The organism is Roseovarius spongiae (assembly GCF_003651245.1).
Taxonomy (GTDB): domain Bacteria; phylum Pseudomonadota; class Alphaproteobacteria; order Rhodobacterales; family Rhodobacteraceae; genus Roseovarius; species Roseovarius spongiae.
Genome location: NZ_RAPE01000006.1, coordinates 1 through 56,730, shown reverse-complemented (window position 1 = coordinate 56,730; position 56,730 = coordinate 1). Strand labels below are relative to the sequence as shown.

Sequence of the window (56,730 nt, the reverse complement as noted above, 5' to 3'; positions counted from 1 at the left end):
GGACATGCTGATCGACTACGCTTCGACCAAGGGGGCGATCCTGTCCTTCCTGCGCGCGATGTCGAGCAAGCTCGCCCCCGAGGGCATACTGGTGAACGGCGTGGCGCCGGGGCCGATCTGGACGCCGTTGATCCCCGCCTCGTTCCCGGAGGAGGCGGTCGAGGATTTCGGTAAATCAGCGCCTTTGGGCCGCCCCGGTCAACCGAACGAGGTCGCGCCGGCGCTGCTGTTTCTCGCCTGCGCCGATTCCTCCTACATGACCGGTCAGGTGCTTCACCCCAACGGCGGAGAATTGATCGGGGGGTGACCTGCCCCGATGCCGGCGCGCGGGCGCTTGATCCTGGACCAATGGGACAGTTCCGAGAGTTCGGGCGCCGCGCATCTGCTGTCGCGACTGCCTGTCAGGACTTCCCCTCTGCCGCGCCCAGCTTGTCCGCCTTCTCGGCGCCCCTGCTGCCCATCGGTTCATCGGGGCCGACGGTCGTGTCGGTGGCGGTCTGCGCCTCCATTTCGGCGTTGAGTTCGGCCCCCATCAGAACGATGAACGCAGATAGCCAGAGCCACATCAACAGGATGATGATCCCCGCCATGCTGCCGAATGTTTCATTGTAGCTGCCGAAATTGCTGACATAGACAGAAAAGCCGACGGACGCGACCAGCCATACTATGCAGGCTACGGCGGCCCCGGGCGAAAGCCACTTCAGCTCCGCGTTGTCGCGCGAGGGGCCGTAGCGATAGAGAACCGCGAGACCGCCGATCGTCATCAGCGCCAGGATCACCCATCGTCCCAGCCCCAACAGGGTTTCCAGCCAGCCGGGCAGCGCGATGAGGTTCAGCGCGGCCGGCACCGCCAGCGCCGCGACGAGCCCGACAATCAGCCCCACGATCAGGAACACGGTCAGCCCAAGCCGCCAGAGCATCTGGGCCACGAATCCGCGGCTTTCCTCCTCGTCATAGGCCACGTTCAGACCCTCCATGAGGCCGCTCACGCCCTTGGAGGCCGAATAGATCGCCAGCAGCAGGCCGAAAGCAAACGCAAGGCCAAGGCCGCCCTCCCGCGAGCCGGCGACGGCCGTGGCCTGATCCAGAACGATCTGCGCGGCTTCCTGCGGCATCATCTGGGCCAGCGTTTCCAGTTGCGCCTTCACCTCGGGGGGTTCCATCACCAGGCCCCCGAGAGCCATCAGCGCGGTGATGGCCGGAAAGATCGCCAGCAGCGCGTAGAAGGCCACGCCGGCCGCAACCAGCCCCACGTGGTCCGCCGCCATTTCCGATTTCACCCGTAACGCGATGTCCTTCCACCCCTTCGGCGGAATATCGGTCGGTGTTTCTGCGTCTCTGCCGCGAGCCATCGGGCCTCTCTTTCAAAGTGTCCGGCCCGCAGACGCGCTGCGGGCCGGGTCTGGTTCAGGTTGAGGATTTCGGCGGCTTGCGAACGTCGCCCAAATCCTGTTTCTCGGCTTCGGATTGCGCGGCGTCGGCGATGCGCTTGCCCGCGGATGTCACCTTGTCCGCAGCGGCCTGCTCCACGCTCGATCCGGGCGCGGCCTCGTCCGCTTGGCTCTTGACGTCGCGCGCGGCCTGCTTCGCCTCTTCCGTGACGGTTTCGGCGACCTTGCCGATCTTCTCCTTTTCCTCGGCAAGGATGCGCTCGGCCTCGTCGATCAGCTGGTCGCTCTGCTCGCCAAAGTATTCGTCCTCGACCCGGGTGCGGGGCAGCACGGCGCCCACCGCAGCGCCGAACGCGACGGCCAAGGCGCCTGCGATCAGCGGCTGCTCCTCGAAGATGTCAACGGCGCGGTCGCTTCCCCGGCGCGCATAATCCGCTGCCGCCTCCCGCGCCTCGAGGGCCCGCTCGCGGGCGCGGACGACACGCTGACGCGCCTCTTCCGTCAGATCCTCGGTGCCTCGGGCAAGCCGGTCGCGAAGCGCGGCGGCGCGGTCGGATGCCGAGGAGGCCATATCCTGCGCGCTGTGCAGCGCCGAAGACCCGGCATCGCGCGCCGACGCCGTCGCGCTCTTCGCTTTATCGGCCACGCTCGCGCCTGCATCGCGGGCGCCCTCGCCAAGACCCGAAGCGGCATCCGCGACCCTGTTGCCGGCGTTAGCGGCAGCGTCTCGCGCGCCCTGCGCGATCCCGGCGTCGTCGTCTTCGTCACGCGTCCGGGCCCAGTCCGGCGCCGTATGACTGCTCCCGTAGCGGCCGGAATAGAGCGGCCTCGGCCGAACTGGCCGGGCGCGCGGCCCCGACGCCGGTTCCCGCGTATCAAGCGTCGCATGATCGCGCGAGCGGTCACGATCCAGATCGTCATGCGAATGGCGGTAGGGGACGCGGCCCGGATCGTCGCCCGAGCGGTTGCCCATCATCAGCCACGCGATGCCGACTCCGGTCAGAGCAAGCGCCACCGGGTTGCTCTTGACCGCGGTTGATACGGATCGTCCGATATCGCCGCCATGTTCGCGGAACTGGTCGGTGACCTGCCTTGCGATGGTCTCAACGGAAAACTTGTCCTGCAAGTCATCCAGAGTTTCGCTGAGTCCGGCGCGCTCGCGCTTGATGTCGCGTTCGATTTCCTCGGGAGAACGGTTATCATTTGTCATCGTATACCTCCTTTACGGTCTGCGCGTCGCGCTTCACGTTCTTTGCAGTCCGCGACGGGGCGAGACTGCTGAGTTTCAGATCGCTGGAGCCCTTGTGCAGCATCGCGTAGGCGATGATCGCAAAGACCACGCCGACGATCAGCGCCGCCCAGCCGCCGGGAATCCCGGCTTCGGTCAATGCGGCGACAAGTGCTGCGGACAGGACATTGAGGGCCGTCAGCGCAACCACGACCGCGCCGACGATCATGCCGATGGCGACCCCCGCGCTTTTTAGGTTCTCGTCGATCTCCGCACGCGCCAGGTCGACCTCGTTGCGGACGAGGGAACTGACATGCGTGAGCGCATCGCCCAGCAGGCTGCCGGTGGATTTATTCGGATCGTCGGTCATGCTGTGCCTCCTTGCTGTGTCGTCGTGCGTGTCGGGGCGGGCGTGCCGCCGGTCGACAATCCCGATGACGTTGTCGCGGGCGGGGTTGTCGGCTGCGGGCGCCGGTTGTCCGGGTCGCTGCCACCGCCATGCCGCGCGCGCCCGCTCGCACTGGCAAAGCGCGTGGCGGCGAAACCGATCAGCGCGGCGCTTCCCAGAAAGACCATCGGGTTACGCCTTGCAAAGTCGTTTGCCGCGCCGGCCATCTCGCCCAGGTCCTTGTCGCGCAGCGCGTCCGAGGCGTCTGCCAGCGTGTCGGCAATCTGGCTGAACGTGCGTTCCTGGGGCGATCCGCTGCGCATTTCATCTGCCGCCGTCCTGAGAGCTGACGCGACATCCTTGACCTCGCCGGCCGCGGCATCCTTGGCCTGGCCTGCGTAGCTTTCCGCTTCGGCGGCGGCCGTCTGGGCGAGCTTTTGCGCGTGCCCCTTGGCTTCACCCGCCATGCCGGCCGCGGTTTCCCTGGCGTCTTCGGCAAGGGTTCTGTCTTTGTCTGTTTTTCCTTTATCCGTGTTTGTCATTATGACCTCCTTGTTCAGGCGATGAGATTTAGAACTGCGAGAACGACCACGATGAGACCGATCAGGTAGATTACGAAGTGCATTGAACCTCTCCGGGATTTCCAAAATGATGCTCCGACTCGACAACGTCACTGGCTGTCAACCGGTTCCCGGCGGGGGAGGACCGACACCACCGGGGCGGAGTCGCGAGGGCCAAAGGGTTGACTTCGTTCGATGAATTGTCCGGCGACGCCCCGGGATACGAGTGTTTCGGAGCTGCGCGGTTCGTCCGGTGGCGGCGCTGATGCTCACATCTCCTGGCTCACCTGCGCGTAGGCGAGCATCGCGAAGAGCCCGCTGCCGCCGATCACGTTGCCGACGAGGACCGGCAGGATATTGTGCAGCAACGCCGTCAGAAGCGACAGTTCGCCGCTGAGCACGACCATGAACACCTTGGAGGACCCCACGATGACGTGGGTGAACCCGCCCGCCGCGATCAGCCACGAGATGAAGATGATCGTGAAGATCTCGAAGCTTTTCGAGGACGGAAGCAACCACACCAAGGCCGCGATGTAGAACCCCGCCGGCACGCCCAGCAGCAACGCGCGCCAATCCTGTATCTCGACAGCCTTTCGGGACAGTTCGAGCATGGCCTCGATGTTCGCGGCCCCGGTCGTCATCAGTTCCAGGGTGATGAAGGCGGTCGCGAAGGTGCCCAGCAGGTTGGCGACGAACACGATGGCCCACAGCCGCATCATGCGCCACAGTCTCCCCGTGCTCCATTCGGCAAGCAGCGGCAGAAGCGCCGAGATCGTGTTCTCGGTGAACAACTGCAGGCGCGACAGGATGACGATGATGAATCCGGCGGAATAGCCGAACCAGGCGATGAATTCGCGTCGGGGATGCCCTTCGAACACATTGTAGAGCAGTCCCTCGGCCAGCAGCGATGTCGAGATGGCGATGCCCGCCGCCACGCCGGACCACCAAAGCGAACGCACCGGGCGGCGCAGCTCCTCTTCGCCTTCCGCGTGCAGTATGGCGTAGACCGTCATGGCCGACAGCCTGCGGCGCTCTTTGACCTGGTCCTGTTCGCGGGCGGTCAGCGCGCGCCCGGCCGGGCCTTCGCTCTCTGCCTCCTGCGCGGCGTCGCGCGGCGTATCCCCGGCGTCCGCCTCTTGACGGTTTTCGTCGCTCATTTCCGACCCTCGCACTGGTCCTCTCCGAGACCGGTCGGTCCGCGCGACCGGGTCAACCTTCACGCCCCGCGCGCTCGGGCAGCCCCGGCAGGATCTTGTCGAGTGTCGCTGGCAGGTCGCGGACGCGCACGCCGCAGGCGTCGTGGATGGCGTTCACGATGCTCGCCCCGGCGCCGCAGATCGCCAGTTCTCCGATTCCCTTGGCCTGAACCGGGTTGGTCCAGGGGTCGCGCTCTTCCAGAAGGTTTACCGTCAGTTGCGGCACGTCCGCATTCACCGGCACATGGTATTCGGCAAGGTCGCGGTTCACGATGTGGCCGTCACGCGGATCGTGCATCAGCTCTTCGGTCAACGCCATGCCGATGCCGAAGGTCATCCCGCCCAGGCACTGTGAACGCGCCGTCTTGGCGTTGAGGATGCGACCGGCGGCAAAGCTGCCGTGCATCCGCCGCACGCGCGCCTCGCCGGTCACCGCGCTCACGCCCACTTCGACGAAGAAGGCGCCGAAGCTCGCCTGGCGGACACGGCTCTCGGCGTCGCCCGGGTGGATCACCCCTTCGGCGCTCAACGGCTCTTGCAGCAACTCGGCCAGCGGCTGCTGCCGGTTGTCGCTGATCGCGTGCCCGTCCTTCAGCGTAAGCGCCTCCTCGGCGCAACCGGCCCGCTCGGCGATCTCGCAACGCAGCCGCTCGCAAGCCAGGAACACCGAACTGGCGGACGATGACGCCCCCTGCGAGCCGCCCGAGCCGGCGCCTTTCGGCAGGTCGCTATCGCCCAGCCGCGTCTCGACCCGGTCGGGGGGAAGGCCCAGCATCTCGGCCGCGACCTGGGTGAGGATGGCGTAGGTGCCGGTGCCGATATCGGTCATGTCCGTCTCGACCAGCGCGGTGCCGTCGCGGTTCATCGTCACCCGCGCCGCCGAGTCGTTCAGCAGGTTCACCCGCGACGACGACGCCATGCCGCAGCCGATCAGCCATTCGCCATTGCGTGTGCCGCCCTTCGGCCGGTCCGACCAGCCGAAGCGCTCCGCGCCGTCATCTAGTGCGGCCTCCAGCATGTGCGACGAAAACGGGACGCCCCGGCTGGGGTCTTCCTCGGGGATGTTGCGGCGGCGCAGCTCCACGGGATCGACGCCAGCGGCCTGCGCGAGTTCGTCCATCGCGATCTCCAGCGCCGTGACGCCCACCGCCTCGCCCGGCGCGCGCACCGAGCCGGCGCAGGTGCGGTTCACCCGCGCGATGCGATGGCCGATGACGCGGTTCTCGCCGCGATAAAGAAATGGCGTGGCCTGCGTCGCCGGCTCGGAAAAGGTCTCGCCGGGCAGGTTCGAGACGAGAACCTCGTGCCCGACGCCCGTGAGCCGCCCGTCGGCATCGGCGGCGAGGCGGAAGCGCTGGCGCGTCTCCGAGCGGCGCATCGTGGCCTCGAACACCTGCGGGCGGCTGAGCGCCACCGCGACCGGGCGATCGAGTTCTCGCGCGGCAAGCGCGGCGGCCACCGCCTCGGCGGAAATTCCCAGCTTCGAGCCAAAACCGCCCCCCACGAAGGGCGACAGCAGGTGCACGTCCGCCGCGTCGACCCCGAGGGAATCCGCCAGCTCGTCGAGATTGTATTTCACCATCTGGCACGATGCCCGCACGGTGAACTTGCCGTCGCGGTATTCGGCGATGGCGGCATGCGGCTCCATCGGGGCGCTGTTGTGAGGCGGGGTGGTGTAGGTACGATCCACCGAAAAGGCGGCGTCCCTCATGGCCGCGTCCAGATCTCCGGTCGCTGATTGCTTGTCCTCGGGCGTCTCCGCCTCCGCCTCTCCCGGCGCGACTGTCGCCTCGGCCTCGTCGTAGCGCAACGCCAGCGACTGCGCGCCATGGCGCGCCTGCTCGAAAGTGTCTGCGACGACCAGCGCGACGGGCTGGCCGAAATAGGCGATCTCCGCGCTGCCCTGCACCGGCGCTTCGCCCGCGGCCCCCTGCGCGGGGTTGCGCAGGAACCGCGGCCCGTGCAGGACCGCGCGCACCCCCGGCAGCGCCTTCACTGGCTCTTCATCGATGCCAAGAAGCGTCCCCTTGGCAATAGTGGCGCGCACCATCACGCCGTGCAGCATGTCCTTCACCTGCCCGTCATGGGCGTAGACCGCCCTGCCAGACACCTTCTCCGGCCCGTCCGGGCGGTCCATGCCCACGCCGACGATGCCCTGCGCCATCGCGTCCAGCCGGTTGCGCCGGTCCGGTTCGTCCATCTTGTGATGCGCGGTCATTGCGACGACTCCTTCCAAAGCTGGCTCAGCGTGGCTGTTAGCGTGCGGCGCAGGAGCGGGATCTTGAAGGCATTGCCCTCTTGGGCCTCGGCCCCTTGCAGCAGCGTGTCGGCGGCGCGGACGAAGAGAGCCTCGGACGGCTGCTCTCCGCATAGAAGTTCTTCCGCCGCTGCGTCGCGCCAAGGCCGGGGGGCGATGCCGCCGAAGGCCAGCGCCGCCTCTGCGATGCGCCCCTCCTCCAGCCGCAGTCGCGCCGCGACGGAGACGAGAGCGAAGGCATAGGAGGCGCGATCCCGCACCTTGCGATAGGTCTGCGCGCCGGCTGCGGGCGGCGGCAGGATCACGGCGGTGATCAGCTCGCCCGGTTCCAGCACAGTCTCGATATGCGGCGTGTCGCCGGGAAGGCGGTAGAACTCGGTCAGCGGCACGCGGCGCGTGGCGCCGCCCTGCCCCATGATCTCGACCTCCGCGCCCAGCATCGTCAGCCCCACGGCCATGTCGCTGGGATGGGTGGCGATGCAGGCGTCGCTGCCGCCCAGGATCGCGTGCAGGCGCGTCGCGCCGCCTATGGCCCCGCAGCCCGAGCCCGGCGCGCGCTTGTTGCAGGGCATGGCGGTGTCGTAGAAGTAATAGCACCGCGTCCGCTGAAGCAGATTGCCGCCGGTAGAGGCCTTGTTGCGCAACTGCCCGCTGGCCCCGGCCAGCAGCGCCTGCGCCAGAGCGGGCCACGAGCGGCGCACCCGCATGTCGGCGGCCAGGTCCGAATTGGTGACGAGCGCCCCGATCCGCAGCCCGCCGTCCATGTCCTCGATCCGCTTGAGGTCGAGCCGGGTGATGTCCACCAATCGGCCCGGCGCCATGACCTCGTGCTTCATCAGGTCGAGCAGGTTCGTCCCCCCGGCGATGATCGTCGCGCCATCGGCGGCGGCATCGACGGCCTCGGACGCATCGCCCGCGCGGATGTAATCGAACGGTTTCATCCTTCGCCCTCCGCGACTTCGCGGATGGCCGCGACGATGTTGGGATAGGCCGAACACCGGCAGAGGTTGCCGCTCATCCGTTCGGCGATCTCGGCGTCGCTGAGCGCCGCCTCGCCCGTCAGATCCTTTGTCACATGGCTGGGCCAGCCCTCGCGCAGCTCATCCAGCATCGCCGTGGCCGAGCAGATCTGGCCGGAAGTGCAGTAACCGCATTGGAAGCCGTCGTACCGGACGAACGCGCCCTGCAGCGCTGACAGCGCGCCCGGCGCGCCCAGCCCCTCGATCGTCGTGATCTCGTCACCCTCGTGCATGCAGGCGAGCGTCAGGCAGGAATTGATGCGCCGCCCGTTCACGATCACCGTGCAGGCCCCGCATTGCCCGTGATCGCACCCCTTCTTGGTGCCGCACTGGCCCAGGTGGTTGCGCAGCGCGTCGAGCAGGGTCGTGCGCGGGTCAAGGTCGAGCGGACACTCTTCCCGGTTGATGTTCAGCGTGATCTGCATGGGGCGCCCTTTCGGTTGGTCGGTGATTGCTGAACGCATCGTCGGGCGGTTGCGTTCCGCGACCTTGGCTCATCCTGTCCCGAGGCGGGCGAGCGGCGCGCTCAATCCACGGCCTGCAATGCGCTGATGATCGGGCCGCTCCGACCGTCCCGCGCTCTTGGCCAGAAGGTCCATGCGCGGGGTGGCGAAGGGGCCGCCGAGCGACGCCGCGTCGGCGCCGCCGGTGCGCTCGAAGGTAACGCGCCACCCGACAGTTCGCAGAGTCGAAGCAGGGAAATTTAGACGTTTTGGCCCTGTGCGCAGAGCCGGTCATCCGACCAAGGAGACCGGACCGGACACGCGGAACTGAAAAACTCCGTTGCCACGCAAAGGGCGAAACCGGACCTCGCTGGAAAAGATCAGTCAGACTTCGCCAGATGTGAAAGGCGAACATTTATTCTGGACGACATGTGCATCAAGAGGTGATTTCCCATCCCTCCGACGCACCACGTCGAGCCAGTTCACTTGGCTTTGCGCCATTCTTCGAATTTTTTCTGGTTCTCGTCTTTCGTGCAGGGATACAGCCCAATAATTGGCGCCCCGGCAAGAACTTCTTCCAGAACGAAAGATTCGAAATCTTCCATGCCGGAACAGACCTCGGCAATTTCATCCGCCAAATGAGCCGGGACAACCATCACACCGTCACTATCCCCGACCAGGACATCGCCGGGAAATACCGCAACATCACCACAGGCGATCGGAACGTTGATGTCCAGGGCTTCGTGTTTCGTCAGGTTCGTCGGAGCGGACGAACCCGCATAGAACGCCGGCATGTCCAGCTCTCCAATGCCTTGCGCATCGCGCAATCCCCCATCCGTCACGATACCAGCGCAGCCGCGCACCGCCATACGAGTCACCAGGATCGAACCCGCGGTAGCGGCGCTGGCGTCCTTGCGCGCATCCATCACCAGCACGTGCCCCGGCGGGCAAGTCTCGACGGCCACCCGTTGCGGGTGATCAGCATTTCGAAAAACCTCCAGCCCGTTGCGGTCCTCGCGCGCGGGTATATAACGCAGTGTAAAGGCCTGCCCGACCATCGTTTCCGGCTTTGGGGATACCGGCACGACACCTTGAATAAACTGGTTACGCAGCCCGCGTTTGTATAATTGCGTTGCAATCGATGCAGTAGAAATGCGCTTGTATTTCGCGCGGGTTTCATCGGAAAGAATGTAATCTGCCACGGGACATCCCATCAATTTGTTTGGTCACTGCGGAATTGACACCGGAAGTGGTTGCAAAATAGACGCGATCCGCCTGCCGCTTGCCCATGCCGTCTACGTCCGAACAGGGCGACGGTCAAGGTAAGGCGCGTTTTATTCCGCGTTAACAACGTGTTTTCGCGCACCGGCGTTCGTCACGTTCCGACGGGGCAAGCCGACGAAGCCCGCCGGGCTTCTTCCCGCTCAAGCGTTTACTCAGCAGGCGTTCACGGCCGGAGCATCACGTCAACCGCATCGCCAAGGAACGGCCCACTGAAAATCCCCAGCCCGATCAACGCCGCGGCGCAAAACATCGCCGCCACACCGCTCGACAGCGTCAGAGTTTCTGGCCGGGCCTCCTGCGGCGCCGCGAAATACATCGGTCCAATGACCCGCGCATAGTAGAAGAGCGAGGCGACCGTGTTCAGCACGGCCGCCAGCGCCAGCCACGCATAGCCGCCGTCGATCGTAGCGATGAACAACCCCAGCTTGCCGGTGAAGCCGATCAGCGGCGGGATGCCTACAAGCGACAGGAAGGCCACGATCAGCGCCGCCGCCATGCCCGGCCGCGTTCGCGCGAGGCCCCGGTAGTCGTGGAGAGCCGTGCGGCCGCGCAGATGCGCGATGACGGCAAAGGCGGTGATGTTGGCCAGTGCGTAGGCGGCGAGAAACCACAGCAGCGATGGCAGCGCGCGGGGCGCGAGATCCGCCACCGCGACGGCCATCAGCGCGTAGCCCGATTGCGACACTGACGACCACCCGACCAGGCGGCGCACGTCCTCCTGCCACAGCGCGGCGAGGTTGCCGAGCGTCATCGTCATCACCGACAGCGCCGCGATCAGCGGGCGCAGCATCTCCACCTCGGGGAAAAGATGCGCCAGACGGTAAAGCGCCAGCGCCGCGCCGATCTTGGGCGCCACGGTCAGAAAGGCCGCCGCCGGCACCGGCGCGCCTTCGGCGACATCGGGCATCCAGGCGTGCCCCGGCAGCGCGCCCAGCTTGAAGGCGAGGCCGCAGACGATCAGCGCAAGGCCGATCAGCGCCAGCGGCGACGAGACGTCCGCGCCTTTGAGCGTTGCATAGTCGCTGCTTCCGGCCATGCCCATCACCAGGATCACGCCGATGACCAGAAGCGCATTGGCCAGCGCGCCGATCAGGAAATACTTCATCCCCGCCTCGACCGACAGCGCCCAGTCGCGATGCCAGGCCGCCAGCACATAGCCCGTGACCGATGACAAGAGCACCGCCATGACCAGCTGCATCAGATCCGCCGCCCCCGCCATGCCGACGGCGCCGAGCGCGGAGAACAGCGTGATGGTGTAGAATTCGCCATGCCGACGATCTCGCGCGAACCAGCCCGGCGAAAGGATCAGGCAGAGCGCGGTCGCCGCCACGATCATCCCCCGCGCCCAGAGGGTCACGCCGTCGAGCGCCCAAGCGCCGGAGAAGGTCAGCCGCGCCTCGGACGCCTGCGCCAGCGCCCAAAGCAATGCCGCCGCCAGCGCGGCGAGCGCCGGGACCAGACACCAGCCCAGAAGCCGCTGCGGCAGCGCCATCGCCAGCAAGAGCGCCGCGATGGCGCCCGCGATCAGGGCGATCTCGGGGCCGACATCGGCGACCGGCATCTCAGCCGCCCCCGAAGGTCAGCGCGGCGCTTGCCGCGATCATCTCCAGCAGCCAGGCCGGCCAGACGCCGATCAGCACGACCAGCGCCAGCAGGACGGCAAGAATACCGGATTCGGTCCGGGTCAGGTCGGCTAACCCCTCCAGCGCGGGCAGCCTGTCGCCGAAGAACAGCCGCTGCAACATGCCAAGGAACAGCGCCGCCGTGACGATCAGGCCCAGCAGGCCAATGGCGGCGATCCACGGCCAGACCGCGAAGGCGCCGATGAAGATCTGCACCTCGGCGACGAACCCCGCCAGCCCCGGCAGGCCGAGCGAGGCAAAGCTCGCCAGCCCCATCGCGCCCATCATGCGCGGCGCAGGTGCGGCCAGCCCGCCGTAATGGCCGAGGTCATATTCCTGCGTCCGCGCCCAGAACGCCCCGGCGATCAGAAAAAGCGCGCCGGTGATCAGCCCATGCGCCACCATCTCGACCACCGCGCCGGTCAGCGCCAGATCGCGCGCCGCCTCCTGCCCGGCCACGGCGGAACCGGCCACCGCGACGCCCAGCACCGCGTAACCCATGTGGTTGACGGACGTATAGGCGATGCGCCGCTTGAGGTTCTCCTGCGCGAAGGCGACGATCGACCCCCAGAGGATCGAGATGAGCGCGACGACGCCAAGCGCCAGCGCGTAGGTGGCGAACGTCTCGCGCAGCATCTGCATCGGGATACGCACAAGGCCGTAGACGCCCATCTTGAGCAGCACGCCGGCGAGGATGGCCGAGGCCGGGCCCGGCGCATCGACATGCGCGGGCGGCAGCCAGGTGTGGACCGGAAAGAGCGGCGTCTTGATGGCAAAGCCGATCACGAAGCCCAAAAGGATCAGCCCCGCGCGCAGGTCCATCCCCGCCATCGGCTGCATCCCGATCAGTTTGCGCATGTCGAACGTCAGCGGGTCGGTCGCCAGCACCAGCGCGATGATCGCCAGGAGGATCAGCAGCGAACCCGCCAGCGTGTAGAGAAAGAACTTGAGCGCCGCGCGCTGCGCCCCCTCGTGTCCCCAACGGCCGATCAGAAAATACATCCCGACCAGGCTGAGGTCGAAGAAGACATAGAAGATCAGAAGGTCGAGCGTCAGGAACAGGCCGAGCGACGCCCCTTCGAGGAACAGGAACCAGGCGTAGTACTGGCGCGCGTTGACCGCGCGCTCCATCGGCCAGGCAATGGCGGCGACGAAGAGAAGCCCGCTCATCAGCGCCAGCGGCAGCGAAACGCCATCTACCCCGACCCGCCACGCGACGCCAAGCGCGGGGATCCACGGCGCCTCCTGCACCGCCTGGAACCCGGCGCCGGGCGTGAAACCCGTCCAGACCACCACGAGCGCGAGCAGGGCCAGCGCCGCCGTCGCGATGGCGGTGGCGCGCGCGGCGGACGCGGACAGCGGCGCAAGCGCAAGAGCCGCGGCGGCGGCAAAGGGGAGCAGGATGGCGAATGTCAGCATGTCAGAACGCTTCCGTAATCAGGAACAGGATGGCGAGCCCCGCGCCGATGGCGAAAATGGCGTAATATTGATGCGAGAGCCCCGTTTGCAGCCGCCGCGCATCCGCGCCGCCGCGCCCGGTGAGACCGGCGGCGCCTTCGGGCAGCCCGTCCGCCAACAGCTCGCCGCGGCGATCCCCCAGCCGGGCCAGCGCGCGCGTGGCGGCGGCGATTTGCCAGACCGCGGCGTCCAGCACCACCCGATCCGCCTGCATCGCGCCCCCGGCATTGTTCCGGCCCCGCGCGACACGGTGCGCGGCTGCCGCCGCACTGCGGGGAATCGCATCGAGCAGCGCATCGTCGGTCTGCATGGCGCCCCAGACCCACCGCCCGCCGCGCGCGACCCGACGGGCCCCCGTGGCCGCGCCGCGCGGGATCGCGTCGAGCAGATCGTCATCGGTTCGCGCGGCGAGGCGCGCGAAGCGCTCGAAAGGGCGCACAACGCCGCGCTCGATCAGCGCGGGCAGGCCCAGCCAATCAGCGGCTGTCGGCGGGGGCGCGGTCTCGCGCCGCGCGAGCGTCAGCCCGGCCACCAGACCGAGGGCGACAAACGCCAGCGAGCCGGCGATTTCCAGCGGCTTGCCCTCCGGTAGCCGCAGCGGCAGCGCGTCCTGCAGGGGCGGCGCCCACAGCACGCCGAGCGCCACGCAGGTCAGCGCCAGCGCGCCAGTCGCGGCGATCTCGGGCCGGCGCGGTTCGGCCTGCGGCTTCGCATCGCGCGGCCCGTAGGCCAGGAACCAGAACCGCATGGCGTAGGCGGCGGAAAGCGCCCCCGCGAGCATGACGAAAAGGCCCAGCCAAACGCTCTCATGCGTGGCGGCAGCGACAATCTGCTCCTTGCTCCATGCGGCTCCCATGAACGGCACAGCGGCCAGCGCCAAGGCGGCCAGCGCGGTCAGCCCGGCTGTCCAGGGCAGAGCGCGCATATATCCCATCTCGCGCAGCCGGTAGGTTCCGCCCGCCTCTCCGGCGACGCCAGCCGACAGGAACAGCGGCGCCTTGAACGCGGCATGCGTGACCAGGTGCGCCACCGCGACGCCCGGATAACCCGCGCCCACCGCGATGAACATCAGCCCCAACTGCGCCGAGGTCGAGCCGGCCAGCAGTTTCTTCGCGTGGCCCTGCATCACCGCGACGGCTCCGCCTGCCAGCGCGGTGAACAGGCCAAGCGCGATCACGGCGAGGCTCCAGCCAGGCACGGAGGCCAGCCACGGATGCAGCCGCGCCAGAAGGTAGGCGCCCGCCGCCACCATGGTCGCTGCATGCAGCAGCGCCGACACGGCAGAGGGTCCATCCATCGCGCGGAAGAGCCACAGCGCGAACGGCCCCTGCCCCGCCTTGGCCGCTGCGGCAGCCAACACGCCGAAAGCGGCCAGCGCCAACGTTATGCCCTCCAGCCGCCCGAGCGCGGCGTATTCGAGCGACCCCGCCCTGTTCCATGTCGCCATCAACGCGAGGAACAAGCCCAGATCGCCGAGCCGTGTCATCACGAAGGCATAGCGCCCCGACGCCATGTTCGCGCGATCGCGCCAGTGGTGTCCGATCAGCGCCCAGGAGCAGAAGCCCATCACCTCCCACCCGATCAGAAGGGTCAGCAGGTCGGCGGCGGCGACGGTGAGCAGCATCGCGCCGGTGAAAATCAACATCAGGCCCAGCAGGCGCGCCAGTCCGCGCCTGTCTTCATGCGCGGCGGCGAAGACCAGAACCGGCAGCGCCACCGCCGGAACGGTGATGGCCACGGCGGCGGAAAGCGGCGTCAGCGCAAGGTGCAGATCCAGCCCGGCGCCCCAGGCGAAACCGCCGCTCCAGCCCCGGGCGGCGGCCAGCGCCGCCAGCAGCAGCGTACCCGCCGCCGCGGCGCCCGCCATCACCCCCAGACGCAGGCGCGGCCCGTCGCCCGCGGTCCAGAGCGCCAGCCCGGCCAGCGCCGGAAAGAGGGGGAGAGCAAACAGCATCAATGCCTCATCGTCGTCAGGCTTTCGGTCATGTCGGCCTGCCGCTTGCGATAGACCGCGACCACGAGCGCGAAACCCACGGCCATCTCGACCGCCATCACCGCCATGACGATGATCGCCAGAAGCTGTCCCTCGGGCGCGCCGCCAAGCGCAAAGGCCCAGAAACCCATGACGCCCAGGATCGCGCCGTTCAGCATCAGCTCCAGCCCCATCATCAGCATGACGAAGCTTTGCTGCGACAGCGCGCCGTAAAGCCCGATGCCGATCAGCGCGGCGGCGACGATCAGGACAGTTGCAAGCGTCATCTCATTGCCCCCCGTGATGGTGGGGACGCCCCCTGCCGTCGTCGGGCTTGCGCCCCGCGGGTTCCCCCCCGGGGGTCAGTCCGGGCGGGACCGATCCGGCATCGGAGTCACCATACCGCCCCGACCGCGCCGAGAGCACGACCGCGCCGATCATGGTGGCCAGCAGCGTGACGCCCGCCGTCTCGAAGATCAGCATCGACGGCCCCAGCAGTTCATGGCCCAGGGCGCGCACCACCTCGGCGCTCTCGGGCACGGGCCGCGAAGGCAGGTCCGACAGCAGCGCCGCCGCCGTGAGCCCGGCAAACGCCACGATCCCCGCGACGACGGCGAAGCGATGCTGATGCACCATCACCATAGGATTCAGCCCGGCGGGGTTCATCATGAACATCACCATGAAGAGGGCCATGACCATCATTTCGACCGCCATCATGAAGATGGTGGCGATCCCGATATAGGGCGCGGCCAGAAGCACCGCGATCAGCCCCACGGCGATGAAGGAAACCATGAGCAGGAACGACGCGCGCACCATTGAATCCACCCGGAACACGCGCCAGCCCGACCAGATCGCCAGCGCCGACAGGGTAAGGAACAGCGCATCAATCATGGCAGCGCCTCAACGCCGACCAGCGCCAGGTTGGCGAAGGAGAGCGGCAGCAGCACCACCCAGAGGAAGGTCAGCATCCGCGCCGGCGGCATCCGCGCGAAGAACCGCCCGGCGGCCACCGCGGCGGCCATCACTGCCAGCGTCTTCAGCAGCAGCCAGGCCGGACCCGGCAGCACCGGCCCAAGGTAGCCGCCCAGGAACGCCGTCGCCGCCATGGCCGAGAACGCGACCAGCATCGCCGCGCGCGCGAACCGCCAGGCCGCCAGCGCCGGCCCGCTTTCCTCGGCCGAGGCGCCGCCCGCCAGTTCCGCGCCCTCCGCGAAGTCGAACGGCCCGCGCAAGGTGATCGCCAGCCCGAGAGCCATGAAAAGCGGCAGGCCGAGCGGCTGGCGCACGACGTTCCAGAGGTCGCGCTGCGCCTCGACCACCTCCGCCACCGACAGCGATTGCGCGGGCAGCGCCGCGCCGATCAGCACGAACATCGACAGAAGCATCGCGGGCAGGCCGATCGCGACATAGCGATAGGCGCCGATCAGCGGCAGCGGTGAATTGGGCGACCAGCCATGCAGGAAGACGACCACTACCGTCAGCGCCTCGCAGGCGCCCCAGAGAACGAGGCCGGTCGCGATGTCGCTAGCGACGACGCCGGGCGCGAAGGGCACCACCGACAGGCCGACCAGCGCCAGCGCCAGATACCAGCCTGGCGCCAGCAGACGGTTGAGCTGATCGGGCGCCTCGGTTTCGGTGTTCGGGCGCAGCAGCAGCGCCGCGCCGTTTTGCAGCGGCGCCATGACGACCCTGCCGCGCCCGGCGCCGATGCGGTCGAACATCGCGGCGACCCAGACGAGCAGCGGCAATGACAACAGCAGGGCGAAGGTGGCGGCAATCATGCGGCTTCCTCCGGGCAGACAGCGCGCAGGCGCGAGGGCGGGAAACTGGCCAGCCACAGCACCGCCTCGGCCCATTCGCGGCCGGGCAGCGCGTTCGGCGGCGGCGCCGGACTCTCGGTCACCGTCTCGCCGCGCAGCCATGCTGCGAGCCGCCGCCGCATGCCCGACCCCTTGGGCAGCGCCATCAACGCGCCGCGCGCGTGGGCCGCACGCGGCCCGATCCCCATCAGCCGCAACATCCGCGCGGCGCAGAGGGTGGGCGCGTCGCCCTCCGGCCCCTGCGGATAAGGCGGCGAGGCCGCGGCGGCCGAAACGATCACATCGCCCTGCATGGTCAGGTCCAGCACGAGCCCCGGCGGCAGCGCCGGCAGGAACGGGCCGAACCGCGCCGAATAGGCATCGAGCGTCAGCCCGTCGCGGATATCATCCGCCGTCATCGCCATGGGGCGCCCATAAGGATTGCCGCCCATCATGCCGTGCCCGCCCTGCCCGTGCGGACCCATGCCCCGCCACGGATGCGGCGGCACGTCGGGGCGCTGTTCGGGATCATCCGCGCCAGCCGCCCGCCGGATCGCCTCGCCCGGGTCATCGCCGATCACCGTCTCGCCCCGTTCGAAAAGACGCGGGGCCTGCCACCAGACCGTGCCACGCGGCGGGGGGATCTGGGCATGCAGCCGCTCGAGCGCGCGGGCCTGCGCAGACTCCACCTCGCCGGCGACCAACAGCACGCGGGCATGGCGCGGCGACGATACCAGCCGAACGCCGCGCTGGCGCCCAAGCGTTTCGGTCAGACCCAGCCCATGCTGGCCGACGGCGGCGAACACCGCGATCTCGGCGTCATGCGCCAGCGTGGAAAGCCAGCTCATTGCCACCGGAACACCCCCTCGCGCCAGCCGTAGAGGATGCCGATGGACAGGATGCCGAGAAACATGCCCATCTCGGCCAGCGCCTTCACGCCGGTCTCCACGTACACGACCGCCCACGGATACATGAACATCATCTCCATCTCGAACGCGATGAAGAGCAGCGCCATCGGGTAATAGCGCACATGAAACCGCTGCCAGGCGTGGGTTTCGGGCAGGCCACCCCCCAGAAACGGCGCGCGCCGGGGCCATGTCGCATCCGTTCGGGCGATGCGCTGAATGGCTGTCGTGAAGGCAATGGCGAGCATCGCGAGAACGACGGGCATGGCAATCTGGATCATCGTCTTGTCTCCCGATCGTGCCGAGCATGGCGCAACAGCGAAAACATCCGGCTGCTTGCAGCATTAACAACCTTCCAATGATGGATGGTTCCAAGGTGCCGGGATTTTGTCGGGATGGCTCATGCGACCTTCGACCAAGACCCCGCGGCCGGCGAGACGGAGAGCGGCCGCATTCGCCAGGCCAGTTTCGGACCGCCGCGGATTCCGGCGGGAAGGATCCGCAAAGGAACGTTTTACCCGCCATTCCGTTGTGCATGGAAGCATTTGCGGCGAGGCAGCAAAGTGCACACGGCTTTGCCGGCACTCCGAGCCTTCCGCAAGAAGACGAGGTTGCACAAGGCATTGGCGAGAAGACATGCTGCAAGCGAATGAAGCTGGGCGCGCGCCATGTTACGGCGGCGCCGAGGCGCGGCCGGCGGCGGTTCTCGTCCCCGGCCGCAACTGCTGCGCGCTCTCAGAGGCCGAGCGCGCGGCGCTGCTGATAGACGGCGAGGCCTATTTCGCCGCGCTTGACGCCAGCCTCAGGCGCGCGGAGAGATCCATCCTCATCATCGGCTGGGATTTCGACGCCCGCATCCGTCTGCGACCACAGGATGGCGCGGATGCCCCCACGCTCGGCGATCTGCTGCGCTCCCTGGTTGAAGAGCGGCCCGATCTGCACGTCCGGGTTTTGGTGTGGAGCCTTGCCACGGCGCATGGTCCGGGAGAGTCTCTGCCACTGTTCGTCGGCGCGGATTGGTCCGCGCACGAGCGCATCAGCGTGCGTCTCGACACGCACCACCCCTTCTATGCCTCGCATCATCAGAAGATGGTCATCATCGACGATTCCGTCGCCTTCGTCGGCGGCATGGACCTGACCGTCGCCCGCTGGGACAGGCCCGGCCATGCCCCGGAGGAGAAGCTGCGCGAGGATCCGGACGGCAAGCCGTATGAACCCGTCCACGACGTCCAGGCGGTTCTGGACGGGCCGGTCGTGCGCGCCGTTGGCGACATCGCCCGCGAGCGATGGCGTGACGCGACGAACGAGGCGCTGCCGGCCGCCGCCCCGGTCGACCGTTGGCCCGACAGCGTGGAACCCGATCTCAGCAACGTCAGCGTCGCGGTTTCGCGCACGCGGCCGCGCTACAACGGTCGCGCCGGCGTCGAGGAGGTTGCGCAACTTACCGACGATCTGCTGCGCGCGGCGCGAAGGACAGTCTATATCGAGACGCAATATTTCACCAGTCACCGGGTGGGGCGGTTGCTGGAGACCATGCTCGCGCAGCCCGATGGGCCAGAGATCGTGGTCGTGTGCACGCGCACCGCCAACGGCGTCGCGGAGCGCTTCATCATGGGCGCGAACCGCGAGCGGCTGCTGCGCCGTCTGAAGGCGGCCGACCGGCACGACAGGCTGCGGGTCTACTACCCGGTCGCGGACAGCGCCGAGGCGCATCGCCTGCTGATCCATGCCAAGGTGGCGTTCATCGACGACAGGTTCCTGCGCGTCGGGTCCGCGAACCTCAACAACCGGTCCGTCGGGCTGGACACCGAATGCGACGTGACGCTCGTCGCCCAGACCCAGCCGGAGCGCGAGGCGATCCGTCGCCTGCGCGATACCCTGCTGGCCGAACACCTGGGGGTCGACCGTGGCGACCTGAATGGCCCCTCATCAGAGGGGAAGCGGCTCCTCGACGTGATCGACGGTCTTCGCCATGACGGCCACAGCCTACGCCTCATGCCCACATCCCGCGGTGCCCGCCGGCCCTTTCCCGGCACCGTCCTGCTCGATCCCGAGCGCCCGCTGCCCCTTGCGGGCGGTCTTTACCGGCTTTGGTCGCGCCTGGCGCGTTTCGGGCGCGCGCGCGACAGGAGAAGCTCGGAGAGCCCAAGCGTCGCCAGCCCGAAACAGAGGGGGACGAGGAAATAGACGAAACGAAAGATAAGGATCGGACCGATCAGTTCGCGGCCCGGAAGGAGATAGACGAGGACCGCCTCGACCACGCCGAGCCCGCCGGGAACATGGGTGATGATCGTCGCGACATTGGCGCTGACGGCGGCGGCGGCGACCGGGAGATACCCGATGTCCGCGATGGAAAGCACAGCCTGATGAAGCGCGGCGGCAAGAAAGACATAGTTCAGCGACCCCAGCGCGACCTGCGCCAGCGCGAATTTCAGCGCCGGCATCCTGATCTCGCGCCCCCGGATGCTGAAGGGGCGCCGGATGAGCGCGGCCATGACGAGATAGACGACCGGACCGGCGAGCGCGACCGCCGCCGCCACCCTGACCACGCCGCGGCCCAATCCGAAGGCGTTGACCGCTATGTCGGGCGCAAACAGCAGGGCCGCGCCGCCCAGCAGCGCAAGCCCCAGCCCCACCGTGACGCCGCAAAAGACGATCACCTCCGCCACCTCGCCGCCACGCAGCCCCCAGCGGGAATAGAACCGGTAACGGATGGCGCCGCTGGACAGCGCGGCGAGGCCCAAGGTATGCCCGATGGAGAGGCTGGTGAACGACGCGGTCGCGACCTTGCCATAGGACAGCCGATGCCCGACATGGCGCAGCGCCAGCCAGTCGAACCCGGTCAGGGTGAGATAGCTGAGGGCGGAAAACCCCAGCGCCGCAAACAACCGCTGCGCGGAGATCGCCGTGACCGCGTCGACCAACTCCGACCATTCATATTGCGACAGCGTCCGGTAGAGCAGATAGGCCGCCAAAGCCGTGACGGCCACGGCGACGAGGTAACCAAACCAGCGGCGGCGCGAATGGGCGGCGCGATGCGCCTGACGTCGGGGCGGGCTGTCGGCTGGCAAGTGCTGGTTTCCTTCCGGTGCTACGCCGGGGCAACGCGCGCCACGGGGTTTTCGATCCGCGAAAGCGCGTTTTTTACGGCCAGGGCGGCGCGGCCGCATCGGCGGGGAGCGCCGGCTTGACCGAGAGCGTGGAGCGACCCGCCCCCGGCGTCGTGCGCGTCATGACGTGGAACATTCACGGCGGCGCGGGACGGGACCGGCGGCGCGATTTGCAGCGCGTGGTCGAGCTTGTCCGCCGTCATCACCCGCAGATCGTCGCGCTGCAGGAGATCGACTCGCGCAAGCGTCCGCCCTCCGCGCCCGACGCGTTCACCTTCCTGGGCGACGAACTGGGCGGCAATGCCCGGGCCAGCCGCCTGATCCGCGCGCCCGACGGCGATTACGGACACGCATTGATAAGCAGCTGGCCGCTGGCGCCGGCGCGCTATCACGACATTTCCTACCGGCGGCGCGAACCCCGCGCGGCGATCGAGACGACCGTCGAGACGCCGCATGGCCAGCTGCATGTCGTGGCCGCGCATCTCGGGTTGAGCTTCCGGGAGCGCCACCACCAGGCCCTGAAGCTCGCGCGCATCGTCCGGCGCGGCAAGGACCGCGGGATCCTCATGGGCGATCTGAACGACTGGACCGCGCGGGGTTCGGCGCGGCGGATCCTCGACCGGCTGTTCCCCGGACACAGCTACATCCGCACCTTTCCCGCCTTCTGGCCGCTCCTCCCGCTCGACCGCATCTATTGCCAGCCAAGGACGATGCTCAGCCGCTGCTGGACCGACCGCAATGCCAGGGCCGTTTCCGACCATCTGCCGTTGATCGCCGATCTGGTTCTGGAGGATGGACCGTAAGGCCACGGCTGCCGATGGCCGGCTTGAACGGGGATCTACGCGTTGTTCTGAACCTAAACGATGCAAACCTTCTCATGAACAGAGATTAACTCGGTGTCCGAAGGCACTTAGACGGCCATGCCCGGCGCGGGGTTGCTTGTGACCATCCCCGCATCCTCCAGCTTGTGCGACCAATGATCCAGCCTGGGCACGAGCTCGCGCTTGGCTGCGCGATATGAGCGGAGCTTGTCCGTGATGATCCGCTTGGGAACAGATCCCGCGCGTTTCATCGACTTGCGCAGAAGCCGTTTGGCGGCCCGTTTGTCCCGCCGCGGCTGGAGGATCTCGTCCAGAACGGTGCCATGTTGATCGACAGCGCGCCAAAGCCAGAACGCCTTGCCGGAAATCTTCACCACGACTTCGTCATGATGCCAGATGTCGCCAACGCGGCTCTGGCGCCGCCGCAAGTTCCTCGCGATCTGCGGCCCGAATTTGGCCGTCCAGCGCCGAACGGTTTCATAGGACACGCCGATGCCACGTTCGAGCAGCATCTCCTCGACCTCACGCAGGCTCAGATTGAAACTGACATACAGCCAGACCGCGTGGGCGATGATCGATGGCGGGAACCGGTGCCGCTTGTAGATGATGGAAGGTGTCTGCATCGCTGTGATCTACGTGGCAATCAAACAGCAGGCAATCGCAGCCCGCTTAACGTGACAATTCCTCTTTGGGTGCTCACCCTCCTCATGCCCGTGCGACAGGCGGGCGCAACACCGCGCGTTCATCCGGATCCAGTTGCGCCAGAAGGCCCGTCTCCCATTCCAGATAGCGCCGGGCGGCGTCCAGATTGCCGTCATGCCGGTCGTGGACGAAAAAAAGATGATCGATGCACTCGGCCTCGTCAGGAGTGTCGGGCGAGGCAACAATCTCCAGCCCCTCCTTGCGCCACTCTTCCGGACCCGAGGGGATGCTGCGCAGATTGCTATGACCCTGTTGCGTCAGTTCGGCGTGAACACCGTTCACCAGCGCCACGTCGCGTCCCACGATCGTGATCGGCCCGGACCAGACGGGGCGGCGGAGGTGCAGATGCGCCCGGTTCACCCAAGCGGCCCCTTTGATATGCGCCGCGCGATAGTCCATCCCGCGCGAGGCGTCCAGCAGTGTGCCCGGCGCGTGAAGGCCGCTCAGATCCGCAGGCGTCGGGCATGGCGCCGGCGTGGTCTGACCTATCGGCGCATCCCGCAGAACACGGGCGTCATGCCCCATTCCGCGCAACCAGATCGCCGTTGTCGCGGCGCGCAACCCGGTATCACAGCTCAACACGATACGCGCACCACGCACGGCCAGTTTTTCGTCCGTGGCCTGCACCAACTGCCCGCCGGGGGCGGACGTGAATCCGGGTGCGTGGCCTGCGTGATGCTCGGCCGCGGTCCGCACATCAAAGCGGAAAATGCTATGCGCGTCCGCGTTCCATTGGTCCAACTCGGCAAGCGTGACCATCGGGACGCCGTAGGTCGCGATGAGCCTGTCGGCCTGCGCGCGAGCCTCCTTCAATGCCGCTGCCGGTACTTCTGGAAGGCGAGCGGCAACCTGTCCATGCTCCAGATCATAGCCAGCCAGCCGCCAGCCTTGCGTGCCGTTGCGCAGGGCATGCACCGGCCCATCCCAACCCGCCAACCGCAGCGTTTCGGCCCCGATGATCGAGCGGGTGCGCCCCGCACAATTCACCACGATCGGCGTGCCGCGCGCCACCATCTGACCCACGCGATAGGTCAGCTCGGCATTGGGACAGGACAGCGCGCCGGGTATCGACATCTTGGTGAACTCTGCCGCGCTGCGCCCATCGAGAACCAGCATCTCGCGGCCCGCCTCTTGCATTGCGTGCAGCTCATCCGCGGAAACCGACGGTGTGCCAAGCTGATGCTCGACCATCTCGCCGAAGGTCTTGGAGGGGAGGTTCACCCCTTTGAAGAGCGTGTGCCCCGCAGCAGCCCAGGCAGGTGCGCCGCCCTCCATGATGTAAAGATCACCATAACCCATTCCGGACAGTATTTCGGCCCCCCGAAGGGCGATCCCGTCGTCGTCATCGAACAGGATGCACCGCACCGACCGGCGCGGCATAAGACGGGGTGCGTCGGCTTCCAGCCTGCTGAACGGGATATTGACCGAGAAAAATGGGTGCCCTTCGCCATATTGCCCGAATTCACGCAGGTCGATCAGCGCCACTTCGCGGCCATCCTTCAGCGCCGCGCGCACATCGTTGACTGCAATCCGTGCGATGCTCATTTCCTGGTCTTCGCGCCGATGTCCATCACCTTGCATGTTCCGGCCTCGATGTCATAGCTGATCCGTCGGTCCAGCGATTCCAGTGGCTGGCCGTAAAAATGCAGATGGCGGATGACATCGGCTCCGTCAATGACGACGCTGTGAATGTCATCGGCCAGCATCGCCAACGCGTTCCCCGGTCGCAGGTCGACTTCTTCGCGCAGCTTCAGCTCGGCGCGGCCGGGAACCGATCCATCGTCGACGCGCTCGTAGATCTTGTTCTTCTCGGCGCCCTCGACGGCCGCGATACAGGCGAAAACAGTGTGGTTATGCGGCGGGATCACCTTGCCCGGCTGCATGACGTTCAGATAAAGCGTCAGCCCGCTGGGATGATCCGCAATAAAGAAACGGTTCTGCTTTTCCTCAACGCTGGGGGCGGGAAAATCATCCTCGCCCCACAACTCCGCCCGCGCGGCGATATCCATCAGGCGCGACTTGATCCGATCCAGACGCGCGCGATCCATCGGCCCTTCGGCCGTGATTTCCGCAGCGTCGGCGATAAAAGCATTTGTAATTTCCTGGCGTTCAGATTCATATGTCATTCTCGTCAACCTCTTTGTTTCATTCCGAAAAATCAGCCCGCACCGCATCCGTATGCGCGCCCAGTGCAGGCACGTCACCGAAATCGGGTATCTCACCGTCAGCCAGCGCGCCGGGGGCGAGCATCCGAACCGGTCCCGTCGGGCTCCCCACCTCGACAAAACGGTTCTGGGGGTGCGCGGTCAGATCGTCCATCGTGCTGACGCGACCATAGGCAATGCGCGCGGCCTCCAACCTGCTCACCATCTCGTCGCGCGGCACGTTAGCGAAAACCGGACGAATGATCGCATCCAGCGCGACGCGGTTCGCGACCCGGTGGGAATTGGTGTCAAAGCGCGGGTCCTGCGGCAGGTCCGGCTGGCCCAGAATATCGGCGCAGAACACGCGCCACTCCCGTTCGTTCTGGATCGAGAACAGCACGTCCTTGCCGTCAGACCCGGTATAGGCTCCGTAGGGGGCGATGGTTGGATGGTTCAGGCCGATGCGTACCGGCTCCTTGCCGCCATAGACATATTGCAGGTAGGGTACGTTCATCCAATCGGTCAGCGCATGAAACAGCGAGATCGACAGATGGCGCCCCTGCCCCGTGACGCCGCGCCCGATCAGCGCCTGAAGCACCGCCTGATACGCCGTCATACCCGCTGCAATATCGCAGACCGACACACCCACGCGCGTCAATTCATCCTTGGTGCCGGTAATCTGTGACAGGCCGCTTTCGGCCTGCACCAGAAGGTCGTAGGCCTTCAGATCCTTTTGGGGCCCCTCCTCGCCATAGCCCGAAATCGCCACCGTGATCAGGCGTGGATACCGCTTGCGCAGCTCGGCCTGATCAAAGCCAAGACGCGCAATGGCGCCGGGTGCGAGGTTCTGGATAAACACGTCGGCACGGGCCAGCATACGGTCCATAAGCGCCTTGTCACCGGCGTCGCGCAAATCGAGGCAGATTGATTCCTTGCCACGGTTGAGCCAGACAAAATAGGCGCTTTCCCCATGCACCAGATGATCGTAGCCGCGCGCGAAGTCGCCCTCCGGACGCTCGACCTTGATGACGCGCGCCCCCGCCTCGGCAAGGCGGCCGGAAACATAGGGCGCGGCCACGGCCTGTTCGACCGAAACCACCAGAAGCCCATCCAGATCGCCTGCCATTTACTCGTCCTTTTTTACTGAGTCAGTCTTATGATGCCTGATTGTGCCTGCGCCCGGAAATAGCCGGAACGCGCGGGGGCCATAGGCGCCGACTATAGCTTGCAGGTCTGGCGGCAGAAGCGCCGGCACGCTAGCATCTCGGGGTCAATCCTGATACCAGATCGCCACCGATGCCAACGCTGATCGATCACATCAACCTGCCCCTGTTTGTCCCCGCCGATCGCCCGGATCGCTTTGCCAAGGCTGCCGCTGCGGGCGCGGATGCGGTGATTGTCGATCTGGAGGACGCTGTCGCCCCTGATGCACGCGCGACAGGGCGTGCAGGACTTGTCGAGGCGCTGAAGGGTATCGAAGCCCCTATCGTTCTGCGCAGCAACGCCGCCGGGACCGCGTGGTTCGATGGGGATCTAATCCTTGCGCGCAGCGAGGAGATTACATGAGCGCGCGCATTCTGGAGGCGGATCTGATCACGAGCATCACCGATGCTCTGCAATACATCTCTTATTACCACCCGCCCGATTTCATCGCCGCGATGGCGGACGCCTACACGCGCGAGCAAAGCCCGTCGGCCAGAGCGGCAATCGGGCAGATCCTGGTCAACTCGCGCATGTGTGCGACAGGGCGGCGTCCGATATGTCAGGATACCGGTATCGCCAATGTCTTTGTCGAAGTCGGTGTCGAGGCGCGCACCGACTGGACACGTCCGTTGCAGGATATGATCGACGACGCCGTGCGCGCCGCGTGGCGTGTGGAGGACAACCCGTTGCGCGCCTCCGTCATCCTTGATCCGCTGGATACCCGGCGCAACAGCGGCGACAACACGCCCGGCATGGTGCAGGTCCGGATGGTTGCAGGCGATACGGTGCATGTCACCGTCTCGGCGAAGGGCGGCGGGTCCGAGAACAAGACACAGTTTGCCGTGCTGAACCCGTCGGCCAGTGTGGCCGATTGGATCGTGGATCGCGTCGCACAGATGGGCGCGGGGTGGTGTCCGCCGGGGATTCTGGGCATCGGCGTGGGCGGCAGCGTGGACAAGGCGATGGCACTGGCCAAGGCCGCGCTGAACGAGCCGATCGACATCACCGATCTGCGCGAACGCGGGCCTGAAACCCGTGTCGAGGAAATGCGGCTGGAGATACTGGAGCGCGTCAACGCGCTGGGGATCGGCGCGCAGGGGCTGGGCGGGCTGACAACCGCGCTCGATGTCAAGATCGCGACCTATCCGACGCATGCCGCCTCGATGCCGGTCGCGCTGATCCCCAATTGCGCCGCCACCCGGCATGTCGATTTCACGCTGACCGGCGACGGGCCGGCCACGTTTACACCGCCGGACCTGTCGCTGTGGCCTGAGATTGACGGACAAGGGCCGATCGGGCGACGCCTGTCGCTGGATGATCTGAATGATGAGGTGCTGGGCGGTCTGAGATCGGGCGAGACGCTCTTGTTGTCGGGTACGCTCTATACGGGTCGCGACGCGGCGCACAAACGCATGGTCGAAACCCTGCGCGCAGGGGGCGCCCTGCCCGTCGATCTTAAGGGTCGCGCGCTCTATTACGTCGGCCCCGTCGATGCCATCCCCGGCGAAGTGATCGGTCCCGCCGGTCCCACCACATCGACCCGTATGGACAAGTTCACCGACGAGGTGCTGGCCGCGACCGGCCTCAAGATCATGATCGGCAAGGCCGAGCGCGGGGCCGAGGCAATCGAGGCGATCCGCCGCCACGGCGCGGTCTACATGATCGCGGTGGGTGGCGCCGCCTACCTGGTATCCCAGTCGATCAAGGCGGCGCGCGTCGTGGCCTATGACAACCTGGGCATGGAGGCGATCCGCGAATTCACGGTTCAGGACATGCCAGTGACCGTCGCGGTCGACACAACCGGCACGTCCATCCACGACACAGGCCCGCGCCAATGGGCACGGACCTGAGCTCAGGCTCGATCAGCGCACCTTAGACGGTCCGCCCCCCATCGACCTCCAGAACGACACCCGTGATGAAATCAGCATCATTCGACGCGAGGTAGAGCGTCGCATTGGCGATATCGCGCGCTTCACTCAACCGGCCCATCGGCACGGTTGCGATGAACTTCTTGCGGTTTTCAGGCGTGTCTTCCATGCCCATGAACTGCTCCAGAAGGCCGGTCGCGCCCATCACGGGGGCCACGCAATTGACGCGGATCTTGTCGGGCGCCAATTCCACCGCCAGCGATTTGGTCATCAGATTGACCGCGCCCTTGGACGAGTTGTACCACGTCAGGCCAGGGCGCGGACGGATGCCCGCGACCGAACCGATATTGATCATCACGCCGCCGCCTTGATCGCGCCACAGCGGCACGCAAGCCTTGGTCATGTGGAAAATCGACAACACGTTGATGTCGTAAATCTTGCGGAATGTCGCCTCGTCCGTCTCCATCAAAGGGCTGTTCTTGTTGGTCCAGCCTGCGTTGTTGATCACGATATCAAGCGCGCCGAATGCCTCAACTGTCTGCTTGACCGCCGCGGCCACCTGCGCGCCGTCAGCCACGTCACAGCCGATCGCGATGGCCGCATCACCAAGGCTGGCGGCAACATCCTGCGCGCCCTGTTCGTTCAGGTCCACAATCGCCACCTTCGCGCCTTCGGCCACGAAAAGCTCGGCGATCCCCTTGCCAAAGCCCGAGGCCGCGCCGGTCACGAGCGCCACTTTTCCTTCTAATCTCATTGTCTTACTCTCAGTCATGCTTGTTGATGATGGTTTTTATCTGCGACAGTTCCAGCAGTGCAGCGAACCCTTTTTCACGGCCATGTCCGGATTTGCGCACGCCCCCGAACGGCAGTTCGATTCCGCCGCCCGCGCCGAAGCCGTTGATATACACCTGTCCACCACGCAGCTTCTTGGCTACGCGTTGTTGACGCGCGCCGTCGCGGCTCCAGACTGACGCCATAAGGCCATATTCGGTATCGTTGGCGATGCGGATCGCGTCCGCCTCGTCCTTGAAGGTCATCGCACACAGCACCGGGCCGAACACCTCTTCCTGCCCGATCTTGGAGTGCGGATCGACAGGCCCGAACAAGGCGGGCGCGACGTAATAACCGCCCTCGGGCGCGCCATCGCGCACCGTGCCGCGCGCGATCAGCGGCGCATCGGCGCCGTCGATATAGGCCTCGACCCGCTTTTTCTGCTTGGCCGAGATGACAGGGCCAAGGGCTGCCTCCTGCGAGAGGTGGGATGCTTCCAGTCCCTCGAACCGCTCTTTCAGCCCTGCGACAACCTTGTCGTAGACCCCTTCCTGGATCAGAACGCGCGACCCGGCCGAGCAGGTCTGCCCCGCATTGGCGATGATGCCGCCCACGAGAAACGGCAGCGCCGCATCGATATCGGCGTCGTCGAACACGATCTGCGGGGATTTGCCGCCCAACTCCAGGGTGCAGGGGATATAGTTTTTCGCCGCAGCGATCTGGATCATCTGGCCCACTTCGGGCGACCCGGTAAAGGCGATGAAATCCACGCCGGGATGCTCGGACAGCGCCCGGCCCGCCACGTCACCGCGCCCGGTCACCACGTTGATCGCGCCATCCGGAAAGCCGACCTCGCCCGCCAGTTCGGCCAGACGCAGGCAGGTCAGGCACGCATCCTCGGCCGGTTTCAGGACGGTCGAATTCCCTACGGCCAGCGCCGGCGCGAGCGCCCGGGCGAACATCTGCGACGGATAGTTCCACGGGATGATGCAGGCGACCACGCCGTAAGGCTCGCGCACGACCTGCACGTTGTATCCCGCCATGAACGGGATCACCTCACCGTGGACCTTGTCGGCGGCGCCGCCGTAGAATTCGAAATAGCGCGCACAGGCGGCGATGTCGGCGTGTGCCTGCTTCATCGGCTTGCCAGTGTCGCGGGATTCAAGCTGCGCCAGGGGCTCGGCCTCTTCGAGGATACGCAGGCTCAGCTTCAGCATCAGGCGTCCGCGTTCGGCGGCGGTGAGCGCTCCCCAGCCGCCGGTGTCGAACGCCTCGCGAGCGGCCTTTACAGCCGCGTCCACATCCCCCGGCTGAGCTGCCGCGATCGTGGCAAACACCTCGCCATCCAAGGGCGAGCGCACATCCAATTCGTCGCCCGATGCGGCCGGCAGCCACTGGCCGGCGATCAGGTTCAGCGGTTTTGGCAGGGTCATATCATCGGGCATCATGCCGTCTCCTTCTTGTCGTCAAGCGACCCTTCCGCCACCGCACCTCGTTCGATCACGAAGGTCAGGCTTGCAAAGCCGCGCAACAGGGACGGGTTCGATTCAGTAATGATCAGCGTCACGTTCGCATCCGTATCGCGCAAATCGCGCAGCGCGTCGGCATAGCGTTTCGCCAACGCCGGGGCGAGTCCCTGAAAGGGTTCATCCAGCATGATCAGCTTGGCGCCCAACATCAACGCACGCCCCAACGCCACCATCTTGCCCTGCCCACCCGAAACATTCCCTGCGGGACGGTCTGCCATTTCCTTGAGTTCCGGCAGGATGTGATGCACGCGTTCAAGACGCGTTTGCGTCGTTTTCGCATCCAGCTTGGCCACTTGCGCCGGCAGCAGGATGTTTTCCTCGACCGTGAAGGCCGAGAACAGGCGCCGATCCTCGGGCGCATAGCCGATGCCAAGCGCGGGACGCTTGGCCGGGGTCATGTCGGTGATGTCCTGCCCGTCAAACCGGATTTCGCCGGTGACATTGGTGAAGCCCATGACCGAACGCAGCAACGTCGTCTTGCCCGCTCCGTTGCGCCCGATCAGCGCCACCGTTCCCGAGGCCGGTACGGTGAAGTCCAGACCGCGCAGGATGGGAATGTTTCCGATTGAGGCATTTGCGTTGTGAAAACTCAGCATCAGACAACCTCCCCTATGACATCGCGGATTACATCGGGATGCTCCAACACTTCGGCGGGCGACCCGCGCATTTCGATCTTGCCCATGTTCCACACGGCGACTTCGTCGGCGTATTTCTCGACGATCCCCATGTCGTGTTCGACGAAAACAGCGGTGACTTCGGCTTCGGCCAGCGCGCGGACCAGAATTTCCATCACTCCGAACTTCTCCGAGCTGGCAACCCCGGATGTCGGCTCATCCATCAGCAGCAACTTGGGCTTCAGCGCCAGGGCAACGGCGATGTCGATCAGCTTGCGCTGACCTTCGGACAATTCATCCACCTGGCGATGGGCCACATCGGTACAGTTGATCATGTCCAGAAGGTTCATCATCTCGGCCCGTTGACGCGTATCCTTCAGCGCACGGATCGGATTACGCAACTGGTCACGCGCCGCGGCGGCGATCAGCAGGTTTTCCAGCGCCGTATGCTCGGTGAAAAGCTGTGGGATCTGGAACGCACGTGCTACGCCGCGCCGCGTGATCTGGCGCGGCGACAGGGGCGTCACGTCCCGCCCCTCGAAATAGACCTTGCCCTTGGAGGGCTTCAGCCACCCCGTGCAAATGTTCAGGAAGGTCGTCTTGCCCGCCCCGTTGGGACCGATGATGGCAAGGTTCTTGCCCGCATCGATCTGCAACGAGATGTTGTCGGCCGCCACGACCCCGCCAAAGCGGATCTCCAAGCCCTTGGTTTCAAGCAGATGGGTCATTCGCCACGCTCCTTCGTTCCGGCAATGCGGTCCATCAGGGTGTTATAGATACCGGCGATGCCGCCCGGCGCGAAAAGGATGATGATCAGCAGGAAGATGCCCAACACCATCTGCCAGACGTCCCCCGCGAAGGCCGAGGCATAGGTTCGCACGATTTCATAAATCGCGGCCCCCACCAGCGCGCCCGGAACCGATCCGGCGCCGCCGAGGACGGCGATAAAGACCATCTCGCCCGAGCGGATCCAATAGGCATATTCCGGCGTCACCACACCCTGAACAAGGCCCATCAGGATACCGCCCGTGCCACACAGCATCGCCGAAAGGACATACCCGTTCATCATCACGCGTTGCGGCGACATACCCAGGTATTGCAGGCGTGTCTCGTTGGTCTTGATCGTGCGGAAAAGCTGACCTGTCGGCGACTCCAGCCAGCGCATCGAGAACCAGCCAAGTCCAACGGCCATCGCGAGAGACAGGTAGAACATGAACAGTTCGTAGGTGCCGCGCTCCATCTCGATCCAGAGCACAGTGGGACGCGGCAGGCGCATCCCGTCCGCACCGCCGGTATAGTGATAGAATTTCTCCAGGATCGACCAGAAGATCATGGAAAAGGCGAGGTTGAGCATCGCGAAGAAGATAAAGCGGTAGCGCGCCACGAAGAGGCCCACCAGAACCCCCGAAAGAGTGGCCGCGATCAGGCCCAGCAGGAAGACGACGATCAGATCGGCGCCCGGCATCAGCATCAGGGTGAATGCCCCGCCATATGCCGCGATCGCGAAGAAGAGGGCATGTCCGAACGATACCTGACCGCTACGCAAGAGGACGGTTATTCCCATGACGGCAATACCCTTGGCCAGCGCCAGCGTCAGCAGCACCTGCAAGGTTGGCGCTCCGAATGGCACCAGAACCAGCAGAGCCAGGAGAAGGACGGGGATGATGATACGAATTGACATTGCCCGCCCCCGTCAGATCTTGCGCGCCGCCGGGCTGCCGAACAGCCCTTCGGGGCGTACCAGCAACACGGCAACCATGATCAGGTACGGCACCAGAACCTGCGTCTCGGGCCAGACATAGACCGCGAAGGATCGCCCGAGGCCGATCAGCAATGCGGTCAGCGCCGCACCCTCGATCTGGCCCAGACCCGCAGTTGCGACAACGGCAAAGCTGAGGACGATCATATCCGCACCGATCCCGGGCAGAATGGATGTGGTCGGCGAGGCCAGCGCGCCACCAAGCCCGGCGAGGCCCGCGCCCACGATGAAAGTCAGAAGAAACACCTTGTCGGCGTCAATGCCGATCGCCTGCGCGGCTTCACGGTCTTCGGTCGTCGCCAGGATCAGCTTGCCCGCCACCGTACGACGCAGGAAAAAGCGAAGCCCGATCAGCAGGGTAATCGCAACGATGGGCAGCAAGATCAGCTGGTAAACCGTATAATTGACCGAAAACGCCCGCACATTCCCCATCAGTTGCAGCGCCGTCGATTGGAATATCGGCTGCGTGCCCCAGATCAGGCGCTGAACATCTTCGAGGATCATGAAGATCGCGAAGGTCACCAGCAACTGTAGCACTTCGGGTTTGTGATAGATCCGGCGCAGCAGCAACCACTCCAAAGGGCCGCCCAGCACGACACCGATCAGGATGGCCGAGACCAGCATGCAGGGAAATGCAAAGATCGGCGGCAATCCGGCGGCAAGGACAAAAGTGGTCAGCGAGGCGGTCAGATATGCGCCCATCGCATAGAGCGAGCCATGCGCGACATTGAGAATGCGCATGACGCCGAAGATCAGCGTCAGGCCGACGGCAACGATAAAGACGAGCGCCGCATAGGCGATACCGTCGAACAAGGCGAGCAGGAACAAGGTGAGGTTCATGGGGGTCCACACTGTTTGAAGCGGGGTTTGAAAGGCAGTAATCAGGCAGACACGGCCAGAAGATCACTTGGGGAGCTGGGGCGCGAACGGGGCCTTCGACTGGCGAAGGCCCCGACGCTGCATTTATCCGAGATCACTTCGCGTAGGTCTCGACGGTCAGGCTATCGACCCAGCCGGGTTCAAGCGTGCCGACCCAGGCAACTGATTCCTCCCCGACGGGCGTGGTCAACTCGGCCCCGTCGAAGATCATGATGTTCTCAAGCGTGGCGAAGGGGTGCTCGCCGCCCTGAACGGACATGCCCAAGAGCTGTGCCTCGATGCCCTGATGATCCTCGCGCAACGACACGGGACGTCCAAGACCCTGGAACTCCAGCCCCTCAAAGGCCTCGATCACCTGATCCTCGGACGGCCAGTTGCCGCCATTGGCCTCGGCCGCCTTGTCATAGGCCGCCTCAAGCGCGGCAAGGCCCTGGCTCATGTGAAAGACGGGGTAGATCGCCTTGGCGCCGGTCTTTTCCTCGAACTTGGCCATGAACGACTTGAAGTCCTCGTCATCGCGCCGCTCGGGGTGGTTCCAGTAGTGGTCGCCGCGCGCACCCACGATATGGCCCGAGGGCAAGGCAGAGCCCAGACGCTCGAGAGAGCTTTCGGCCAGTGGCAGGACGAACATCGAGGTGTTCGTCAGGCCGCGCTGCGATGCCTGCTGAACGAAGGTGTCCAGATCGCCGCCCCAGCTCGTCGAAAGGATCACGTCCGGCTGCAGGGCTTGCAGGCGCGAAATCTCGGTAGAGAAGTCAGGCGAGCCGAATTTCGGGAAGAATTCGCCCACGACTTCGACCTCGGGCTTGAGCGCCTTGAGCGCGGCACTGAAGATGTCCCAGCTGTCACGGCCCCAGGCGTAGTCCTGGTTCACGACGGCAATGGTTTCAAAATCGGGATTGGTTTTCAGCAGATATGCAACCGTCGCCAGCATCTCGGTGCCGGCATGAGCCTGGCTGCGGAAGACGTAGTTGTAATCGCCCTCTTCAAAGATCTTCTGCGTGCCGCAATCCCACATGATGTTGATGACCTCGAGATCCTCGGCCAGCGGTGCGATCGTCTTGCAGTTGCCGGACGAGATCGCGGCCAGCATCGCATGGGCGCCATTCTCGACCAGGCGGCGATACTCGGTGGTCAGCGTCTCGGTGCCCGCACCCTCATCGACGAAGGTCAGCTCCAGCGGCACGCCCTGGATACCACCATTGGCGTTGATATCCTCGGCCATGATCTCGGCCGCATCCTTGGCGGGCACGCCAAAGACCGACGCAGGGCCGGTCAGGAAGGTGGTGACGCCGACTTGCAGCTTCTCGGGCTTGTCCTGCGCGAAGGCCGCAAGCGGCAGCAAAGCGCAGGCGGCAGTGGCCATAAGCAGTTTCTTCATTGGTTTTCTCTCCTCCTTTTATTTTCTGGACCGTGCCGGCGAAACCGGCAGGGCCCGATAAACGATCAGCGAATAGCAATCGGATTGATGATCATCTGGACGGTTCCCTTGACGCGGGCATGGCCCAGCACGAACAGGAATTCGTGAACGTCATCGGCCGCCAGCTCGCGCGTGTCCATATTCTCGAGAATGTAGATGCCATTCTCGGGTTGCAGGATCTGGTGCGCGCGGAACGCCTCGCCCTCCGTTTCGGCCGGCACGACCTCCATCCCCCAAGTATCTGCACCCACGGCCATCACCCCCAGCGACGCAAGGTATTCGGCGCCGCTCACACCAAGACCCGGTTCACTGCTGCCAAACCGTACAGGATCGGCATCATCGCCGTCCAGCAAGTTCATCCAGTTGGAATTGAAGAGCACGACATCGCCTTCGCCGATACTGACGCCCTGCGCCTCTGCGGCGGCCTTGATGTCGTCCTCGGTATAAGGCGTGCCGGACTCGACCATGTCGACTCCGAAATGTTTGGCCATGTCCAGCATGACGCCACGCCCGACGAGGCCCGGCAGATTGTGCAATCCCAGCTTGGTCAGGCCAGCGGCATTGGCGAACTCATCGTCGGTGTGGCCGTTGTAATATACATGGTCGACGCCCGCATGGCCCAGGCCGTCGATCTGCGGGCCAATGCCCAGCCACCCCATGAAAATGTCATCATTGTAGGTGAACGCATTTTCGCCCAGCCCGCTGGTCGATACCTGATTGGGCTGAAGCACGGTGACGGACAGCGTTCTGGGCGCAAACGCAGGCGTATCGGGGCCCACGACCATGCCAAGGCTGTAAACCTTGCCCGTTGTCACAAGCTCTGCTGCGGATTTGACCCGTTCGGGCGTCATCGTGTTGGCGGCGCCCAATTCGTCCTCTGCCCCCCAGGGCGAGTTGGTCCAGTCCGGCTTGGCGGCCTCTTGCGCCATGGCAGCGGCGCCGAGGCAGCCGACGAACGCAGCAAGGGCAAAATGACGTGTAAAAGACATGGTCTATCCTCCTCCCAAAGGTTTGACTGGAGGTAACAGTGGCATGATCTCTTGATGACGACTAATAGTTTGTGCCTTGATTAGCTAGATCATCCGCCTATTGCTTATGGCCTGAACGGCGCTTTTTCATTGCGTCGTGGAAGTGCGAATTTAACCTTGGGGCCAACAACAATGCGCCAAGCGCGACATTCGGGAGAGGACACCATGAAAATCACAGCAGCCGTGTTGATGCGCGACGGAATTAGCGAGAACTTTGCTGCCGAGGCCCCGCTGGACGTGCGCGAAGTCGATCTTGCGCCGCCCGGCCGGGGCGAGGTCCTGATCCGTATGGGCGCCGCTGGCGTCTGTCACTCCGATCTGTCGGTCATCAACGGCACCCGTCCGCGCCCCTTGCCGATGGTCTTGGGACACGAGGCGTCGGGCCATGTCGAGCAGGTCGGCGAAGGCGTCGATGATCTGAAGGCCGGCGATCATGTGGCTTGCATCTTTGCCCCCGGCTGCCGTCAGTGCACCCCCTGTGCCGAAGGTCGCCCGGCCCTATGCGAACGCGCGGCCAAACATCATGGCGTTGGCGAACTGATGACCGGCGCACGGCGCCTGTCGATGGATGGTCAGCCTATCAATCACCATGTGGGCGTATCGGCCTTCGCCACCCATGCGGTCATGGACCGCCGCTCGCTCGTCAAGGTCGAAAATGATCTCCCCCCCCACATCTCGGCGCTGTTTTCCTGCGCAATGCTGACTGGCGCAGGGGCTGTATTCAACACCGCCCGCATCTTGCCGGGCCAGACCGTGGCCGTGATCGGGCTGGGTGGCGTCGGGCTGTCGGCGGTCCTTGGCGCGACCGCGGCAGGCGCGGGGCGCGTTATCGCGATCGACCCTTTCGAGTCCAAGATGGACGCGGCGCGCAGCATGGGTGCGACCGATTGCATCAAGGCGGACGGCGACACGATCCAGGCCGTCCGCGACCTCACCGATGGCGGCGTCGATTGCGCCATCGAACTTGCGGGATCGGTCAAGGCACTGGAGACCGCGTATGAAATCACCCGGCGCGGCGGCCAGACCGTCACGGCCGGTCTGCCCCACCCAGATCAGCGCATGGCCCTGCCCGCACTGAAACTGGTCGCCGAGGAACGCACCCTCAAGGGCAGCTATATCGGCTCCTGCGTGCCCCAGCGCGACCTGCCCCGCATGTTCGCATTATACGAGCAAGGCAAACTGCCGGTCGAAAAAATGCTCAGCCACAGGGTGCGTCTGGATGAAATCAACCTGGCGATGGATCGGCTGAACGACGGCACGGCGATCCGCCAGATTGTGGATTTTGACTGAAACCCGGACGGTCGCAAACTTGACAATCTCATAGGCGGCGCCTTTAGCTGTTCCCCTTGGAGTGAAGGGACAGCTATGGATATCCGCCAGCTTCGGTATTTCATTGCCATCGCCGAGTCGCCCTCACTGTCGGTGGCCGCCAGCATGCTGGGCGTTGCGCAGCCGTCTCTGTCGCAAAACGTGGTGCGAATGGAGGAGGAACTGGGCGTGCGGCTGGTCGAGCGCAGCCCGCGCGGCACCGTTCTTACGGATGACGGGACGTTGCTCCTGAAACATGCGCGCACGGTCTGCGCCGCGTTCGCGAATTGCCTTGACGAGATGCAGGAAGCCGGCGGCGCCCTGCGTGGCAAGGTCGGTTTCGGAATGCCGCCTTCGGTTTCAATGGTCCTGGCGGTGCCGCTGGCCGAGACGGTTCGGGTAGAATTCCCCGATCTGCGATTGCAGGCGATCGAGGCGATGAGCGGCCATATCAAGACGTGGATCGAGGATGGCACCGTCGACATCGGCTTTATCTATGATCTGGCGAAGGCCGATCACTTTCGCACCACCCATGTATTGAACGAGCGCCTGTTCCTGTTCTCGGCACCCGATGCCTGGCCTCTGGACACGCCGCCTGGAACGCCTGTCCGCCTGCGCGATTTGCAAAAACTGGAGCTGATCCTGCCCAGCCCGTCGCATGGCCTGCGCAAGACGATCGAAAACTACGCACAACCCCGCGGCGTGCAATTGAACGTAACCATCGAAATGGATGCGATGACCCAGATCAAGGAACTGGTGGCGCGCGGGTCGGGCCACACCATCTTTGCCCCCGCCGCCGCGCATGACTTCGTTGCGCGCCGCGAATTGGTCAAAGCCCCCATCTGCGATCCGGACATGGTGCGCCCAGTCTACCTGGCAACCAACCCCACCCGCAAGAGCAGCCGCGCCTGCCGTGCTATCGCGCAGGTGACACTGGATGTCTCGCGCGATCTGGTGCAGCGCGATATCTGGGAGGGTGTATTTGAGACATAAGCCGGATTGATGGGCGTCAGACGCCAATCCTATTGGCCGAACCGGGCCTGTTGCGGCACATATGGGGCAACGAAGCCGGTGAGGTATAGCCATGACATCCTGCCACCAAGCGGCTGACCGTCACGGCATCCGCAATGGCGTCACCGCGGGCCGTCCGGCGCAGATGGGCACGGTCGGAACCATCCGACGGCGCGGCAGCGACGCGCAGGATCAACAGTATGTGCCCGGTATCGCGGAGGACACATGAGCGGACTGGACGCACTTCTTGATCTGGCGGAACTGCCCGAGGCACGGATTCCCGATACGACCAAGGGCATCGCGCGACTGTCGCTGATGGATTGGCTTGTATGCGGGCGTGCAGGCGTCACCGAACCGGTGGCGGAGATCCTGCGCAGGATGGCCGACCTTGAGGGCGGCGCCCCCCAGGCTGCGCTGTTCGGTGCGGGTCGGGCGCCCGCGCGAATGGCGGCGTTGGTCAACGGCGCCACCTCTCATGCGCTGGACTACGACGACACGCATTTCGCCCATGTGGGGCATCTGTCGGTCGGGATTTATCCCGCCGCGATTGCGATCGGCGAGGTGGAGAACGCAAGCGCCGATGCCATCTGCACCGCCTTCGCGATCGGCGCCGAGGCGGCGATCCGCGTCGGCCTCGCGCTCGGCCGCGCGCATTACGAGCGCGGGTTTCATCAGACCGCCACCGCGGGCGCCTTTGGCGCAACCATCGCCGCGGGACGGCTGATGGGGCTGACGCGCGAGCGGATGCGCGCCGCGATCGGACTGTGCGCCACCCGCGCCACCGGCCTGCGTTGTCAGTTCGGCACAATGGGCAAGCCCTATAATGCAGGCGTTGCCGCCGCCGCAGGCGTGGAATGCGCGCAACTGGCCATGGCCGGCATCACCGCCCCCGACGACGGTCTGTTTGGACAAAACGGCTATCTCGTCACCCATAGCGACGCACCGGGCGACATCGCCCCACTGGAGAAGGCGTGGCTGCTTGATGATATGAAATACAAGCTGCACGCGTGCTGCCACGGCACACATGCAATGATCGAGGCCCTGAAGGGCCACAATATCGATGGCGTCACCGCCCTGCGTCTGCGCACCAACCCCAGATGGCTGACCGTATGCGACATCAAGTCCCCGCGCACCGGTCTGGAGGTGAAATTCAGCTACGCCTGGCTGGCGGGGATGGCCCTGCGCGGCGATGCCACCGGAAGCGACGAGGCCTACACAAGCGCGTTGGCCAACGATGCCGAGCTAGCGGAATTCGCCCAGTGCGTGGAGGTCGCCGGCGACGAGACCCTGACGGACATGCAGGCCGCAGGCGAGATCCAGATGCGCGACGGCAGCGTTCGGGACTTTGCCCATGATCTCGGCGCGCCGATCCCCGTGGATGATCTGGCGATTGCTCTGCGCAGCAAGGCGCACGCGCTGCTTGGCCCGCAGGGCGACGCGATCTGCGACGCGCTGACTTCGCTCAACGAAACGAAGGCCCGCGATCTGGCCACTCTCATGGACCAACGGACATGACCGGGTAGTCTGATTGGATCGGCCGCAACACCCAGCGCAGCGCCCACGCACCCCCGGCGCACTTGGCGCACTTGGCGCACTTGGCGCATTGTCGACCGGGCGACAGAGTTGCAAGCAAAATAGTCGGAACGGGCTGCCTGATCCCGCATATCGAAAACCGTACAGGCCGCAAGGGTGCTTATCGAAAAGCCTTATTTTCCGCAGATGCTCTTCAGCCGCCCGCCCGCCTCATGGCTCAACCTCTGGCAAGACCCCTCTCACGCCACTGCGTGGATTCAAGAGGCGACACGCTCTCCACCATGCGCAAGAATGCGGTCGTATAGCTCGCGCGAGATCTCGATCCCATTCGCCTTATTGTGCGCCCGCGTCAGGTAGCGTTGCTGCGAAGGAAGCCGCGCACCCTGATCGGTAAAGCCCGCAAAAACCTGTTCGGCCCGCTGCTGATTGGTCGCCGGGTCATCATTGCCAAGAAGGGCCGGATCAAACGCCACGATCAGTTCACCGTGGCAGGGCGCCGCGCGTTCGCCTGCGTCGAAATCCATTGATGCTAGGCTGGTCATGTCGCCAATCAGCGGCCCGGCCAACAGCTCGATCATCGTCGATAAGGCGCTGCCCTTGTGCCCACCGAAAGTCGTCATCGCCCCCGCCAGAACCGCGGCCGGATCATTTGATGGCCGGCCCTGCGCATCCAAACCGCAACCGTCAGGAAGCATCTGCCCAGACAGCTTCGCCATTGCGATATCGCTGCGCGCCATCGCGCTTGTCGCGAAATCGAACACATATGGATCGGTGTCCGCACGCGGCCACCCAAAGGCGAAAGGATTGGTTCCCAACACGGGCCTCATGCCACCCGAGGGCGCCACCCAGGCGTGACTCGGCGTCATTGCCATCGACGCGAGGCCCATCCGGGCAATGCTCTCCACCTCTGGCCAGAGCGCGGAAAAATGAAAGCAGTTGTTGATCGCCAGAACCGCGACGCCAAGCGCCTTGGCCTTTTGCTCCAACTGCGGCAGCGCGCGCTCAAAAGCCAGAAGAGAGTAGCCAAAGCAGGCATCGGCACGCACGACAGCCGGGGTAAGCTCTGAAATTACGGGCTCGGCGGTGCGATTGAAATTCGCGCTGTTTATCGTCATCACGCAACCGGGAAGCCGCAAAAGCCCGTGAGACTGACGCCCGTCACGCTCACACTCCGTGATGGTCTGCGCCACGGGGCGGGCCTGGGCTTCGCAGAGCCCGGCTTTGCGCAGCACGGAAAGCGCCAATGAACGGACTTCATCCAGATCAAGCCGGACCGCGTCGCTCGCGGGTGATGAATTCTCAGTCATGTGGGGTCCTTGTTGCTGCGCGGGATCTCGCGATCATCGGTCTGTTCAGGCCCAGAGTGCCCGCCATTTCCCCACGCCGCAAGCAAGCGCCACGCGGCCCGAAGCTGCATATTTGGGCTTTTAGCAGAACTAAGCGCATGGATTTCACAGATCAGGACGCTGCAAATACATGGCGGCGTTTTCGCGGGGAACTTGAAGGCCCGCCCATCCGACACGCGTTCAGCACTGACCGGATACTTCAGCCTGTTGGGATTGGTGGCGACGATGCGGAACGATTCATCCTTCGATCGGAAGGTGCGGCCATGGTCTGAGGGCTCAAGCCCAGGGTGAGGTGCGAGAACCTCGAACATGGCCTTATCCGGGGAATAGATCGCACCGTCCTCCTGCGGGATGCCGACGCGGAAGTTGATCGCAAAACTAAGGCGCAGGTCGATATCCACGAGATCGCCCCCTTCGACTGTGAGTCCGTGCGTCTCTGCCACTGCGAGGCATGCCTTCATAATGTCCCGGCGCAGCCCGATCGCAAAGCTCTGGGGTCAGGTTACGTGGTGGTAGCACCTTGACCCCAGTTCGCGCAGGTACCTTGGGCGCGGATGGCTGTCGTTTGCGCGGGGGCTTCTTCATGCAGTTGGCGCCTCTGTGATCTCGTTGCCAATCAGCATTTCAGCCTTTGCATTACAAACAGTCCCGCGCGATCCCCATCTCGCGGGCAATCTCCGTCGGGGAGAGGCCTGCACCCAGTTTGGTCTGGATGGCCGCCAGATGCGCGCCCTTTTCTTTCAACCGCGCAACGATGGTCTGAAGATCCCGAAGTGAGCGAGCAAGCCGGTCGATGCGCGTAACCGCTAGGGTTTCGCCTGGGTGAATAAAGTCGAGGATGATTTCAAGGCTTTGTCAGGTTACAGCCCACCCGACCGCCGGATAGCGAAGTGTTATGCTGAACCTTGACGATCTCTCCCATCTCAAGGGGTACCGCTTTCCGCGCGCCGCTATCGGATACGCCGTCTGGGTGTATCACCGTTTCGCCCTGGCGGCGTCGCCTGGGCGGGAGCTTCTTCAAACCGCCGGCGAATACCGTCGATCACCGCACTGTTGCTGGTCAAGACCGGCACGCCGAAATGTGCCTCCAGCGCCGGTTTCGCTTCGAGGGCGCGGAAATTCGTGCAAGACACGAATAGGGTATCGAACTGCTTGCCTTTCAGCTTGTCGGCGGCAAACTGCACGATCTCGTCGGGGGTCGGATCGGCCAGGGCGACATTGACGTGGATGCCCATGCCGTGCGCGGCCACGACCTCGCGGCCGCCTTCGGCAAGGGCGGTTGCGACAGCGTTGGTCAGGTCGTCGATGTAGGGGGTGATGACGGCCAGTCGCCTTGCGCCTGCCCGGTCCAAGGCCGCCGCGGCCGCGGTGACAACGCCCATGGACGGACACCCCGCAAGCTCACCAAGATCGGCGCAGGTCTTTCTGTCATAGTCCATCCCGAACAGCGAGCCGCCCGAGGTGCAGCCGAAAACGAAAAGATCGGGATTGACCGTGCCGAGATCCGAAGCCGCCGCTTGCAACATCAAAAACAAGCAGCATAATCAATCACGCAACCGAACCAGAGCCTCCAATGTTTAAGACGCTCTGATGTCCCACTTTATATGACGACGGACAGACATGACACTTCGCTATCCGGCGGTCGGGTGGGCTGCAACCTGACAAAGCCAAGCCGTGATCAACTTGGCAATCCCATGCAAACTGCTTTAATTTTGCACCGGCGTTCTCATCCGCCCGGTTCGAGACGCGAAAAGTTGGGCCCGAGAGCCCTGCCCTGAAATTTGATGGTCATGGATCAACAGACCACCAAATAACGGAACCGATCACCTATCGCGCGGCCCACAGCATGGGCCGCGCGCATGTTGTCGCCTGGCGCTATTTCGTTGCTGCTTTGCGAGCAGTTCCGACGAAGTCTTCATAGGTTTCGCGATTGTTCTCGATCCAATCATCGGCGATGGATTTGATGTTCCGATCGGAGCTGTCCTCCTTCATGCGCCCCTCCCAGCTTGACCAGGTAGCCAGCGGCCACGACACAGTCTCGGCAAGAGCCGCGATGGCGGGGTTTTCCTTCAGGAACTTCCGGTTGGCGGCGATCTTCCAGTTCCACGATCCCGTCGCCATCCGGCAGGGATCCTGACCGCCCGCGCAGCCTACCACGCCCGAAACCTCCTGCTTGCCGCTGCTGCTCACGCCCTCGGGCAGCGCATCATAGGGAATCGGGAGCCAAACCACGTCCTCGCCCGGCTTCAATCCTTCGGTCACAAAGGACGGGCTCCAAGTGTAGTAGAGAACTGAATCGCCCTGCCGGTAGCGCGCAAACACTTCGGCCATGAGCGGCTCGTACTTGGCGCGGATGGATTCAACCGTGTCGCCGAGACCGAACTCCTCGAGCTGATAATCCACCACATCGCCACAGCTCCACCCGGGATCGCAATTGATCAGGTTTGCCAGGCCATCTCCGTCCGAATCGAACAGCTTGGCCAGTTCGGGATCCTTCAGTTGCTCGAGGCTGGTGATATCGTATTTCTCCGACGTCGCCTTGTCGATCGTGTAGCCGTTGATGCCACCGCCCCCGATCGTGCCGTCGCCCACCAAGGCGACCCATTCTTCGACCTTCTCGACCTGCGGGGCGCGCTGGGGCATGTTGATGTCCGCGGTGATATCCATGTCGCCTTGTTTCGCCGCCTGCAGGAAGGCCGCGACGCCCACAGTCACCAGTTCGACATCATAGCCCAGATCCTCGATCATCGAGATCAGGATCTCGTCCTGCACGTAGTTCGCGCCCAAACTGTCGTTACGCGCGATGCGGACCGTCTTGCCCTCGCCCGGCAGATCTTGAGCCAGCGCCGGTATGGCCAACACGCCGATGGCCAATCCGGCCAGCAATTGTCTCTTCAGTTCCATGACGTTTTCCCTTACTCCTGTTGGATGGAAATTGCGGCGCGTCCTTTTATTGCGGCTGCGCCGCCGCTTTGCCCATGCGCGCGCGTGAGCGCTTTATCTGCCATGGGTTTTCTCGATCGCCTCTTCAGGCAGCGCTGGACGCGATCCTCGAAACATGCCGCCCAAGACCGCTCGAAGGCCGGGGCGCGCCGACATTTCCTCGCGGCGTTCGCGGTTCGCCATTGCCTGCGTCAGCCGATCGAGGATGATCGCCAGAAGGACGATGCCGATTCCCCCCACTGCGGCACGTCCGACGTCGAGCCGTCCCAGACCCTGTAGCACAACCAGTCCCAGGCCTTCGGCGCCAATCATCGCGACGATCACCGCCATGACCATCGCCATCAAAACGGTCTGGTTGAGCCCGCCCAAGATGGTCGGCAGCGCCTGGGGCAACTGCACCTCCCACAGCAGCTGGCGCTCGGTGGCGCCGAAGGCGACGCCGGCCTCAATGAGTTCGCGGTCCACCATCCGAATTCCCAGATTGGTGAAACGGATCAGCGGCGGGACCGCAACGACGACGACAGCCACCGCGCCTGGCACGGTGCCGACGCCGAACAGCATCACGACCGGGATCAGGTAAACGAAGCTCGGCGTGGTCTGCATCACGTCCAGCACCGGCCGCACGATGCGCCAGGCGGTATCGCTGCGCGCACAGAGGATGCCGGTCGGTATGCCGATCAGGACGCAGATCACGATCGCCGTGGCGATCAGCGCCAGCGTCGTCATCGACTCGGGCCAGACGCCGATCAACATCAGCAGGACGAGCGACAGCGCCGTGAAGATCGCGAGCCCCCGACCTGCGAGCCACCAGGCCAGTGCGGTGAAAACCACCAGGAAAAGCAATGGCGGCATCGCTAGAAGCCCATCCTGGATTAGCCTCAGAAGCCCCTCAATCGGCCATTTTATGACCAGGAATGCGGGCCGGAAATTGAACGCGATCCATTCCACGAATGTCTGAATCCAGCGATCCAGGGGAATGTAGTAGTTTTCGAGATTCAGCATCAGGCCACCGGCTCTTTGGTTTCGCTTTTCGGCGTCGCATCACCCGCGCCGGCGATGCCCGCCAAGAGTGCATCCTGCGGGATATGACCACAGAACCGCCCCGTATCGTCGATCACCGCGATCGGCCGCCCCGAGCGGGCGCGTCGGGCGATTTCTATCAGCTTGTCTTCGAGGTTCACGGTCATGAAATCCATCGACGGCCCCCCCTCCTTTCGCCAGCTTTCGACCCGGCCTTTCTTGTCCAGTCGGAATCCGTCGCGCTCATCCGTGCGCATGATCGACTGCGCGTCGAAAAGGCGCGCACGATCCACTCCGCGCGTGAAGCCTGCCACGTATTCGCTCCTGGGATCTTCCACGATCTCCTGTGGGGCGCCTTCGCGAATCAGAGCGCCGTCGGCCATGATGGCGATGCGCGTGCCAAGCCGAAGCGCCTCTTGGAAATCGTGGGTGATGAACAGCACGGTTTTGTGCAGTCGGGTTTGAAGGCGCAGCAGTTCATCCTGCATTTCGCTGCGGATGAGCGGATCGAGCGCACTGAAGGCCTCATCCATGATCAGCACGTCCGCCTCGGTCGCCAATGCGCGGGCAAGGCCGACCCGCTGACGCATCCCGCCGCTCAGCGAGGCCGGAAGATGCGAACCCCATGCCGACAGGCCGACGACCTCAAGCATCTCTTCGGCCTTGCGCTGGCGCTCTCTCTCGGACATCCCGCGCAGCTTCAGCCCGAAACCGACGTTCTCGATCACGGTCTTGTTGGGCAGAAGCCCGAAGTTCTGGAACACCATCGAGATGCGATGCCGGCGGATCTCGCGCATTTGGTCGGGACTGCAACAGGTGATGTCCTCGCCATCCAGAAGGATTTGACCTCCGTCCGGCTCCAGTATGCGGTTGACGCAGCGCGCGAGCGTAGACTTGCCCGATCCCGAAAGCCCCATGATGACCGAGATCGACCCTTTGGGGACGTTGAGCGATACATTGTCCACGCCCAGAACGCTCCCCGTTTCGGCCAGGAGCGTTTCTTTTGTCGCGCCTTCTCTCAGGCGACGTAACGAGTCTTCGGGATGTTTCCCGAAAATCTTGAAGAGATTGCGGATTTCAATCCTGTCCGTCACGATTTCAGACGCCTTTCTCTTGATGTCGGCATGGTGCGAAGCGAGATGCTTCCTCTATCGCGGCCGTATGGTAAAGCGATTGATACGCACGCCGTCACTTCTGTCTTCCTATGAAACGTAGGAGTCAGAACGCAAAAGCTTCGGCGGTTTACATCATAGCAACGAGCCGCCCCGATGATACCAATCATACATCAACAGGATCCGAGGAGTCGCCCCCATGTTCCACTCGGCCCGATGTCCCGCACTGATCGTCGTGGACATGCAAAACGATTTCGTGCGCAGAGGCGCCCCGATGGAGGTCCCCTCAAGCCGTGACATCGTGGTAAGGTTACAGGCCCTGATCTCCGCGTTTCGCGCGCGGAGTCTGCCAGTGGTCTTCACGCGCTATGTCGCCGCCCCCGACTATCGCCACCTTCAGACGCGCCTGCCCTGGCTCGAATTGATCGAACCGCCAGTAAGCGCTTGCCTGCCGGGCCATATGCGCGGCTATGCCGATGTGGACCAGGATCGCGACGCCGCGGCCATGATTGACGAACTCGCGCCGGAGCCGCGGGACATCGTGATCGACAAGATATTCTACAGCGCCTTTTTCAAAACCAATCTGCATCAGCAGCTGCAATCGCTGGGGGTGGACGCATTGGCCGTGACGGGAACGCTGACCGAGATGTGCGTCGAAGATACCGCGCGCCACGCGGTGCATCACGGTTACCCGACCGCCATGGTTCGCGATGCAGTGGCGTCGAATTCCCCCACTCGTCACGACGCCGCGCTGGACGCCTTCGCCGGGAATTACGGCTGGGTCATGGATGCGTCCGAAATCGAGGCTCGGCTCATGGCACCCCTGACCAAGGAAACGGACGGTTGACCTCGCGCGCCGAACGGTTCAATCCTCTTGCGACTCGTCCCCGAAAGCCGATGACCCAGCGTACCGCAGATGATGCCGGAAAATTCCGCAAGGTGTCGGAGATCGCCCGGCTGATTTACGAAGGCCGCGATCTGCACGACGCGCTGCACCGGCTGACCGAAGGGGTGTGCATGCATTCCGCGTGGACGAACAGCAGCATTCAGGCGCTCGACATTCGCCGCCAGGTGTCGCGGCCGATCGTGCGCTACGATCCCAACAGGCCCGACACCGCAGTGGATATCCTGGAATGGGACGCCGCCGGAAGCCCTCTCGGCCGGATCGTGGAAACCGGCCAGCCTCTGATCCTGCGCGACGCCTCCGAGCAGGATGACTATCCCGGCTTTCGCGAAGACGCTCGGCGGCGGGGGTATCGCACGGTGGTGATGATACCGCTGCGCTTTGCCGACGAGGAAGGCCGGCCCATTGTCTTTACCGTCATCTCGGACGAGGTACAGGAGGTGGATGACGCCGAAATGGGATTTCTGCGCTGCCTCGTCGATCTGGCCGATATCGCCGTACGTCGGATGCAGATTCTCGAGCGCGAAAGCAGGGAGACGCAAAACCTGCGCAACATCCTTGTCAATCTGACGACCGCACTGGCGACGACGCTGGACGCGGATCGTGCCGACGATCTCTTCAGGGCGCTGTCGCACCTGTTCCCGAGCGGGTGGTTTGCTGTCGATCTCACCTCTGGCCAGGCTCTTTTCGACCCGTCCAGACCGCCGCCAGGCCTGGACGACACGATATCCGCTCTTCCCGAAAGTCTGATCGGCTATTGCCTGCAGAACGATGGCACGGGGGCGGGAAGGAATGTGCGCATCAGCCTTGACGGGATCACGACACACAGCGCGCGCATGAAAAGCCTGACCATTGACAACACGCCAGTCGGCGCGCTCTTTCTTCTCGTTGAAGGCGATCTGTCTCCGCATGAAGAGATCGCCGCGCAAGCCGGACAGTTCGCGCTGTCCACGCTGATCCTGCGCGGATATCTCGCGTTCAGGTTGCGGGGCCATTCCGCGCAGCGCCTCATGAAGCGGCTCTTCGCCGGCGAGGACGCCTCCTTGACGGAATTGCAAGAAGAGGCCGCCATCCTGGATTTTCCGATGAACGTGGAAATGCGGCTTTTGGCCATTTCGACACCGGAGCATCGGCGCCCGACGGACAGCGCCCATTCGCTTGTCCTGCGAAAGGCGCAACAGCAGTTCGGCCAAGCGATTTCATGTGTGATCGATGGAACGATCTTCATTCTGCTGCATGACGGCGACATGCTGGACGAAACGACCGGGCGCGACGCCTTTTTGCAGGCGATCCGAACGGTTCTGTCCGGCCGTCCCTTGATCGTGCAATCGCAACCGATCACGGCACCCGGCCAGATCGCCGCCGCTTACGATCTGTGCCGGCGTAATCTCCAGGTAGCCGAATCGATGCGCGCCGAGGGTTGGATTGCAAGGCGGCGTCTCGGCGCCGTGCCCGCGTTCATGGCCTCGATCGGTGACACCGTGGCACAGGAATTTCTAGCCGAGACCATTGCGCCCATTGCCGAGGGAGGATCGTCCAAGGGACGCACCGCAATCGAGACGCTATCGGCATTTCTCGCTTCCGGTCGCCGCCAGCAGGAAACCGCCGACACGCTGGAAATCCACGTCTCGACCCTGCGCTACCGGTTGGAACGGCTGTCAGAACGGCACGGGTTGGATCTGACCGATCCCGACCAATGCTTCGAACTGGAATTGGCCCTGCGGCTCTACCAGTTGCGGAATTCCTATCAAACCTAGCAAAAAAAGTGGAGTTCATGATCGTCTTCCCCCGACGATGCGAACGACGCTCCGGTTTATCGTTTCGCCACGCCCCCAACGGCACGAAAGTAAAGGCGCGCGAACATGGCGGATTGCGACAGACTGGAAAAGACGGCGCTGACCTCGGCGCTTCGTGACGCCTTCGGGGCGTTCGCTACGGGGGTCACGGTGGTCACAACGCTCGCGCAGGATGGCCGACCGGTCGGGTTTACCGCCAATTCCTTTACCTCGGTCTCGCTCGACCCGCCGCTTCTGCTGATCTGCATTGGCAAGACGTCGTCCAACCTGGCGACCTTCCGCACGGCCGAGAGTTTCGCGGTCAACATCCTCGCCGATGGGCAGGACGCGATCGCCGGTCGGTTCGCCGCGCCGCTGGACGATCGCTTCAAGGATACCGCCTGGACGTCCGGCCGCCAGGGCGCCCCGCTTCTGCCGGACGTGGCGGCCTGGTTCGATTGCCGGGTTCACGAAGTTATCGACGCGGGCGATCACGTCGTCCTGATCGGCCGTATCGACGCCTTCGAGCGCAGCACGCGAACACCGATGATCTATCTGCAGGGCCAATATCTCAGCCCGCCCCGCACCGGTAACGCCGCGCGGAACGGGGGCGGTGCGATCCGCGCCGGGTGCATCCTCGGCGCCGGCGAACGCGTTCTGATGCAGCGTGAGGGCGGAGGCTGGGGCCTGCCGATGAGCACACCTTCCACAAGCTTGCGCGCTGCGCGCGCAAACATGGAGGAACAGCTTGCCGGACTGGGCCTCGGCGTGGAATGGAACGTGCTCTATTCATTATTCGACGATCCCGACGACGCGGGCACCTGGGTGTTCTTCCACGGCCGAATCGAGCCGTCGGACACGCTGCCGGAAGATATGCGGCTTTTCGATCTTGATGCACTTCCGCTCGACCAGGTCGCCGCCCGCCCGGTGCGCGCGATGCTGCGTCGCTATGCCCTGGAGTGCCGCGCCGAGGCGTTCGGGCTCTATGTCGATGCGGCGCGCCATATCGGTCATGTCGCCCGGTTTGCGGGCGCGCCGACTCAATGGGATGCGACACTCAACAACGGAGAGAAAGTGCAATGATGCAATTCGATGCCGAATCGCTCAAGGGACAACGCCTACCGCTGTTCATCGGCAATCGGTTCGTCGCCTCCAGGGGCGGGACGATTCCCAGCTTCGATCCGGCGACCGGGCTGGAATGGTCCGCCATTGCCGACGCCGCCCCCGAGGAGGTGGATCAGGCCGTGCAGACCGCGCGCGCGGCGCTGTCGGACCCTGAGTGGCGGGACCTGTCCCAAAGCAATCGCGGCCTGCTCCTGGGCCGGCTGGCCGATCTCGTGGAACGCGATTGCGAACGCCTGGCGCGGCTCGAGGTTCAGGACAACGGGAAACTCCTGCGCGAGATGCGCGCGCTGACCCAGGCCGTAGCAGTGGGATTGCGCTATTTTGCCGGCATGGCCGACAAGATCGAGGGCGCCACGATCCCGGTCAACAAGCCCGACATGCTGAACTTTACCCTGCGCGAACCTATCGGCGTCGTGGCGGCCATCGTGCCCTGGAACTCGCCGTTGTTGTTGCTGAATCGGGCGATGGCCCCCTGCCTCGCCGTCGGCAACACGATGGTCGTGAAACCGTCGGAACATGCATCGGCCTCGATACTGGCGCTGGCCGAACTGGTGGAAGAAGCGGGTTTTCCGTCCGGCGTCTTCAACGTCGTGACGGGGCGCGGCGATACAGTGGGCGACGCCCTGGTGCGCCATCCCGGGGTGAACAAGGTGGATTTCACCGGCGGGCCGGCGACAGGACGGCTCATCGCTGCCGGCGCCGCGCAGAATCTTACCCAGACGGCGCTGGAACTTGGGGGCAAATCACCGCACATCGTTTGCGAGGACGCTGATCTGGATCGCGCCGTGAATGGTGTGGTTTCGGGCATATTCGCGGCCGGGGGGCAGACCTGCGTCGCGGGCTCGCGGTGTCTCGTGCATGATAGCATCTACGACGAGGTCGTCGAGCGCCTTGCCGCCCGCGCCGGGGATATCCGCATCGGCGCCCCAACCGCGGACGACACGCAGCTTGGCCCGCTGGCGCTCTGGGATCAGGTCGAAAAGGTCGGTCGTTTCGTCGAAGGGGCCAAGACCGAAGGCGCGCGGCTGGTATCCGGGGGCGGTCGACCCGAAGGGCTGGGCGATGGCTGGTTCGTCCAACCCACTGTTTTTGCCGATGTGACCAACGACATGACGCTGGCGCGCGACGAAGTGTTCGGCCCGGTGCTGGCGGTGATGCGCTATTCGGACGACGAAGAGATGATCGCGATGGCCAACGATACGCGCTTTGGTCTCGCTGCCGGAATATGGACCGACGACATCAACCGCGCACTGCGCTTCATGCGCAGGATCGAGGCAGGAATGGTCTGGATCAACACCTATCGCAGCCCGTCGATCATGTCGCCCTCGGGCGGCTTCAAGGAGTCGGGCTACGGCAAGCACAACGGATTTGCCGCGATCGCCGAATACAGCCGGATCAAGACCGTATCCATCGACTACTCGGGTCAGACGCAGGACGCCTTCGTCATGCGCGTGCAGAAATGAGTTTTCAATACAAGACTGGGAGAAAGAGATGAAGTTTTCCGTTGTCGTCAACATGGGCCGTCTCGATGGGTCGCAAGGGATTAAAGAGATCGCCGCAGAGGCGCTCGAACTGGTACAGATCGCCGATCAGGGCGGGTTCGATGCCGCCTGGACGGCCGAGCATCACACCATCGAACTGACCGTCTCGCCCAATCCTTTCCAGCTCCTAGCATATTGGGGCGCGCAAACGCGCCGCATCCGCCTCGGCACCGGCGTCGTCGCCGCGCCCTACTGGAATCCCATCCGGCTGGCAGGTGAAGCGGCGCTTTGCGACATTCTGACGGGCGGGCGGCTTGAACTGGGTCTTGGGCGCGGGGCCTATCAGTACGAGTTCGACCGCATGGCCGGCGGCATGGATCAGCGCGAGGGCGGTCGCCATCTGCGCGAGATCATTCCGGCAGTTCAGGCGCTCTGGAGCGGAGATTACGCGCATGACGGCGAGCTCTGGCAATTTCCCGAAACTGCCTGCGTGCCGCGCCCGTTGCAGAAATTCCCGCCGATGTGGGTGGCCGCGCGGGACGAGAACACCTTCCGCTTCGCAGTCGAGAACGGCTGCAACGTGATGTCGACCGCGCTGCGCAAACCCTTCGGGGAAGTGGAAGACCTGCAACGCAAGTTCAACGAGGCCACGGCCAACCTTCCGGCCGGGAAGCGCCCGGAACATGCCACGATGCGCCTTGCCTGCGTCTATGAAGATGACGCCGGGCGCGAAGCCGCCGTCAACGGCGCGATCAATTTCGGCCGCAACTTCGAAAATCTCTTCAAGGGCATCGGCGAGGTCCGCCATGGTTATCCCGAACCCGTGGATTTCGAAATTGTCGCCAACCGCGACGAGTACCGGCCCGAGGCGCTGTGCGAGAACATGCTGTTCGGCACGCCGGAAGAGATCATCGCCAAGATCGAGCGGTATCGCGAGGCCGGGGTCGATCACCTGTTGATCGGCGCGACATTCTTCATGCCTCACAAGGTCGCCAGACGGTCGCTGGAACTGTTCTGCGACAAGGTGCTGCCGCATTTCCGCGGCGAAGACGCCGGCCACGCGCAGCATGAGGCGGCCCCCGTCGCCGTCGGTTCGGGCGCGTAGCGGGCATGCCGCAGCATGTGAACCGGCAGGGGCATACCCTGCATTATCTTGACGAGGGATCCGGGCCGCCGGTCATCCTGGTACATGGCGTCGGCTCTAACCTGCATGGTTGGGACGAAGTGCTGGCGCACCTGCCCGCGACGCGCCGCCATCTGCGGCCCGACCTGCGCGGACATGGCAGGTCCGAGCGCGTGTCGGGCCCCTACACGCTTGCCGGCATGGCCGCCGACATCGTCGACCTGGCGGATCATCTGGACCTGAACCGATTCGCGTTGGCGGGCTTTTCGCTGGGCGGGCTGATTGCACAACGGATCGCGCTGGATCATCCTGGGCGGCTGAGCGCACTGGCGCTTCTTTCGACGATTGCAGGGCGCAACGCCGATGAGCGCGAGCGGGTTCTGGCTCGGCGCGACATCCTGGCGCGCGAGGGTCCGCTCACTCATCTGGCCAATGCGGTGGATCGCTGGTTCACGCCGGAATTCGTTGCCGCCAATCCGGGCATCATCGCCGCGCGGCGCAAAGCCGCGATGCGGAACGACCCTGCCTGCTACATGGCCGCCTACAACGTGCTGGCCGAAAACGACCTCGGTGAACAGATCAGGCGAATCGCGGCGCCGACGCTGATCATGACGGGCGAACATGACATCGGATCGAACGCGCGCATGGCGCGGTTCATGCATGAACGGATCGAAGGGTCAGAACTGCACATCCTTTCGGGCCTGAAACATTCGATCCTGCTGGAAGCCCCCGGGTTGGTGGCGCGTCATCTATCTGATTTTCTCGAAGCGGCCCAAGCGAAGGAGCTGAAATGAAACCCGAAATCCGCAAATTTGTCACCCATGTCGAAGATGTGCTGGTCGAAGGCGGCAAGCCCGCCGATCCGCCGCTACGCATCGCCGCACTAGCGACCGTGCTGCGCAACCCATGGGCGGGGCGCGGCTTTGTAGAGGATCTGCGCCCGGAAATCCACGCCCTGGCTCCCGCGCTTGGCGCCGAGATGGTCAAACGCTTGATGCCGCTGGCCGACGGGGTCCCGGCAGAGGCGTTCGGCAAGACCGCAATCGTCGGGGTCAACGGAGAGATCGAGCACGGATCTGCCCTGATCCATACGCTGCGTTTCGGAAATTACCTGCGCGACGCAGTCAGCAGCTCGGAGTTCATTCCATTTACGAACAAGCGTGGCGGACCCGGAAACTCGATCACCTTTCCGCTCAGGCATATCACGAAAGGAGGTGCGCGCTCGCATTTCCTGACCGTGGAATTCTCCATTCCCGATGCGCCTGCGCCCGATGAAATCATCATCGCGATCGGGATCGCCACCGGCGGGCGCCCGCACGCCCGGATCGGCGACCGATACAGTGATATGGAAGAGATGAAGCACGACCAAACCGTGCGCCCCGCCCCTTCGTGAAACCAGAAAGGGCTAAAACTGGCCGGTTTTTACTCCGCCGTTGACAACTATCCCTTCATACGGATCGAGAATTACTCACTCCGCCCCGGGGCGGGCGGCAGGGGCCGCACGCGTGACGGGCACGGGTTCGAACACGGTTACCGGATGCTCGAGGGCGGTGTGCTGTTCTCGACCTATACAGACCGCTTCAACATCCAGCCGCGTGGGCTGGCAGGCGGCGAGCCGGGCGCGTCATGCTCGATCCGTATCGAGAGCGACGGGAGGGAAATCGCACTCACCTCGCGGGCCAGCCGCAGCCTTAAGAAGGCGTCGAGGCGGGTCGGGCCGTATGAAGACCCCGCCCCCGAAGGCACGCAGCCGCGGATCGGTGTCATCGCGCTGCTTGAGAGTTTCGAGACCAGGCGCAGGGAGCTGGACGTTTCGGGCTCGGAAATCCTCGACCTGCTGGCCTGGGTCCAGATGATCCTCGTCACCCCTCACCTGTTCGAGCAAAGGCCGGAGATGGCAGACCTTCTGCTGTCGCGCGAACGGGCCTGAGCGTTCACGTCCCCGAACTCTGCGCCGACCTGGCCGGCGCAGGGCTCCGAGACGACCAGATCGACATCCGGCAGATTGACATGGCCGATGTCGACGCCAACCAGGCCGGTGCGCGGCGTCCGCGCACTTGCCAGCTGATCGATGACCTGCGTCATCCATGAAAGAGCGGTCAGTTCCGGCGCGAAGGTCGGCGTCAGGTTTTCGGTGGGGGTCATGTTCCTGTCTCCTTTTTTGAGGTCGGGTACGGTAAGCGTCTGCGCATGCTCGCGCCCAGCACCCGGGCGAACGTGATCTCCGCGGTCGGGTTGCTTGCCCGGTCGCGCGAATGGGCCGCGGGTCGCGGGGTCGAAATATCGCCTCTCCCGTCCGAGGACCTGTTCACAGGGTTCCTGCACTACCTCGGGGAGAAGCGCGCTGTCGGTTTCGGGACCGCGCGCGACTATCTCGAGAGCGCGCGGATGTTTTTCCTGCGCGCCGGGCTGTTCGACGAGGCGAGCCACGCCGCCCTCGCAGACCTGATCGCAGCCCTTGCCGAGGAAGCGGCGGAGAGCGATCCCGGGAAATGGGCCCGGCTCAGAGAGTTTCGCACGGCCTTTTCGCTCGCGGATCTCCTCAAGCTCGCACTGGCCTGCTCAGCAGAGGCGAAGACCCTCGCCGGCGACTCGGTCAAGGCGGCGAAGCTCAGGCAGAAGGCAATGATCTACGCGCTGCTGGTCAATACCGGCGACCGGCAGGGGGATCTGCGGTTCTATCGCATCGGCATCGATCTTGTCCGCGACGCGGCTGGCGACTGGCGCCACGGCATCCGGCAGGGCAAGACCGGCAAGGCCAAGGAGGTCGATGCGCTCTGGCCCGGCGCCTCCGCGCTGATCGACCGCCACATTCTCGGGGATCGGCCGGAGTGGCGGCTACCCGGTCGGCTCGCCGAAATCGAGGGGATGAACCTGCTGACGCTGTCCGATCACGTCGTCGGCAAGGGTTACATCAATCGACGCCTGGCGGCGGATTTCGACATCCATGGCCACCTGGTGCGTACGCTCATCGCCGATCTCATTCGCCGCACCCGTCCCGAGGCGCTCTGGGCGCTGCAAGCGATGCTCGGCCATACCGACCGGCATACCCAAAAGGTCTATCGCTCGGAGTTCGACGAAAGCAAAGCCGTCCGGGAATTCGATGCGCTTGTCGGCCAGCTCAGCGCGCCGCAATCGTGAGGCCGGGCCAGATCGTGACCGGATCGCCGGAATTGCCGTTCGTCGTGCTCGGTGACGAGATCCTGGTCGCCAACGTTACGTCCCGTGGCACTCCGTTCATGATGCGGCGCCCATTGCCGACACACTGCGCATAGCCGGCTGAGCATACGGAGGGGCAAGGTCGACCGCCTCCGGTTTTCTGCCTCACGCACGAGAATATCCGGTTCCGGACGCCACTCCCGCGTCTTCCAGCCCCTCGCGATCCGGCAGGTCGCGCAGGCTTTCGAGGCCGAAGGCGAGCAGGAACCGCTCGGTCGTCACGAAGGTGTAGGGCGCGCCGCGGCGGGGGGCGCGGGGGCCGGTGGCGATGAGGCCGCGGGCATGCAGACGGCCGATCAGGTCGCGCCCGACCTCGCGCCCGAAGATGTCCTTCAGCCCGTCGCGGGTGATCGGCTGGCGATAGGCGATCGCGGCGAGCACCGCGATGTCGTATTCGCGAAGATCGAGCGCCTGGTCGCCGACATCCGCGGCTGCCCGGATCGCCGGCGCGTGGGCCGCGCGGGTGCGCAGCATCCAGCCGCCCGCCACCCGCGCCACCTCGAAGGCGCGCCCTTCGAGATCGGCGGCGAGGTCCTCGACCAGCAGGTCGACCGACGCCCCCTGCCCCACCACGCGGGCCAGGTCCTCGCGCGGCACAGGCGTGGCGCTGGCGAACAGAACCGCCTCGACCCTGTGCATCCATTCCCGCCAGCGCAGCTCGGGCGGCAGGTTGGCCAGTTCGCGGTCCAGCTCGGGCTCGGCTCGGGTCTTCGCCACGCTCACACCCCGTAGAGCCGGAACGTGTCGCGCCCGGTCAGTTCGCGCACCGCGCCGAGGTCCACCAGCCGGTCGCAGAGCCGGCGCGCCGCCCGGTCCGGCAGGAGCAGCGCCGCGGGCGCCGCCGCGTCGCGGGTCAGGAATATCTCGACTGCCGCCGCGGCGCCTTTCGCGCGCAACTTCGGCGCCACCGCGTTCAGCCGCGCCACGCGCCGCGCCAGATCCGCGGCAAGGCGCAGGGCCTCGGTCGCCGCGTGCGTCGCCGCGCGGTGGCAGGCGACCCTGAGATCATCGCCCCGCTTGCGCAGATCGGCGCGCTTCAGACCATTGACGAGCAGCGGCGCCGGACCGGCCCAGCCCAGGGCCTGCGCCAGCGCCGCATCGGCGAGGATGAGACCGGCCGCCTCGGCGCGCGGGCGCTCCGCCAGAACCGTCTCGAGCACCAAAGAGGCGCGGGCGACGGGCGCCTCCGCGCCCCCCGCGTCGAGCCAGGTCGCGATCCGCCGCTCGTCCTCGCCGGGCAGGGCCCGGGCCAGGGCCCCGGGCGACGCCGGCCGCTCCACCGCGCGGCGCCAGGACAGGTAGATCTCGCCGGCCGGGCCGGGCAGGTCCCCGGGCCTCAGCAGGTGCGCCGCGTCGCGCAATTCCCCCGCCCGTTCGGGGCGCCCCGCGAAGGCCGCGCACGCCGCGGCGGCGCGCAGCGCCAGGCGGTCCCGCAGCAGCGCCCCGGGCGTCGTTTCCGC

56 protein-coding genes and 1 pseudogene (1 of these 57 only partly in view) are annotated in these 56,730 nt (G+C 64.9%); 17 read left to right on the top strand and 40 right to left on the bottom strand.

Translation table 11 applies throughout. The features are described 5' to 3' along the window. On the top strand, window positions 1–307 hold the end of the coding sequence (locus D6850_RS16760; RefSeq protein ID WP_206019307.1) for an SDR family oxidoreductase. 548 nt of this gene lie to the left of the window's left edge; 307 of the gene's 855 nt are visible here — the last part of the coding sequence; its start codon lies beyond the left edge, outside the window; it ends in the stop codon at window positions 305–307. A gap of 94 nt (window positions 308–401) precedes the next feature. On the opposite strand, the gene D6850_RS16755 is transcribed toward D6850_RS16760, so the two are convergent. The 17 genes from D6850_RS16755 to D6850_RS16675 form a co-directional block, all read right to left on the bottom strand. After that, complete coding sequence (locus D6850_RS16755) at window positions 402–1,352, bottom strand: YihY/virulence factor BrkB family protein (RefSeq protein WP_121168766.1); 951 nt, start codon at window positions 1,350–1,352, stop codon at window positions 402–404. 55 nt (window positions 1,353–1,407) lie between these two features. After that, window positions 1,408–2,601 carry a DUF3618 domain-containing protein gene (locus tag D6850_RS16750; protein ID WP_121168765.1) on the bottom strand — a complete coding sequence of 398 codons (1,194 nt, stop codon included), beginning with the start codon at window positions 2,599–2,601 and terminating at the stop codon, window positions 1,408–1,410. Further along, a complete protein-coding gene (locus D6850_RS16745) occupies window positions 2,591–2,989 on the bottom strand; it encodes a phage holin family protein (RefSeq protein WP_121168764.1) in 399 nt (132 codons plus the stop codon). Before D6850_RS16745 ends, D6850_RS16750 begins: the two co-directional genes overlap by 11 nt. Continuing rightward, window positions 2,986–3,549, bottom strand: a complete 564-nt coding sequence (locus tag D6850_RS19770; protein ID WP_245964227.1) for a hypothetical protein — start codon at window positions 3,547–3,549, stop codon at window positions 2,986–2,988. Before D6850_RS19770 ends, D6850_RS16745 begins: the two co-directional genes overlap by 4 nt. A gap of 287 nt (window positions 3,550–3,836) precedes the next feature. Continuing rightward, a complete protein-coding gene (locus D6850_RS16735; RefSeq protein ID WP_121168763.1) occupies window positions 3,837–4,724 on the bottom strand; it encodes a formate/nitrite transporter family protein in 888 nt (295 codons plus the stop codon). 52 nt (window positions 4,725–4,776) lie between these two features. Next, the gene (locus D6850_RS16730; protein ID WP_121168762.1) at window positions 4,777–6,981 is read right to left on the bottom strand and encodes a xanthine dehydrogenase family protein molybdopterin-binding subunit; all 2,205 of its coding nucleotides are present in this window, start codon (window positions 6,979–6,981) and stop codon (window positions 4,777–4,779) included. Continuing rightward, complete coding sequence (locus tag D6850_RS16725; protein ID WP_121168761.1) at window positions 6,978–7,961, bottom strand: FAD binding domain-containing protein; 984 nt, start codon at window positions 7,959–7,961, stop codon at window positions 6,978–6,980. Before D6850_RS16725 ends, D6850_RS16730 begins: the two co-directional genes overlap by 4 nt. After that, a complete protein-coding gene (locus tag D6850_RS16720) occupies window positions 7,958–8,464 on the bottom strand; it encodes a 2Fe-2S iron-sulfur cluster-binding protein (protein ID WP_121168760.1) in 507 nt (168 codons plus the stop codon). The genes D6850_RS16725 and D6850_RS16720 overlap by 4 nt, the downstream gene beginning before the upstream one ends. A gap of 500 nt (window positions 8,465–8,964) precedes the next feature. Continuing rightward, the gene (locus D6850_RS16715; RefSeq protein WP_121168759.1) at window positions 8,965–9,684 is read right to left on the bottom strand and encodes a ribonuclease activity regulator RraA; all 720 of its coding nucleotides are present in this window, start codon (window positions 9,682–9,684) and stop codon (window positions 8,965–8,967) included. 245 nt (window positions 9,685–9,929) lie between these two features. Beyond that, the gene (locus tag D6850_RS16710; RefSeq protein ID WP_121168758.1) at window positions 9,930–11,327 is read right to left on the bottom strand and encodes an NADH-quinone oxidoreductase subunit N; all 1,398 of its coding nucleotides are present in this window, start codon (window positions 11,325–11,327) and stop codon (window positions 9,930–9,932) included. A 1-nt stretch (window position 11,328) separates the two neighbouring features. After that, entirely contained in the window at window positions 11,329–12,807 is a 1,479-nt protein-coding gene (locus tag D6850_RS16705) for a complex I subunit 4 family protein (RefSeq protein WP_121168757.1), read from the bottom strand. 1 nt (window position 12,808) lies between these two features. After that, the gene (locus tag D6850_RS16700; protein WP_121168756.1) at window positions 12,809–14,800 is read right to left on the bottom strand and encodes an NADH-quinone oxidoreductase subunit 5 family protein; all 1,992 of its coding nucleotides are present in this window, start codon (window positions 14,798–14,800) and stop codon (window positions 12,809–12,811) included. Beyond that, window positions 14,800–15,105 carry an NADH-quinone oxidoreductase subunit NuoK gene (gene nuoK, locus D6850_RS16695; protein WP_121168755.1) on the bottom strand — a complete coding sequence of 102 codons (306 nt, stop codon included), beginning with the start codon at window positions 15,103–15,105 and terminating at the stop codon, window positions 14,800–14,802. The genes D6850_RS16700 and nuoK overlap by 1 nt, the downstream gene beginning before the upstream one ends. A 1-nt stretch (window position 15,106) precedes the next feature. After that, window positions 15,107–15,709: an NADH-quinone oxidoreductase subunit J family protein gene (locus tag D6850_RS16690; RefSeq protein WP_121168754.1), complete on the bottom strand. Its 603-nt coding sequence runs from the start codon at window positions 15,707–15,709 to the stop codon at window positions 15,107–15,109. Further along, window positions 15,706–16,599 carry a complex I subunit 1 family protein gene (locus D6850_RS16685; protein ID WP_121168753.1) on the bottom strand — a complete coding sequence of 298 codons (894 nt, stop codon included), beginning with the start codon at window positions 16,597–16,599 and terminating at the stop codon, window positions 15,706–15,708. Before D6850_RS16685 ends, D6850_RS16690 begins: the two co-directional genes overlap by 4 nt. Next, a complete protein-coding gene (locus D6850_RS16680; RefSeq protein WP_121168752.1) occupies window positions 16,596–17,465 on the bottom strand; it encodes a hypothetical protein in 870 nt (289 codons plus the stop codon). Before D6850_RS16680 ends, D6850_RS16685 begins: the two co-directional genes overlap by 4 nt. Next, window positions 17,462–17,803 (bottom strand): NADH-quinone oxidoreductase subunit A, encoded by a 342-nt coding sequence (locus D6850_RS16675; protein ID WP_121168751.1) that lies wholly within the window; start codon window positions 17,801–17,803, stop codon window positions 17,462–17,464. The genes D6850_RS16680 and D6850_RS16675 overlap by 4 nt, the downstream gene beginning before the upstream one ends. 355 nt (window positions 17,804–18,158) lie before the next feature. Here D6850_RS16675 and D6850_RS16670 point away from each other — a divergent pair, with 355 nt between their 5' ends. Continuing rightward, complete coding sequence (locus D6850_RS16670) at window positions 18,159–19,709, top strand: phospholipase D-like domain-containing protein (protein ID WP_206019306.1); 1,551 nt, start codon at window positions 18,159–18,161, stop codon at window positions 19,707–19,709. On the opposite strand, the gene D6850_RS16665 is transcribed toward D6850_RS16670, so the two are convergent. After that, the gene (locus tag D6850_RS16665) at window positions 19,604–20,593 is read right to left on the bottom strand and encodes a lysylphosphatidylglycerol synthase domain-containing protein (protein WP_206019305.1); all 990 of its coding nucleotides are present in this window, start codon (window positions 20,591–20,593) and stop codon (window positions 19,604–19,606) included. The genes D6850_RS16670 and D6850_RS16665 overlap by 106 nt on opposite strands. A gap of 116 nt (window positions 20,594–20,709) precedes the next feature. On the opposite strand from D6850_RS16665, the gene D6850_RS16660 reads away from it, so the two are divergent. Beyond that, complete coding sequence (locus tag D6850_RS16660; protein WP_206019304.1) at window positions 20,710–21,435, top strand: endonuclease/exonuclease/phosphatase family protein; 726 nt, start codon at window positions 20,710–20,712, stop codon at window positions 21,433–21,435. A 161-nt stretch (window positions 21,436–21,596) separates the two neighbouring features. Here D6850_RS16660 and D6850_RS16655 read toward each other — a convergent pair. From D6850_RS16655 to D6850_RS16640, 4 genes and pseudogenes are all read right to left on the bottom strand, one after another. Beyond that, a pseudogene (locus D6850_RS16655) lies at window positions 21,597–22,076 on the bottom strand (IS6 family transposase); the annotation flags it as partial. Window positions 22,077–22,158: 82 nt separating this feature from the next. Continuing rightward, on the bottom strand, window positions 22,159–23,670 hold the full coding sequence (locus D6850_RS16650) for a rhodanese-like domain-containing protein (protein WP_206019303.1): 1,512 nt from the start codon (window positions 23,668–23,670) through the stop codon (window positions 22,159–22,161). Between the two features lie 26 nt (window positions 23,671–23,696). Next, complete coding sequence (locus tag D6850_RS16645) at window positions 23,697–24,329, bottom strand: cysteine dioxygenase family protein (protein WP_206019302.1); 633 nt, start codon at window positions 24,327–24,329, stop codon at window positions 23,697–23,699. After that, window positions 24,301–25,425, bottom strand: a complete 1,125-nt coding sequence (locus tag D6850_RS16640) for a CaiB/BaiF CoA transferase family protein (RefSeq protein ID WP_121168747.1) — start codon at window positions 25,423–25,425, stop codon at window positions 24,301–24,303. Before D6850_RS16640 ends, D6850_RS16645 begins: the two co-directional genes overlap by 29 nt. Window positions 25,426–25,595: 170 nt before the next feature. Between D6850_RS16640 and D6850_RS16635 the strand changes: the two genes are divergently transcribed. Next, window positions 25,596–25,865, top strand: coding sequence for an aldolase/citrate lyase family protein (locus D6850_RS16635; protein WP_121168746.1), 270 nt, complete (start codon window positions 25,596–25,598; stop codon window positions 25,863–25,865). Then, window positions 25,862–27,352, top strand: a complete 1,491-nt coding sequence (locus D6850_RS16630; RefSeq protein WP_121168745.1) for a fumarate hydratase — start codon at window positions 25,862–25,864, stop codon at window positions 27,350–27,352. Before D6850_RS16635 ends, D6850_RS16630 begins: the two co-directional genes overlap by 4 nt. A 22-nt stretch (window positions 27,353–27,374) precedes the next feature. Here the strand turns inward: D6850_RS16630 and D6850_RS16625 are convergent, their stop codons facing one another. The 8 genes from D6850_RS16625 to D6850_RS16590 form a co-directional block, all read right to left on the bottom strand. Beyond that, the gene (locus tag D6850_RS16625) at window positions 27,375–28,124 is read right to left on the bottom strand and encodes an SDR family oxidoreductase (RefSeq protein ID WP_121168744.1); all 750 of its coding nucleotides are present in this window, start codon (window positions 28,122–28,124) and stop codon (window positions 27,375–27,377) included. Between the two features lie 10 nt (window positions 28,125–28,134). Continuing rightward, window positions 28,135–29,586, bottom strand: coding sequence for an aldehyde dehydrogenase family protein (locus D6850_RS16620; RefSeq protein WP_121168882.1), 1,452 nt, complete (start codon window positions 29,584–29,586; stop codon window positions 28,135–28,137). Further along, on the bottom strand, window positions 29,586–30,266 hold the full coding sequence (locus D6850_RS16615) for an ABC transporter ATP-binding protein (RefSeq protein ID WP_121168743.1): 681 nt from the start codon (window positions 30,264–30,266) through the stop codon (window positions 29,586–29,588). Before D6850_RS16615 ends, D6850_RS16620 begins: the two co-directional genes overlap by 1 nt. After that, window positions 30,266–30,985 (bottom strand): ABC transporter ATP-binding protein, encoded by a 720-nt coding sequence (locus tag D6850_RS16610; protein ID WP_245964226.1) that lies wholly within the window; start codon window positions 30,983–30,985, stop codon window positions 30,266–30,268. Before D6850_RS16610 ends, D6850_RS16615 begins: the two co-directional genes overlap by 1 nt. A 23-nt stretch (window positions 30,986–31,008) precedes the next feature. Further along, complete coding sequence (locus tag D6850_RS16605) at window positions 31,009–31,965, bottom strand: branched-chain amino acid ABC transporter permease (RefSeq protein WP_121168741.1); 957 nt, start codon at window positions 31,963–31,965, stop codon at window positions 31,009–31,011. A gap of 12 nt (window positions 31,966–31,977) precedes the next feature. Continuing rightward, complete coding sequence (locus D6850_RS16600; RefSeq protein WP_121168740.1) at window positions 31,978–32,883, bottom strand: branched-chain amino acid ABC transporter permease; 906 nt, start codon at window positions 32,881–32,883, stop codon at window positions 31,978–31,980. 133 nt (window positions 32,884–33,016) lie between these two features. Next, window positions 33,017–34,303 (bottom strand): ABC transporter substrate-binding protein, encoded by a 1,287-nt coding sequence (locus D6850_RS16595; protein WP_121168739.1) that lies wholly within the window; start codon window positions 34,301–34,303, stop codon window positions 33,017–33,019. 65 nt (window positions 34,304–34,368) lie between these two features. Continuing rightward, window positions 34,369–35,331, bottom strand: coding sequence for a cyclase family protein (locus tag D6850_RS16590; protein ID WP_121168738.1), 963 nt, complete (start codon window positions 35,329–35,331; stop codon window positions 34,369–34,371). A 204-nt stretch (window positions 35,332–35,535) separates the two neighbouring features. Between D6850_RS16590 and D6850_RS16585 the strand changes: the two genes are divergently transcribed. The 3 genes from D6850_RS16585 to D6850_RS16575 all read left to right on the top strand — a co-directional run bounded on the left by D6850_RS16585 (window position 35,536) and on the right by D6850_RS16575 (window position 39,204). Continuing rightward, window positions 35,536–36,660 (top strand): zinc-dependent alcohol dehydrogenase family protein, encoded by a 1,125-nt coding sequence (locus D6850_RS16585; protein WP_121168737.1) that lies wholly within the window; start codon window positions 35,536–35,538, stop codon window positions 36,658–36,660. 75 nt (window positions 36,661–36,735) lie between these two features. Next, window positions 36,736–37,671 carry a LysR family transcriptional regulator gene (locus D6850_RS16580; protein WP_121168736.1) on the top strand — a complete coding sequence of 312 codons (936 nt, stop codon included), beginning with the start codon at window positions 36,736–36,738 and terminating at the stop codon, window positions 37,669–37,671. A gap of 243 nt (window positions 37,672–37,914) precedes the next feature. Beyond that, window positions 37,915–39,204, top strand: coding sequence for an MmgE/PrpD family protein (locus D6850_RS16575; protein ID WP_121168735.1), 1,290 nt, complete (start codon window positions 37,915–37,917; stop codon window positions 39,202–39,204). Between the two features lie 275 nt (window positions 39,205–39,479). Here D6850_RS16575 and D6850_RS16570 read toward each other — a convergent pair whose 3' ends face one another. The 7 genes from D6850_RS16570 to D6850_RS16540 all read right to left on the bottom strand — a co-directional run bounded on the left by D6850_RS16570 (window position 39,480) and on the right by D6850_RS16540 (window position 45,625). Further along, complete coding sequence (locus D6850_RS16570; RefSeq protein ID WP_121168734.1) at window positions 39,480–40,529, bottom strand: Ldh family oxidoreductase; 1,050 nt, start codon at window positions 40,527–40,529, stop codon at window positions 39,480–39,482. Beyond that, on the bottom strand, window positions 40,526–40,969 hold the full coding sequence (locus tag D6850_RS16565; RefSeq protein ID WP_147438916.1) for a hypothetical protein: 444 nt from the start codon (window positions 40,967–40,969) through the stop codon (window positions 40,526–40,528). Before D6850_RS16565 ends, D6850_RS16570 begins: the two co-directional genes overlap by 4 nt. 235 nt (window positions 40,970–41,204) lie before the next feature. Further along, window positions 41,205–41,408: a recombinase family protein gene (locus tag D6850_RS19955; protein ID WP_425452413.1), complete on the bottom strand. Its 204-nt coding sequence runs from the start codon at window positions 41,406–41,408 to the stop codon at window positions 41,205–41,207. 110 nt (window positions 41,409–41,518) lie between these two features. Continuing rightward, window positions 41,519–42,094: an aspartate racemase/maleate isomerase family protein gene (locus D6850_RS19760; protein WP_121168731.1), complete on the bottom strand. Its 576-nt coding sequence runs from the start codon at window positions 42,092–42,094 to the stop codon at window positions 41,519–41,521. Window positions 42,095–42,443: 349 nt separating this feature from the next. Beyond that, a complete protein-coding gene (gene proX, locus D6850_RS16550) occupies window positions 42,444–43,472 on the bottom strand; it encodes a glycine betaine/L-proline ABC transporter substrate-binding protein ProX (RefSeq protein WP_121168730.1) in 1,029 nt (342 codons plus the stop codon). A gap of 93 nt (window positions 43,473–43,565) precedes the next feature. Continuing rightward, window positions 43,566–44,513: an ABC transporter permease gene (locus D6850_RS16545; RefSeq protein WP_121168729.1), complete on the bottom strand. Its 948-nt coding sequence runs from the start codon at window positions 44,511–44,513 to the stop codon at window positions 43,566–43,568. Then, complete coding sequence (locus tag D6850_RS16540; protein WP_121168728.1) at window positions 44,513–45,625, bottom strand: quaternary amine ABC transporter ATP-binding protein; 1,113 nt, start codon at window positions 45,623–45,625, stop codon at window positions 44,513–44,515. Before D6850_RS16540 ends, D6850_RS16545 begins: the two co-directional genes overlap by 1 nt. A 217-nt stretch (window positions 45,626–45,842) precedes the next feature. Between D6850_RS16540 and D6850_RS16535 the strand changes: the two genes are divergently transcribed. The 8 genes from D6850_RS16535 (at window position 45,843) to D6850_RS16500 (ending at window position 53,981) form a co-directional block, all read left to right on the top strand. Continuing rightward, a complete protein-coding gene (locus D6850_RS16535) occupies window positions 45,843–46,490 on the top strand; it encodes a cysteine hydrolase family protein (protein WP_121168727.1) in 648 nt (215 codons plus the stop codon). Window positions 46,491–46,540: 50 nt separating this feature from the next. Continuing rightward, the gene (locus D6850_RS16530; protein WP_121168726.1) at window positions 46,541–48,304 is read left to right on the top strand and encodes a helix-turn-helix domain-containing protein; all 1,764 of its coding nucleotides are present in this window, start codon (window positions 46,541–46,543) and stop codon (window positions 48,302–48,304) included. 105 nt (window positions 48,305–48,409) lie between these two features. After that, the gene (locus D6850_RS16525) at window positions 48,410–49,405 is read left to right on the top strand and encodes a flavin reductase family protein (protein ID WP_121168725.1); all 996 of its coding nucleotides are present in this window, start codon (window positions 48,410–48,412) and stop codon (window positions 49,403–49,405) included. After that, window positions 49,402–50,910, top strand: a complete 1,509-nt coding sequence (locus D6850_RS16520) for an aldehyde dehydrogenase (RefSeq protein ID WP_245964225.1) — start codon at window positions 49,402–49,404, stop codon at window positions 50,908–50,910. Before D6850_RS16525 ends, D6850_RS16520 begins: the two co-directional genes overlap by 4 nt. Before the next feature lie 28 nt (window positions 50,911–50,938). Then, on the top strand, window positions 50,939–52,033 hold the full coding sequence (locus D6850_RS16515) for an LLM class flavin-dependent oxidoreductase (protein ID WP_121168724.1): 1,095 nt from the start codon (window positions 50,939–50,941) through the stop codon (window positions 52,031–52,033). A gap of 5 nt (window positions 52,034–52,038) precedes the next feature. Continuing rightward, on the top strand, window positions 52,039–52,845 hold the full coding sequence (locus D6850_RS16510) for an alpha/beta fold hydrolase (protein WP_121168723.1): 807 nt from the start codon (window positions 52,039–52,041) through the stop codon (window positions 52,843–52,845). Continuing rightward, complete coding sequence (locus D6850_RS16505; protein WP_121168722.1) at window positions 52,842–53,444, top strand: amino acid synthesis family protein; 603 nt, start codon at window positions 52,842–52,844, stop codon at window positions 53,442–53,444. Before D6850_RS16510 ends, D6850_RS16505 begins: the two co-directional genes overlap by 4 nt. A gap of 18 nt (window positions 53,445–53,462) precedes the next feature. Continuing rightward, window positions 53,463–53,981 (top strand): hydantoinase B/oxoprolinase family protein, encoded by a 519-nt coding sequence (locus D6850_RS16500; RefSeq protein ID WP_121168721.1) that lies wholly within the window; start codon window positions 53,463–53,465, stop codon window positions 53,979–53,981. Here D6850_RS16500 and D6850_RS16495 read toward each other — a convergent pair. Next, on the bottom strand, window positions 53,921–54,196 hold the full coding sequence (locus D6850_RS16495; protein ID WP_121168720.1) for a hypothetical protein: 276 nt from the start codon (window positions 54,194–54,196) through the stop codon (window positions 53,921–53,923). The genes D6850_RS16500 and D6850_RS16495 overlap by 61 nt on opposite strands. 45 nt (window positions 54,197–54,241) lie before the next feature. Between D6850_RS16495 and D6850_RS16490 the strand changes: the two genes are divergently transcribed. Further along, complete coding sequence (locus D6850_RS16490; RefSeq protein ID WP_121168719.1) at window positions 54,242–55,192, top strand: site-specific integrase; 951 nt, start codon at window positions 54,242–54,244, stop codon at window positions 55,190–55,192. 183 nt (window positions 55,193–55,375) lie between these two features. Here the strand turns inward: D6850_RS16490 and scpB are convergent, their stop codons facing one another. Continuing rightward, window positions 55,376–55,987 carry an SMC-Scp complex subunit ScpB gene (gene scpB, locus D6850_RS16485; RefSeq protein WP_121168880.1) on the bottom strand — a complete coding sequence of 204 codons (612 nt, stop codon included), beginning with the start codon at window positions 55,985–55,987 and terminating at the stop codon, window positions 55,376–55,378. Between the two features lie 2 nt (window positions 55,988–55,989). Beyond that, the coding region (locus tag D6850_RS16480; protein WP_121168718.1) for a DUF1403 family protein at window positions 55,990–56,730 on the bottom strand (741 nt) is incomplete at its 5' end.

Bases quoted from the DNA above. Each gene is read 5' to 3' on its own strand.
- D6850_RS16755 (WP_121168766.1), bottom strand. From the start codon at position 1,352: ATGGCTCGCGGCAGAGACGCAGAAACACCGACCGATATTCCGCCGAAG.
- D6850_RS16750 (WP_121168765.1), bottom strand. From the start codon at position 2,601: ATGACAAATGATAACCGTTCTCCCGAGGAAATCGAACGCGACATCAAG.
- D6850_RS16745 (WP_121168764.1), bottom strand. From the start codon at position 2,989: ATGACCGACGATCCGAATAAATCCACCGGCAGCCTGCTGGGCGATGCG.
- D6850_RS19770 (WP_245964227.1), bottom strand. From the start codon at position 3,549: ATGACAAACACGGATAAAGGAAAAACAGACAAAGACAGAACCCTTGCC.
- D6850_RS16735 (WP_121168763.1), bottom strand. From the start codon at position 4,724: ATGAGCGACGAAAACCGTCAAGAGGCGGACGCCGGGGATACGCCGCGC.
- D6850_RS16730 (WP_121168762.1), bottom strand. From the start codon at position 6,981: ATGACCGCGCATCACAAGATGGACGAACCGGACCGGCGCAACCGGCTG.
- D6850_RS16725 (WP_121168761.1), bottom strand. From the start codon at position 7,961: ATGAAACCGTTCGATTACATCCGCGCGGGCGATGCGTCCGAGGCCGTC.
- D6850_RS16720 (WP_121168760.1), bottom strand. From the start codon at position 8,464: ATGCAGATCACGCTGAACATCAACCGGGAAGAGTGTCCGCTCGACCTT.
- D6850_RS16710 (WP_121168758.1), bottom strand. From the start codon at position 11,327: ATGCCGGTCGCCGATGTCGGCCCCGAGATCGCCCTGATCGCGGGCGCC.
- D6850_RS16705 (WP_121168757.1), bottom strand. From the start codon at position 12,807: ATGCTGACATTCGCCATCCTGCTCCCCTTTGCCGCCGCCGCGGCTCTT.
- D6850_RS16700 (WP_121168756.1), bottom strand. From the start codon at position 14,800: ATGCTGTTTGCTCTCCCCCTCTTTCCGGCGCTGGCCGGGCTGGCGCTC.
- nuoK (WP_121168755.1), bottom strand. From the start codon at position 15,105: ATGACGCTTGCAACTGTCCTGATCGTCGCCGCCGCGCTGATCGGCATC.
- D6850_RS16690 (WP_121168754.1), bottom strand. From the start codon at position 15,709: ATGATTGATGCGCTGTTCCTTACCCTGTCGGCGCTGGCGATCTGGTCG.
- D6850_RS16685 (WP_121168753.1), bottom strand. From the start codon at position 16,599: ATGATTGCCGCCACCTTCGCCCTGCTGTTGTCATTGCCGCTGCTCGTC.
- D6850_RS16680 (WP_121168752.1), bottom strand. From the start codon at position 17,465: ATGAGCTGGCTTTCCACGCTGGCGCATGACGCCGAGATCGCGGTGTTC.
- D6850_RS16675 (WP_121168751.1), bottom strand. From the start codon at position 17,803: ATGATCCAGATTGCCATGCCCGTCGTTCTCGCGATGCTCGCCATTGCC.
- D6850_RS16670 (WP_206019306.1), top strand. From the start codon at position 18,159: ATGCTGCAAGCGAATGAAGCTGGGCGCGCGCCATGTTACGGCGGCGCC.
- D6850_RS16645 (WP_206019302.1), bottom strand. From the start codon at position 24,329: ATGCGGTGCGGGCTGATTTTTCGGAATGAAACAAAGAGGTTGACGAGA.
- D6850_RS16640 (WP_121168747.1), bottom strand. From the start codon at position 25,425: ATGGCAGGCGATCTGGATGGGCTTCTGGTGGTTTCGGTCGAACAGGCC.
- D6850_RS16635 (WP_121168746.1), top strand. From the start codon at position 25,596: ATGCCAACGCTGATCGATCACATCAACCTGCCCCTGTTTGTCCCCGCC.
- D6850_RS16630 (WP_121168745.1), top strand. From the start codon at position 25,862: ATGAGCGCGCGCATTCTGGAGGCGGATCTGATCACGAGCATCACCGAT.
- D6850_RS16625 (WP_121168744.1), bottom strand. From the start codon at position 28,124: ATGAGATTAGAAGGAAAAGTGGCGCTCGTGACCGGCGCGGCCTCGGGC.
- D6850_RS16620 (WP_121168882.1), bottom strand. From the start codon at position 29,586: ATGCCCGATGATATGACCCTGCCAAAACCGCTGAACCTGATCGCCGGC.
- D6850_RS16615 (WP_121168743.1), bottom strand. From the start codon at position 30,266: ATGCTGAGTTTTCACAACGCAAATGCCTCAATCGGAAACATTCCCATC.
- D6850_RS16605 (WP_121168741.1), bottom strand. From the start codon at position 31,965: ATGTCAATTCGTATCATCATCCCCGTCCTTCTCCTGGCTCTGCTGGTT.
- D6850_RS16600 (WP_121168740.1), bottom strand. From the start codon at position 32,883: ATGAACCTCACCTTGTTCCTGCTCGCCTTGTTCGACGGTATCGCCTAT.
- D6850_RS16595 (WP_121168739.1), bottom strand. From the start codon at position 34,303: ATGAAGAAACTGCTTATGGCCACTGCCGCCTGCGCTTTGCTGCCGCTT.
- D6850_RS16590 (WP_121168738.1), bottom strand. From the start codon at position 35,331: ATGTCTTTTACACGTCATTTTGCCCTTGCTGCGTTCGTCGGCTGCCTC.
- D6850_RS16585 (WP_121168737.1), top strand. From the start codon at position 35,536: ATGAAAATCACAGCAGCCGTGTTGATGCGCGACGGAATTAGCGAGAAC.
- D6850_RS16580 (WP_121168736.1), top strand. From the start codon at position 36,736: ATGGATATCCGCCAGCTTCGGTATTTCATTGCCATCGCCGAGTCGCCC.
- D6850_RS16575 (WP_121168735.1), top strand. From the start codon at position 37,915: ATGAGCGGACTGGACGCACTTCTTGATCTGGCGGAACTGCCCGAGGCA.
- D6850_RS16570 (WP_121168734.1), bottom strand. From the start codon at position 40,529: ATGACTGAGAATTCATCACCCGCGAGCGACGCGGTCCGGCTTGATCTG.
- D6850_RS19760 (WP_121168731.1), bottom strand. From the start codon at position 42,094: ATGTTGCAAGCGGCGGCTTCGGATCTCGGCACGGTCAATCCCGATCTT.
- proX (WP_121168730.1), bottom strand. From the start codon at position 43,472: ATGGAACTGAAGAGACAATTGCTGGCCGGATTGGCCATCGGCGTGTTG.
- D6850_RS16545 (WP_121168729.1), bottom strand. From the start codon at position 44,513: ATGCTGAATCTCGAAAACTACTACATTCCCCTGGATCGCTGGATTCAG.
- D6850_RS16535 (WP_121168727.1), top strand. From the start codon at position 45,843: ATGTTCCACTCGGCCCGATGTCCCGCACTGATCGTCGTGGACATGCAA.
- D6850_RS16530 (WP_121168726.1), top strand. From the start codon at position 46,541: ATGACCCAGCGTACCGCAGATGATGCCGGAAAATTCCGCAAGGTGTCG.
- D6850_RS16525 (WP_121168725.1), top strand. From the start codon at position 48,410: ATGGCGGATTGCGACAGACTGGAAAAGACGGCGCTGACCTCGGCGCTT.
- D6850_RS16520 (WP_245964225.1), top strand. From the start codon at position 49,402: ATGATGCAATTCGATGCCGAATCGCTCAAGGGACAACGCCTACCGCTG.
- D6850_RS16515 (WP_121168724.1), top strand. From the start codon at position 50,939: ATGAAGTTTTCCGTTGTCGTCAACATGGGCCGTCTCGATGGGTCGCAA.
- D6850_RS16510 (WP_121168723.1), top strand. From the start codon at position 52,039: ATGCCGCAGCATGTGAACCGGCAGGGGCATACCCTGCATTATCTTGAC.
- D6850_RS16505 (WP_121168722.1), top strand. From the start codon at position 52,842: ATGAAACCCGAAATCCGCAAATTTGTCACCCATGTCGAAGATGTGCTG.
- D6850_RS16495 (WP_121168720.1), bottom strand. From the start codon at position 54,196: ATGACCCCCACCGAAAACCTGACGCCGACCTTCGCGCCGGAACTGACC.
- D6850_RS16490 (WP_121168719.1), top strand. From the start codon at position 54,242: ATGCTCGCGCCCAGCACCCGGGCGAACGTGATCTCCGCGGTCGGGTTG.